The organism is Nonomuraea longispora, from assembly GCF_004348345.1.
In the GTDB taxonomy this organism is placed as follows: Bacteria; Actinomycetota; Actinomycetes; order Streptosporangiales; family Streptosporangiaceae; genus Nonomuraea; species Nonomuraea longispora.
In genome coordinates, this window is sequence record NZ_SMJZ01000043.1 from 1 (window position 1) to 47,967 (window position 47,967).

The following is a 47,967-nucleotide window of genomic DNA, read 5'->3' on the forward strand; positions in this document are numbered from 1 at the left end:
CCGGCAGCCGAGGATTGGTCACCCGTCCGGCCAGCGACGACACCGTGTACGTCCCCCCGCCGGCCAACTCGCCGGCCAACTCGGCGGCCAGGGCACGCGCCTCGGCGGTGCCGCCCAGGATCAGGACCCGGCGCACGGCCGTGCCCGTTCCGCGCTGTAGAGGTGGCTGTCGGGGAACTGCGTCGCCGAGAGCACCCGCCCGACGACGATCACCGCCGTGCGCCGGATGCCGGCCTCGTGGACCTGACCGGCGATGTCTGCCAATGTCCCGCGCAGGATCACCTCATCAGCCCTGCTGGCCCGCGCGACCACCGCGACCGGGCAGTCGGGGCCGTAGGAGGGCAGCAGTCCGGCCACCACCGCGTCGATCCGCTGAACGGCCAGGTGCAGCACCATCGTCGCGCCACTGGCGGCGAGCGTCGTCAGGTCCTCGCCCTCGGGCATCGGCGTGGCCCGTGCCGAGGTGCGGGTCAGGATGATCGTCTGGCCGACCCCGGGCACAGTCAGCTCGCGGCCGAGCGAGGCCGCCGCCGCCGCGAACGCCGGCACTCCGGGCACCACCTCGTACGGCACCCCGAGCGTGTCCAGCCGACGCATCTGCTCGGCCACCGCGCTGAACACCGACGGGTCGCCCGAGTGCAGCCGGGCCACGTCCAGGCCCTGATCGTGGGCGTCGGCCAGCTCCGCGACGATCTCGTCCAGCGTCAGGCTCGCCGTGTCCACCAGCCTCGCGTCCGCCGGGCAGGAGGCGAGGAGCTCACGCGGCACCAGCGAGCCCGCGTACAGGCACACCGGCGAGGACTCCAGCCGCCGCAGCCCGCGCAGCGTGATCAGATCGGCGGCGCCTGGGCCCGCTCCGATGAAGTAGACGGTCACGGCTGATCCTTCCTGGTGACCGACCAGACGGTCACCGGCATCGCGGCCCGCCATCCCGTGAACGAGCCGACGGGCGAGGCCCGCTGCACGGCCAGACGCACCAGATCGCCGCCGAGCCGGGCGTACCATCCGGCCACGACGGCCTCGGACTCCAGGGTGACGGCGTTGACCACGAGCTTGCCGCCGGGCCGCAGCGCCGCCCAGGACCTGTCCAGCAGTCCGGGCACGGTCGTGCCACCGCCGACGAACACGGCGTCCGGTGCGGGCAATCCGTCCAGGGCGGTGGGCGCCCTGCCCTCGACGACCCGCAGCGACGGCACGCCGAGTGCGTCGGCGTTGCGCCGGATCGCGGCTGCCCGATCGGCCCGGCTCTCGACCGCGACGGCGGCGCACGCCGGGTGGCTGCGCATCCACTCGATGGCGATACTGCCCGCCCCCGCGCCGACGTCCCACAGCAGTTCGCCGGGCAGCGGTGCCAGCCGCGACAGGCTGACGGCGCGGACCTCGCGCTTGGTGAGCTGTCCGTCGTGCTCGAACGCCGAGTCAGGAAGGCCGGGGACGCGGGCCAGCGGCTCGGTGCCCGGCTCGGCGACGCACTCGATCGCGATCACGTTCAAGGAGGAGGGCGCGGACGCCACCCATCCGTCTGCCGTGCTCCGCAGCTCCGACTCCGCCGCCGCGCCCAGATCCGACAGCACCGTCATCGGACTGGGGCCGTACCCCCGCCCGACCAGCAGCCCCGCCACCAGGGACGGCGAGTCGACCCCCGCGCCGAGCACGACGATCCGCCGTCCCGGCAGCAGGGCGGCGTTCAGAGCCGCCGGCGGGCGGCCCACGAGGCTCACCACTTCCACCTGTTCGACCGGCCAGCCGAGCCGGGCACACGCCAGCGACAGCGACGACAGGTGCGACAGCACCCGGACCCGCGAGGCGCCCAGCAGCCGCACCAGGGTGGAGCCGATGCCGTAGAACATCGGGTCGCCGCTGGCCAGCACGCACGTATTGTGGTCGGCGTACTCCTCCATCAGCGCGGGCAGCGCCGGGAGCAGCGGTGAGGGCCAGGCGACCCGTTCGGCGGTGGAAGCCGGCACGAGGCCGAGCTGCCGGGTGCTGCCCATGATGATCTCGGCCGCCTCCAGCGCACGGCGCGACTCGGCGGGCAGCCCGTCCCAGCCGTCCGCGCCGATGCCGACGACGGTGATCACACGTTGCCCAGCACGTTCGTCACCCTGATCTCCACGACCACCCTGGACGGGTTCGGACGCGGCGGCTTGTAGCGGGCGGCGTAGCGGCGCTCGGCGTCGGCCACCTGCTCCGGCTCGGTCCGCAGCACGGCGAGGCCCTCCAGCGTCGACCACCGGCGGCCGTCCACCTGGGTCAGCGCCACCAGCGCGCCGGACGGGCCGGACCGGGCGATGAGCCTGGCCTTGTACGAAGATCCGGAGGTGATCACACGGGCGGTCGCCGTCGCCAGGTCCAGCGTGACCCCCACCGGGACCACGTGCGGCGGCCCGCCGGGGCGAGAGGTGGCGATCGTGCACAGATGCCGCTCCTGCCAGAACGCGGCGAAGCCCTCGCCCTGCTCGGCCAGATCCACGGTCCTCCTCGGGTGTTTTAGCGAGCGATATCGTATATCTCCCGCTCTGGCACACTCTTATGGGTGAAGCGGCTACTAGTCATCGGCATCGGCGCGGGCGATCCCGACCATCTCACCCTTCAGGCGGCCAAGGCCATCGCCCGCACGGACGTGTTCTTCCTCGTCGACAAGGGCGAGGTGAAAGACGAACTGGTGCGACTGCGGCAGGACCTGATCGCCGAACACGGCCGCCCGCCGTACCGGATCGCCGAGGCCCGCGACCCCGAACGCGACCGGGACGCCTCCGCCTACACCGCAGCCGTCCAGGACTGGCGCTCGCGCAGAGCCCTGGCCTGCGAAGCGCTCATCGGCGAGGAACTGACCGACGGCGAAACAGGGGCGTTCCTGGTCTGGGGAGATCCGGGCGTGTACGACAGCACGCTGGCCATCGTCGAAGAGATCCTCCAGCGCGGCAACGTCACGTTCGAGTACGAGGTGATCCCCGGCATCAGCAGCGTGGCCACCCTGACCGCCCGCCACCGCACCAGCCTCAACCAGGTCGGACGGCCCGTCCACCTCACCACGGGGCGCCGCCTGGCCGAGGAGGGCGCCACCGCCGAGGACATGGTCGTCATGCTGGACGCCCACTGCTCCTTCACCGGCCTCGACGACTTCCACATCTACTGGGGCGCCTACCTGGGCACCCCTGACGAGATCCTGGTTTCCGGGAACGTCGCCGAGGTCGGCGACCGCATCCGCGAGCTCCGCGCCGAAGCGCGCGCCCGCAAGGGATGGATCATGGACACCTACCTGCTGCGCCGAACTCCTCACGCCGATCGTTGAGTTGCCCGCAGGGCAGTGCCTCCAGAAAAGATCATCCGTGTTCCGTCGCCGGCGATTCCGGCGCCCGGAGCTCCCGGCCGGTCCCGGTCCTTCGGCCTGGGGACCGGAGCGGTCAGTAGGTGTCCGGTCTGGGGATACGGATGCCCGCGGCGCGGAGTTTGGCCTCGATGAGCGCGACCCCCCGGGAGGTGGCCGATCCCTGCTCTTCGCCGTGGTGGGCGATCAGGTGGTACCGGGCCGCGGCGTCGGTGCGGGCTTGCAGGCTGGTCACGATCTTCAGGTGTGCGGGGTTGGCGAGGAAGTGGTCGGCGATGGCGGTGGCGAGGTCGGCAATGCGCGGGTCGTCCGGCTCCCAGCTCGAAGCTTCGGTGGCGCGCTTGATCAACGCGACGAAGCGGGGGTCGTCGAGGGCGTGCTCGACATGGGTGAGGTAGTCGTCGAAGCCTTCGGGGACCAGGGCCCTGGCCAGCACCCAGCCCTCCCTGGTGGCCGCCACGTCGTCCGCGGGGAAGCCGAGGCCGGACAGCCGCTCCAGCAGCGCCAGGGCGCGGTCGGGCAGCAGAGCCCGGTCGCTGTCGGCGAGCCGGTGCAGCATGTCACGGCGCGCGATCAGCTCCTCGATCCGTTCGGTGAGCTGCTGCTCGACGCCGGCGAGCGCGGCGGCGAACAACGCGGGGTCGGCGTCGAGCAGGGGCCCGACTTCGGCCAGCGGCACCCCGGCGGCGGCCAGCGTCCGGACCTGCACCAGCCGCAACAGCTCGGCCGATGCGTACCTGCGGTAGCCGGAGCTGTCGCGTTCCGGCTCCTTCACCAGGCCGAGCTTGTGGTAGTGGCGCACCGTCTTCACGGTGACGCCGACGAATGCCGCCGCCTGCCCGATCGTGACTTTGTTCATCGGCACAATCCTGCCTTGTGCTCGCGCTCGGCGACCGGGCGGACCACAGCCGAGCAGGTGACCCCGGTTCGCGTTCTCCCTGGTGCACGACCGGAAGGGGTCGCCCTTCGAGACGTACGGGGCACAGATGTTCAGTCCGCCGGCTGAGCCGGGTCGGCCTGCTCGCCGCAGAACACCTCGTTGACGAGCCTTCGCTGGGCGCTCTGGAACGCTGACGCCACGGACAGATCGACGTCGTCCACCCAGTTCAGTACGGCGGTCAGGGTCTTGCCGCCACCGGGCGTGCTGCACATCATCCCCGCGGAGCCGGCCAGGCCGCCGTTGTGGGTGATGACGGTGCCGCCGCAGTCCGTCTTCTGGACGAACACCCCCAGCCCGTAGTCCATGTTCGGGATGCCCGTCGGGCGCGGGGCGCACATCTCGGCCAGCAGCGGGGCCGGCAGGAGCCTGCCGCCCATCAGCGCGGAGATGAACGTGGCCAGGTCCTGGCTGGTCGAGATCATGTCACCGCCGGTGGAGACCCAGGAGGGGTTGTGGCGGGTGATGTCGATCGTCTTCCGCTCTCCGTCTTCCTCGTAGCAGTGATAGAAGTGGGCGTGCGGCTCGGGGATCTCCGGCGAGGCGTCCGGCACCACCGTGCCCGACAGCCCGAGCGGCCCCAGGATGCGCTCCTGCAGCTCCTCGGCCAGCGAGCGGCCGGTGACCTTCTCGATCAGCAGCCGGGCCAGCACGTAGTTGGTGTTGGAATAGCTCCAGCCCGTCCCCGGCGCGAACCGGGCCGGCTTGGACAGCGCCAGACGTACCAGTTCCTCGGGCCGGTAAGTGCGGAACCGGTTGTCCACCCACTCCTTGGCCGTGGTGCCGTAGGGCACGGGGATCCCCGGCACCATCGTCCCGTCGCCGCCGTCGTCGCCGGTGAAGTTGAACAGCCCGCTGGTGTGCTGCAACAGCATCCGCACCGTGATCCGCTCGTTCAGCCCGAACTCGGGCAGGTAGACGGCAGCCGGGGTGTCCAGCTCGATCTTGCCCTCGGCCACCAGCTGCAACGCCAGGGTCGCGGTGATGGTCTTGGTGTTGCTGCCGATCCGGGCATGCCCGTTGACCGGCGGCTTGGCGGTCCCGCCCAACTCGGCCACCCCGGCGCTGCCGGCCCACTCGCCCCGCTCGTCGCGCACACGCAGCGACATCCCGAGGAAACCGGACTCGACGATCTCCTCGATCGCCTTCTGCAGCTCCGGACGATCCTGCCCGGCCGCGGCTTCCAGCACGGCCCCGCTGTCCGCGACGGCCACCCCGGCGGCGTCGAGCGCTTCGGTGATCTTGCAGGCCATCTCGGCCGTGGCGGGGCTCGGCCGGCCCCGGTGCGTCTGGGCGGTCTCGACGGCGACGAGGACGGTGCTGCGGAAGCTGTCGGCCTCGGCCGGGTCCTGCTGTTTCAGGAGGTTCACGGCCGCGGTCAGGGCCGGCAGCACGCGGTCGGCGATCTCGGCCACGGACCTGCCGTTCAGGTCCTTGCCCTCAGGGTAGTCGGCGAGCACATGCCCGATCAGACCTGTGGCCGGCCCCAGCGCGATGCTGCCGGAGGTGGCGATCTTGTGAGGCTTGCCAGGGGCGCCGGCGGCGGCCATCAGCGTCACGGCGCCGTACGCGGCAATCCGCAGGGTGCTCTTGTCCTGATCGGAAAGGATGATCGTCATGGTGGTTCGCCCTTCGACGTGTCAGGTCCGCGGCGTCGCGCCGCTGCGCCGAGCTTCCACCCTGACCCCAGGTCAACCTCAACCGCGATCCAGAGCACAGCCGCTTCGGGTCTGAGACAACCCCGGGAGCAGGACGCCGTCCCCCGCCGGGTGGCAGTCGCCTCTCGCGCGGGAGGTCCGGTGGTGTTCCGATCCTCAGCCGGAACACCCGCCGGCCGAGATAGCGCCCCAGGTCGAGGTGTTCCGTATAGGTGTTGCGCGAACTGTTCCGGCGAAGGCCCCCTATCCGGAAACGCTTCAAGAGCTGACCAGCGGGGTCGTACGGGCCTGCGCCGAGGGTGGCGGGGCCAGCCGAGGGATCGGGAAGCTGACCGCGATAGTCAGGCCGCCCTCAGACCTCGCGCTGGCGGTGATGGTGGCGGCGTGGGCGGTCGCGATGGCCTGCACGATGGACAGGCCGAGGCCCAGCCCTTCGCCGCGGTCGGCGCGGGCGGTGCCGAGACGCTGGAACGGCTGGAAGAGCTGTTCGACGGCGTTCGACGGCACCACGGGACCGGTGTTGGCTACGGTGACGACGGGGTGGCCGTCCACGATCCCGGTGGTGATCTTTACGCGGCCGTGTGGTGTGTTGTGCCGAATGGCGTTGTCCAGCAGGTTGGTGACGAGGCGTTCGGCAAGGGGGCGGTGACCGGTCGCCAGAGCGGGGGAGATCGACGCCTGGATCGTCACGGTCCGGTGGCCGGCCTCGGGCCTGTGGGCCTCGATGACCTCGTTGGTGAGCTGGCCCAGGTCGAAGGGGTGATGGACGTCGATGCCCGCGTAACCGCGGGTCAGGGTGAGGAGCGCTTCGATGAGGCGTTCCTGCTGTGCGCCCGCGATGAGGATCCGCTCGTGAGCCGCCCGCAGGGAGCCCACGGTGGCGTCGGGGTCGCAGAGGGCGACCTGGCCGAGTGCCCGCTGGCGGGCCAGGGGTGTACGGAGCTCGTGGGAGGCGTTGGCGACGAACTGGCGCTGGGCCCGGAAGGCGGCGTCGAGCCTGCCCAGGAGGTCGTCGAAGGTGTCCCCCAACTCCTTGAGTTCGTCACCCGGGCCGTCAAGGGCCAGGCGCCGATGCAGGTTGGTCGCGGAGATGTCCCGCGCCGCCGCGGTGATCGTGCGCAGTCGGCTCAAGATGCGCCCGGCGACGATCCAGCCCAGCGCGATCGAGATCACCGACATCAGGGCGAGGGCGATCCAGGACTGGATGAGGAACTGCTCCACGAGGGCGGACATCGAACGTGTCACGGCCTCCTCCGCCAGGTGGACCTCGGCTTGGTGGTCTCTGGGCGGCGGGACCGCGAACGGGTCCACGGGCTTCGGGGTGGTGCCGGGGGCGGGGATGAAGCCCTTGACAGGCAGGCCGGCGACGGCGTGGCGCACCAGGAAGTTGGTGACCGTCAGCAGGCCGGCGCCGGAGAGGAGGAACAGGCTGCCGTACAGGAGGGTCATCCGCAACCGCACGGTACGGCGCGGCAGGTGCGGTAGGGCTATCCGGCTCGCGAGCCGGTTCACGACGCGCACGTTCGCCTCAGATCCGGTATCCGCTCTTGGCCACGGTCTCGATGATCGGGGGATCCCCGAGCTTGGCTCGCAACCGGCTGATCGTGATCTTCACGGCCTTGGTGAACGGGTCCGTGGCCTCGTCCCAGACCCGTTCGAGCAGTTCCTCGGCAGACACGGACCGGCCTCTGGAGGCCAGCAGCAGCTCCAGCACGCCGAACTCCTTGGGCGCGAGCTCCAGCGGCCGATCTCCCCGGCTCGCCCTGCGCCGCGCGGTGTCGACCACGAGGTCTTCATGGCGGAGCACCGGCGGCACGACCGGATGGGCGCGGCGCGCCAGCGCACCGACCCGCGCGACCAGCACGGGAAAGTCGAACGGTTTGGGGAGGTAGTCGTCGGCGCCCAGGCCGAGCCCGTCGACCAGGTCCTCCGTCGTCGCGGCGGCGGTCAGCATCAGCACCCTGCTCCGGCACCCGGCCGCGAACAGCCGGGCGCACACGGTGTCGCCGTGCATCCCGGGCAGATCCCGGTCCAGCACGATCACGTCGTAGTCGTTGCACACCGCGCGCTCCAGACCGCCCGGACCGTCGAACGCCACGTCCACAGCCATCCGCGCCCGGCGCAGACCAACGGCGACCGTCTGCGCCATCTCCTTGTCGTCCTCCACCACGAGCACGCGCATCGCCGCCTCCTCACAAGCCGCGCGTCCGGACAGGAACGCATATCAGCAAGGATGTTCTATATCGGGTTGCCTTAGGGTTTCATTCCTCGTGCGGCCGGGCCGTGCCGGAGGGCGTCCCCGGCTGGAACCAAAGACTGCTCGGCTTCGGGCCGCTCCGTGACGAGGCGGTCGGCCGCCTCCGTCTCGGCCGTTGCGGCGGACGCCGCCCGTTCGAGCACGTCGAGGACGGTATACCGGATCCGGTCGACGTGCGCGTGCCTCGCCGTCCGGCGCTGCCGGGACCGCCATGAGGCGTGTGTCCCGGCAGCGCGGCGAAGTACGAGGATCGGCTACGACCGCGGCGGCTGCGGCCCGCCGGTGCCCGGAACCTCGATGCCCGCGCAGCTACTGCCACGCGCCGGGACCCTGAGGTTGATCAGGTAGTCGTCGATTAGATCGTTGACGCAGTCACTCGGCCCGTAGGCGACGGTGCGGGGGTAGACGGTGTGCCCGTAACCCTCGTAGGTGACGAGGGTCGCTCCGGCCTGCTTCGCGGCGTTCTTGGACCAGGCGTAGACGCTGGCGTACTCGTTCACGTTGCCCACCATGACCATCGGCGGCGCGCCGACGATCTTCAGGGGCGCCTGGGGGTTGGTGGCCTTGCCCGGGTATCCCGCGCAGTCCAGGACGGCCGCGCGATGGACGTCGTTCCACATCATGTTGGGGTACTTCGCGGCGAGCCGGGAGAGCAGGGTCCTCAACTCGGAGTACTGCTTGATCCGGAAGTTCCAGTCCTGGCAGAACGACGCCTGCCGGGTGAAGTTCTGCGTCTTCCCGGCCTTCGCCTTCGGTGCGGCCTTCGGCTTGGGCATCGCGGCGCCGCCGTCGTAGAGGGACTTGAACGTGCTGGCGACGTCCTTCCACAACTCCGGCATGTTCACGCCGAGGGCTATCCGGGACAGTCCGTACACATCGAGAGGCTGGCCGTTGAGCGGGTCTTTGAGCGTTCCCTTCTTGGCCCGCTCGCGCAACTCGCCGAAGATCTTCTTGGTGCCCCTGCCGTACAGGGCACAGTCAGCGGTCTTGTCGCACCAGGCGGCGAACTGGAGGAAGTTTTTCTCCGCCGGGGCGGTCGCGGAGTCCATCATCTCGGTGATGGTCTCGATGCTGTGGTCGACGTTGCCGTCGGCGACACTCGCCCGGACGCGATCGGGGAACATCGCGGCGTACTGCTGGACCCTTACGGTTCCGTACGAGTATCCGATCTGGGTGATCTTGTTCTCGCCCAGCGCGGCCCGGATGGCGTCCATGTCCTGGACAACATGCAGGTTGTCCATGTGGTCGTACAGGGGACCCGAGAGCTTGCGGCAGTTCTCGCTGAGCTGCTTGTTGGCCAGCTTCAATGATTCGAAGGCGGCGTTGCTCTGCGGCATCGGGGTGTTCATCACCTTATCGACCAGCGCGGTCGCGCACTTGATCTGGGTGCTGGTGTTGATGCCGCGCGGGTCGAAGGTGACGACGTCGAAGCGCTCCTGCACCGCCGCGGTGAACTGCGGGTCTCGCGCGAGCACGGCGACGCCGGAGGTCCCTGGGCCGCCCGGGACCATGAGGGCGGTACCGATACGGGTGGAGGCGGGACCGGTGGCCTTGCGGCGGGCCAGACCGATCTGGATGGTCCGGCCCTTGGGCCGCGACCAGTCGAGCGGCACCTTGATGGTGGCGCACTGCATGCCTTCCTTGGGCTCTGTACAGGATTGCCAGTCGATGGCGCCCGCCTGTGCCTGAGCGACCACCGGGGTGGCCACGACAAGCGAGGCCACGAGCGTCAGCGTGCCCGTGAGGACGGCCGGCAGGGGGCGACTAGGAAGTCTCATGAAAAGACGGACCCTTTCGGTGAGTGCGGGGGAAGAAACACCACTGCTGACGGCACGGATCGGCTGCGCGATCCGTGCCGTCATTCACAGTCAGAAGACTTAGCAAGGCGGTGGTTTCGGGGCGGTATCGGCGCTCACCGGACGCCGGGGCACCGCACCTGGGGCCCTCCCCCCGAAGTGTGGACACCTTGAGTGCCGGATGATGGACATCCGGAGGCAAGGAGTTCCACGTGGCGATGAAGTCGTATCCGCCGGAGTTCAAGGCGGACGCCGTCGCGTTGTACCTGTCTGACCCGAGCCGGACGTACGCGTCGGTCGGCCGGGACCTGGGCGGGAATGCCCGATGACGGTGATCGTCACTGGCGGTCGCGCGCCCCCGCCGAGAGCCTCCACCACCTCGGGCGGCTCGACGAGGGTGCGGACCTTCACGATCTGCTCCTTGCCCTTCCTCTGCGGCTACTCCGCGGCGGGCTGATCCTTGCCCTGGGCGCTGTAGCCGACGCGCCAGATGTAGCCGTCCGGATCGGCGAAGGTGCCGCCGTACCCACCCCACGGCAGGGCGTCGGCGGGCTTGAGGATCGTGGCGCCGGCTTCCTCGGCCTCCCCCATCACCTCGTCAACCCGCGCCTCACTACTGGCCTCGTAGGTAAGGACCAGCCCGCTGAAGCCGCTGCCCTCCGAGCTCGTGCCCACCAGCTTGGCCAGACCTGCCCGGCCGTAAAGGCCGATGGGAGAGGCGCCGTCGGACTCGAAGAACACCGAAATGCCGTAGTCGTTCTTGACCTTCCAGCCGAGCCCGTCGGTGTAGAACCGCTTGGCGGCCTCCATGTCCTGGACGCCGAGCAGGGTCGGGATCACGTGCGCTGTCATGTCTTGAGCTCCTGTTCGAGGTGTATGTGCTGCATGACCAGCAGGTGAAACGCCGGATGTCACATCGGCGTGTATTCACCGGTCAATCAGTAATGACCGGCTAGACGGAGGAATGTGACAGATGATCGAGCAGGACTGGCTGAGCGAGCGGTTCGCCGAGCACCAGGATCGCCTGCACGCGGTCGCCTACCGGATGCTCGGCTCATCCGGCGAGGCCGAGGACGCGGTGCAGGAGGCGTGGCTGCGGGTCAGCCGTGCCGACACCAGCCAGGTAGAGAACCCGGGAGGGTGGCTGACCACGATCGTCGCCCGGGTCTGCCTGAACATGCTCGATGCACGCCGAGCCCGGCGCGAGGACGTGGCCGGGGCGCTGCCGCCCGGGCCGGCCACACCACAGCCCAGCGTCCACCCGAACGGTCAGGCCGGACCCGAGGACGAGGCGCTGCTCGCCGATTCGGTCGGTGTCGCGCTGATGGTGGTGCTGGACACGCTGACCCCCGCCGAACGGCTCGCGTTCGTCCTGCACGACGTCTTCGCCGTGTCATTCGCCGAAATCGGCCCCATCATCGACCGCTCCCCGGCGGCGGCCCGGCAACTGGCCAGCCGAGCCCGGCGCCGGGTGCAAGGAACGGCCCAAGCCTCCGATGCCGCGCAATCGGCCAAGCGGGACATCGTCGAGGCCTTCCTGGCCGCCTCCCGCAACGGGGACTTCAACGCCCTGCTCGAACTACTCGATCCGGACGTCGTGGCGGTCGAGCTCCGCGGCGCACGCGCGGTGGCCTCCTTCTTCTCCGGACGAGCCGAGGCCGCCCGGCTCGCTCTGGTCGACGGCGTCCCTGCGGCTGTCTGGGCACAGCGCGGCCAGCCGAAGGCCGTCTTCGCATTCACCATCAGCGACGGGAAGATCACCCACATCGCCATCGACGCCGACCCCGACCGGGTCCGCGACCACGACATTGTCCTTCTCGGCACCGGCAACACGGAGCGGCGATGAGCCGGCCTTCCCAACCGGGTCGTCGCAGGGCAGGCACGGATCTCAGACTGGCCTCTTGCACCCTCACCGTCCACGACATCGACGAGGCGCTCGGCTTCTACTGGGACGTGCTCGGCTTCGCCGTACGCGACGACGTCGAACTCGAGGGAATGCGGTGGACGAGCGTCAGCCCGCCCTCGCAGCCGGGCATGCAGATCTTACTCCAGCCGCCCGGCGCGGACCCAGGGGCCTCGCCGGTCGATCGGCGGGCCATCAAGGATCTGATCGCCAAGGGTCTGCTGAGCCGTCTGATCTTTCAGACCGACGACTGCGACGCCACCTTCGAGTACCTCGAGGCCGCAGGCGCCGAAGTGATGCAGGAACCGATCACCCAGCCTGACGGCGTCCGCGACTGCGCCTTCCTCGATCCCTCCGGCAACATGCTGCGATTCACCGAGCCACTTGGGTCGCGGCGGGCACACGCCGCGACAGACCACCCGGCGACCTGAACGCGGCCACGGACACGCCGCTGCCGCGCACCAACTGGCCCAGGTGGGCCATACGGTCGTCGTGGTCGGACGGTCGCCGCACAAGACAAAGGCCGTTGCGGCCGCGATCGGCGCGGATCACTTCGTGGCCGACTTCACGCGCCTGAACGACGTACAGCGGCTGGCCGCGGACCTGGATGCCAGGTATCCGCGGATCGACGTGCTCGCCAACAACGCCGGCGGGGTCTTCGGCGACCCCGCGAAGACCGTCGACGGGTTCGAGAAGACCTTCCAGATCAATCACCTGGCGCCGTTCCTCCTCACCCGCCTGCTGATGGACAAGCTCATCGGCTCACAGGCAGCGATCATCCAGACATCCACCCTGCACGGCGGCATGGTGCGCGCGCTCGACCTCCTCGGATCAGCTCGTCTGGCTCGCCGGGGGCACCCCCGGCCTCGACTGGGCCTCCGGCGAGTTCTACGCGAAACGGGTACCGGGCAAGGGGCTCAACCCGCTCGCGCTGGACACCGACCTCGCCCGCGGCCTCTGGGAACGGTCCGAGGAACTGCTCGGGTGGGCTGGGCAGACCGAGGCAAAGGACGGCGTCGGCTGACTGTCGCGGCGCCGAGCTGGGCGTTCACGCGTGATCGAGCGCACGATCGCCCTGCTGCACCGGTTCGGCCGCCTGCGCATCCGCCGGCAGATCCGTGACAACATTCACGAAGCATTCATGGCCCTCGCCGCCCCGATCATGTGGTGAACGAGGCCTTATCCGTTACGCCCTTGGTTAGGACCTCTTAGTGGTCAGTGATCAGGGGCAGTCCGCGCCGGATCGTTGCGAAGGTCTCCTGCGCGAGCGACCCAAGCCGGATCACCGACGCCGCAGGTGCCGACATCGATGTGCTTTGCAACGGGGTGAATCGGGAGACCCGCCCATTGAGGGAATCGCAGTTGGACGAGACGGCGCACCTGCTCCACGGTGATCCCTCGATCGAGATCGCCCGTCCCGGGCACACCATGGTTGCCTCCCGGACGGATTTGTGCTGCTCCGCGTCGGCGTACGGATGCAACCGACCTCGTCCAGAATGATCTTCATTCAGGTTTCCCCTTTCGGTTACCAGGTCACCGGCAGCCGGTGAATGCCGTAGACGAGCGCGTCGCTCTTGAACGGCAGGTGCTCCACGGGGTCCGCCAGCGCCAGGTCCGGTATCCGTGCGAACAACGTGTTGAGCACGATCTCCAGCTCCAGTCGGGCCAGGTTCTGCCCGAGGCACTGGTGGATCCCGAAACCGAAGGCCAGATGGTGCCGTGCGCCGCGGTCGACGTCGATCCGATCCGGCCGCGCGAACACGTCCGGGTCGTGGCTGGCGGCCGCGGCCGCCACGATGACGCCGTCACCGGCGCGGAAGGTGGTGCCGTTCAGTTCGAAATCCTCGACGACCACCCGGGACGTGGCGTTGTCGACGATGGAGTGGAACCGCAGCAGCTCGTCGACCAGTTGCGGGGTCTGCTCGGGCCGCTCCCGCAATCCGGTCAGCAGTTTCGGATCGTCCAGCAGCGAGGCCACGCTCAGCGAGATCATGTTGGCGGTGGTCTCGTGACCGCCGACCAGCAGCAGGAGACCGATTCCGGTCAGGGTCTCGCGGTCATAGGCGTCGATGCCGCGGTATTTCTCGATCAGGCGGCTCAGCAGGTCCTCGCCCGGCTGGGCCTCCTTGCCCGCGACCAGGTCGTTGATGTACTGGCGCAACCACAGTGCGGTGTCACGTCGCTGTTCGCTTGTCGAGTTACGACTGAGAATGATCTTGGTTCTGCCCTGGAACCGGCCGCGGTCAACGTACGGCACCCCCAGCAGCTCGCAGATCACCAGCGACGGCACCGGCAGCGACAGGGCCTCCACCAGGTCGGCCGGCCGCGGTCCGGCGAGCATCTCGTCGATGGATCGGTCGGTGATCCGCTGGATCTCCGGCCGCATCTGCTTGACCCGCCTGACGGTGAACTCATTGGTGATCATGCGCCGGTGCCGGGAGTGCTCCGGCGGGTCCATGGCCACGATCGTGCCCTTCAGAGGCACCGAGGCGACCCCGGGGACCAGCTGCGGAAAACCGGGGTTCGCACGGTTCGAGCTGATCTTGTCACTGGACAGGAACGCCCGCGCCAAGGCGTGCCCGGTGATCAGCCACGCCTGTCTGCCGTCCTGCAGGGTCACTCGCGAGATCGGCGCCTCTTGCCTGACTTGGGCGTACTGCGGCGGCGGGCCGAATGGGCAGGAGCGGGGCATCGGGTACGCCGGAGGGGTCTGAGCGGCGGAGATTGTCATGATGTCTCCTCTCGGAATAAGAAACCATTAGTTTCTTGTCCACAAGATAGGCTCGGCGATTAGGAAACGCAAGGTTTCTTGGGAGCTGTGATGCCGAACACACCGAGGACGGACCCGTCCGCAGTCGAAACCGTGTCGCGCCGCCGGGGAGCCGAGCTCGAAGACGCCATCCTGGACGCGGCTCGCGAGGAACTGGCCGAACTGGGCTACGCGAAGTCCACCATGAGTGGCATCGCCAACCGGGCAGGCACCAGCAAACCCGTGTTGTACCGCCGCTGGAGCAGCCTGCCCGAGCTGGTGCTGGACACGCTGGGGAGCCGGTTCGCGAACGTGCCGGTCCCCGACACCGGCGATCTGCGCGACGATGTGCTGACCCTGTTGCGTCAGGCGCAGGCGAACCTCGCCGACACCCGCCGCGACACGGTCTCCGGGCTGATCGCGGACACGGTTCACGACGCGCGGCTGACACAGCGATTGCGGGACCTCATCGCCGGCTCGACCCTGTCGGACGCTATGGCCACCGTGCTGGAGCGCGCGGCCGAGCGCGGCCAGATCCCGCCCGGCCGCCGGCCGCGACGGGTGATAACGCTGCCGATCAGCCTGCTGCGGGACGACTTCGTGGTCTTCGGAATCCGGCCATCCGATGCCGACCTGGCCGCTGTCACCGACGAGGTCTTCCTTCCGCTCCTGGGTTACGCGCCACCTTCCAGCGTGGTTCGGAATCGCGACCGTCCGTCGAGCGAGCATCGAGAGTGATTGGCGCTGTCCGAGTGCGGTTCGCGAGCCTCGCGTGCCGTCCGGCGTTGATCCGGCCTTCCGCCAGGCCAATCGAGGGCTTCACGCCGCCTGGTCCTGGACGCTCGGCATGGACCTTCCCCTATGACAACCCCAAGGCCGGTCAGGGGCCAGGCCGGCGCAGCACCATGCCCGGCCGCGCACCGGTGGGCGAGCCGTCGGCGAGTACGGCGACGCCGGCCACCAGGACGGCGGCGAAGCCGGTGGACAGCCGCCAGGGATCCGTGTAGGTCGAGCGGTCGGCGACGGTATCGGGATCGAAGACGGCTATGTCGGCCACCGCTCCCTCGGTGAGGCGGCCGCGGTCGGCCATTCCCAGCCGCCGCGCCGGTAGCCCGGTCATCTTGCGTACGGCCTCGGCCAGGCTGAGCACGCCGAGTTCGCGAACGTAGCGTCCCAGCACCCGCGGGTAGGTGCCGAAGCTGCGCGGGTGCGGCAGCCCCGCGCCCTGCGGCCGCAGCACCCAGCCGTCGCTGGCGACCGACACCATCGGGTGACGCAGCACCGTGACGACGTCCTCCTCGCTCATCGCGTGGTTGACGATCTTCACCGAGGCGCGGTGTGCCGCGAGAACGCGAAGCGCGGCCTCCGCCGGATCGGTGCCTTCACGCCGCCCGATCTCGGCGATGCTGTCGCCGACGGCGCCGCTGTAGGGTCCGTCCCCCAGCTCGGCGATGACGACCCCGTCGGGGTCGACGTCGCGGCCGAAGCGGGATCTCAGGCCCTCGGCCACCCGTTCGCGATCGGCGGGGTCGGCCAGCCTGTGCAGCAGCGCGGAAGGCCCGCCGTCCATGCTCCACAGAGGGAGCCGCGAGGTCAGGGTGGTGCTGGAGGCGGTGTACGGGTACACGTCGGCGGCGGCGTCCACGCCGCGATCCCGTGCCCCGTCCAGTTCGGCGAGCGCGGTGACGACCGAGCCGTGGTTCTCCGGTCCCATCGCCTTGAGGTGGGAGATTTCCAGCCGTCCGCCGGCGGCCTCCGCCGCGCCCAGCGCCTCCCGTACGGCCGGCAGCAGCGCCCCCGACTCGTTGCGCATGTGCGTCGAGTACAGCAGGCCCGTGGCCGCGGCTTCGGCCACCAGCGCGCGTACCTCCTCCTCGGTGGCGAAGGAACCCGGAGCGTAGATCAGGCCGGTGGAGAAGCCGTAGGCGCCCTGGGCCGCCGCCGCGCGGAGCAGCGTGCGCATCGCGTCGAGCTCGGCGGGCTCGGGGGGCCGTTCCGCTCCCCCCATGACGGCGACCCGCAGTGCCGCGTGCCCGACCTGCAACGCCAGGTTGACGGCGGGCCGCGCGCCGGACACCGTGGCCGCGAACCCCCCGGTGTCGGTGAAGTCCCACCCGGTCTCGGGAGCGAGGAAGCCGCTCCACTCGCGCAGCAGGCCCGCCGCATCCTGCGGGAACGGCGACCACCCGCAGTTCCCCGTCACCAGGGTCGTCACTCCCTGGTGGAGCTGGGTGGTGGCCTGAGGCCAGCCTTCGACGCTGAAGTCGGCGTGCGAGTGCAGGTCGATGAAGCCCGGCGTGACCGCCAGACCTGACGCGTCGACGGTGGTGCGGCCCCTCGGCGGGTCACCGTCGGCGGGACGGGCGATCCGGGTGATCCGCCCGCCGTCGACGCCGAGATCAGCCCGGTAGCCGGGGGCGCCGGTGCCGTCGATCAGGGTGCCGCCACGGACAACGGTGTCGTGCTCTGTCACTGTGCTCATCCTCCACGTGGTGCGACGTTCGGCTCTCATGGGGACAGGAAGAGCAGGATGACCGTGTACATCAGGCAGGACGGCACCAGCAGCGCCCACCCTGTGATCATCATGTTCCGCAGGTTCGAGGAGCGTGCCAGCCCCATCGCGCCGACCATGTTGCCGTTGGGGAAGGGCCCGTAGGTGTCGGCCTTGGAGGCGAACAGCAGCACGATCGTCCACGCGCCGACGCCGACGCCGATATGCGTGGCCAGATCGCCGAAGACCTTGTCGAGCAGCACCACCTGGGCCGCCGTCGCCCCCGGCACGCCGACCCAGCCCAGCAGCGCGATGAGGATCGTGAACACGAAGGGGGAACTGCCCGCCAGGCTCTCGCCGTACATGTCGAGGATCACCTTGAAGGGCGCGAGCTTGTCGATCGTGATGAACAGTCCCGCCAGCAGCCAGAAGAGCAGGAAGATGCTGATCAGCCGGGAGGCGCCCCGGTAGAGCAGTTCGATGATCTCCTTGGGGCCGAAACCGCTCGCCAGGCCCGTGACCAGGCCGAGCACCGGCAGGGCGAGCAGCGGGAACGCCGTCCCCGCCCTGGTGACCGTCGCGTAGACGACGCTGACGAGCAGCACGATCAGGAAGGCGGCCGTGGCCCGGCCCGCGCCCGCGTCCGGCGCGTCCGCGTCGCTCGCCGCGCCGACCTCGGCCTCGCTGTAGTAGTCGTCGGCGCGCTCGGTCCTGCGCTGCATCCACGGGACCACGATGAGCCCCATGATCAGCGAGAGCGCCGCGAGCGGTCCGGCTCCATAGCTCAGGTAACCGAGGTAGCCGATCTCGGCCGCGTCCATGATGGCCACGTTGGACCCCGCGAAAGGCGCGATGGTCAACCCGGCGCAGCCGCCGATGAACATCATCGACGCGGTCGCCGACCGGGTGAAGCCCATTCTCGCGGTGATCGGCAGCAGGATGGGAGCCGCGATGGCCAGCGCCCCGGCCAGGGTGCCCAGGCTGGTCACCAGCAGCAACGAGGCCACCATGACGCCCAGGATCACGGCGGAGCGGCTCTTCTCGCCCACGACGCGCATGACCCCGCGCACGATGGTCCCGGCCACGCCGGTGACCTTCAGGATCTCGCCGACGCCGGACCCCAGCATGATGATCAGCCCGATCATCGTCACCTGGTCGGCCAGGGAGTCACCGAGCAGCGCGCCGATCTCGAGCGGCGGCATCCGGGCGACCAGCACCCCTGACAGCAGGGCGACGACCGTGGCGATCACGATGTCCATGCCGAGCAGGGACAGCAGCGCGTACAGCGCGATCGGCAGCAGGCCCCAGAGGGTCGGGCCGTTCCCGAGGAAACCGGCGCAGACCGAGGCCACCAGGCCGATCAGGGCGATGACGTTGGTCAGCCTGTTACGCCCGGGTGAGGTTTCGACGGCATAGGCGTTGGTGTCGTTCTCGCGGGAGGTGCCGGAGGAGGCGCTCATGTGCTTCTCTCTGCGCGGAGGTCAGGCTGCGGATGGGGAGCCGCGGCGGGGGGACTCCGCGGGGGCGGTGATCGTGGTTTCCTTCAGCCGGTTCTCGCCGATGAAGGCGACATCGACGGTGTGACCCAGCCCCGGCCCGTCCGGTACCCGGACGACGCCCTGATCGGCGACGACCTCCGGCTGGACGACGTCGCGGGCGTAGTACTTGGCCGAGGCGGACACGTCGGAGGGCAGGGTGAAGCCCGGGAGGCTGGAGAGGGCCACGTTGGCTGCGCGGCCGATGCCGAACTCGTGCATGCCGCCGCACCACACGTCCACGCCGTGCTCCCGGGCGAGATCGTGGGCCGCCACGGCGGCCGTGAGCCCGCCCATCCGCGACACCTTGATGTTGAGCACCCGGCCGGCTCCCAGCGCGAGCGCCGTGCGCAGGTCATCGATGGTGTCGACGGACTCGTCGAGGCACACCGGCGTCCGTACGCTGCGCTGCAGGGCGGCGTGGGCGACCAGGTTGCGCGGCGCGAACGGCTGCTCGATCATCAGCAGCCCGAAGTCGTCCAGGCCGCGCAGCACGGCGAGTTCCTCCGCCGTCTCGCCGTAGGCACCGTTGGCGTCGACATGGACGGCCAGGTCCGGGAACGCCTCGCGGACCAGCCGTACCGGTTCGGTGTCCCAACCTGGGGCGATCTTCAGCTTGACCCTCGGGTAACCGGCGTCGACCTGGCGGCGTACCTGTTCGAGGAGCGCGTCGTAGGTGGGTTCGATGCCCAGCGACACCCCCGCCACGACCTCGCCGCGGGTCCCGCCCAGTGCCTTGGCCAGCGAGACTCCGCGGACCCCCGACCACAGGGCCCAGCCGGCGGCGTCGACGCCCGCGATCGCGAAGCGGTTGCCGCGCACCTTGCGCCAGAGCCGGGGCAACTCCGCCGGATGCTCCCAGACGGCGTCGACGACGGAGGGCAGCACATACCGTTCGGCGATGTGCCAGCAGGTCTCGGTGGTCTCAGGGCAGTAGAAGGGGTCGGACGGAGAGGCGATCTCGCCCCACCCCTCGGCTCCCGACTCGTCCACCAGCCGCACCAGGATGTGGTCGAGATGAGTCTTGCGATGGGAACTGGTCTGGAACGCGTGCACCAGCGGCAGCCGCACGAGGTGCAGCGACGCTTCGACGATGCGCATGGTTCAGTCCTCCAGATAGTTGCCGAGGGCGTGGCTGAGCCGGTCGCGTTCCGCGAGCCTGCGCCGGGCGCCCTTCGAACTGGCGGTGGCCAGGGTGGTCAGCAGGTGCACGACCGCGGCGACCGCCGTGGGAGAGTCGGCGTAGGAGGCGCTGTCGGTCCGTACGACGATGGTTTCGGCCGCGATGGAGGCCAGTGGCGCCCGCGCGTCGTCGGTGATGGCCACCACCGCGCCGCCGGCCTCGGCGAAATGCCGGGCGACGACGACCGTCTCGCGGCGGTATCGGCGCAGCGACACCGCGACCAGCACGTCGTTCTGGCTCACCTCGCTGAGCACGTCGAGGACCCGCACCACGGCGCCGTCGACGAGGGTGACATGGGAGAGTCCGGCGGACAGGTCGGTGGCCAGCAGCGAGGCGTAGGCGAACGACTTGCCGTACCCGGTGACGAAGCGCCGCCGCGCGGCCACCACGGCGGCGGCGGCCCGGGTCGCGGAGCCGTCGGCGGTGATCCGTTCCAGGGCCTCGCCGAGATTGCGGGTCTCCTGCTCGATGACCTTCTGCTGTAACGCCTCGGCCGAGGAGCGGCGTTGCAGCCGGGCGCCGAAGCGCTCGCCGGGGCTGCTCAGCCTCCGGTTCTCGGCGTGGGCGAGTTCGAGGTCGCCGGTCGTCACAGGGCACGCTCCAAGCGGTAAAGGGCGGTCTGGGGGGTGTACGGCAAGCAGGACACGGCCGCCCACCCGTCATTCATCAACGGTGCGAGTGCGGCTGCCAGATCGGTGCGCACCCGTGCCGCGCGAAGCGGGTCCCGCGCGGCGAGAGCGGTGTAGTCGGACGGGATCGGCAACCAGATCCGGTCGCCGTCGGAGACCGGTCGGGCCCAGTCGCCCAGGTCAGCGGGGGGGTCATCCTGGGCGGGTGCGCGGGATCCCGGAGCGGTGCCGAGATCCCAGTCGACGAGGAGGCGGTCGGAGTCGTCGTCGTAGAAGCCGCCGTGGAACCAGCGTGCGACCGCGCCCAGCACGTCCAGGTTGAAGTGCGCGTTACGCGCGATCAGCGGGTCGTAGGTCCAGCGCATCCGGGTGACGCCCCAGCCCAACGCGACCTCGCGCTGGGCCGACTTGAGCGCCCGGCCCAGACCGCACCCCTGGTGGCTGGGGTGGACCACGGCCGCCTGGGAGTAGTGGTAGGAGCTGGTCCCGTCCGTGGCCTGGAAGCCGAAGGCGAAGGCGATGACGCGGTCGCCGTCACGCGCGCCGACGACGGAGCCGCCGTTGTCGCGCAGGGCGGTGAGCAGTCGCGGGCTGGCGCCCTGGCGCAGATCGGTGTAGCCGAACACGTCCCGGTAGAGCGTGGTCGCCTGACCGAGCTCGTCCGGGGTGGTGAGGGTCCTGACCACCGGCGTTGTGGTTGACGTCATGGGGGCGGGGTGCTCCTGCAACGAAGATCTTATGTCGTGGATTCGTACCTCAAAGTCGCATCTAGAGTAGGTATCAACATGCCCTCAATGCTGTCAATGCGTCCTGAGCTGCGAATAGTAGCGACATAGGCGCCGAAACCCCGTGACAGCCGGTCCATCGCGACGGATATACGTCACGTATCATGCTCTTCGACGCAGGGGCGGTCCGCGCTGGGCCGCCTGCCCTCCAACCCCGAGGACAGCAGATGATCAGCGTCGGATCCCCCGACGACGGTACGGCGGGCACCCCGGCCACCGGGCTTCGTGAGGCGGCCCAGGCGCGCGCGGCGGAGATGACGGCACGGGTGCGCCGCTACGTGGAGCACGAGACCCCCACCGGCGACGCCGAGGCGCTCAACGCACTCGCCGACCTGCTGGTGGCCCGCTACACCGAGCTCGGCGGCGTCGCCCGCCGGGTCGGCGAGCCTACCGGCGACCACGTCACGGCCGACTTCCCCGGCTCCCCCGGACGAGCGGACGAGGCTCCGCTGCTGTTCATCGGCCACCACGACACGGTGTGGCCGAAAGGCCAGCTGGCAGGGCCGATGCCCTGGCAGGTGACGGAGTCGGCCGAGCACGGCACCCTCGCGCACGGGCCCGGCGTCTTCGACATGAAAAGCGGCCTGGTGGTGATGGAGACGGCCCTGGAAGTGGCCGCGCGCGCCGGCGTCCGGCACCGGCCGGTACGCGTGGTCGTGGTGGCCGACGAGGAGATCGGCTCCCCTACGTCCAGCACCCTGGTCAGGGAACGCGCGGAGGGCGCGTTCGCCGCACTCGGCTTCGAGTCCCCGCACCCCGGCGGCGCGCTCAAGCGCGGGCGACGCGGCAGTACCCGGCTGCGGCTGAACGTGCACGGGCGCGCGGCGCACGCCGCGCTCGACCCCGAGAAAGGGATCTCGGCGATCGACGAGCTGGTCGACCAGCTCGTCAGGTTGCGCGAGGTCGTCGGCAGGCATTCCCGAGGAGTCCTGTGCAACGTCGGCACGCTGTCGGGCGGGGGCAAGACCAACGTGGTGCCCGAACACGCCTCGGCCGACATCGGACTGCGCTTCGCCGACGCGGCCGTGGAGGGCGCGGTGCTCGCCGAGCTGACCGCCCTCACACCGGTGCGCGAGGGGGCGCGGGTCCGGACGGAGATCCTGTCCAGCAGGCCCACATGGGCGTTCGATGGCCCCGACGATCCCTTCAGCGCCGCCGTACGTACGGCAGGGCAGCGGCTGGGCCAGGACATCACCGCCGAACCCGCAGCAGGGGCCGCCGACACGAACACGGCCGGCTCGCTGGGCCTGCCCACACTCGACGGATTCGGCCCCCTCGGGGCCGGCGCGCACGCGCTGCACGAGCGGATCGTGCTGTCCACTCTGCCCGGGCGCGCGGCCCTGGTCGCCGCCATCCTCGCCGAGCTCTGACCGCACGCCACGCGCCTGGACCCGCCCCTCCCTCTGGGAACCGCCACCACCGACAGCGCCGCCGTGCAGGTGCATCAGGGCATCGAGGAGCCGCACTCGTCCTGGCCGCCCAGGGCGGCGACACGATGGCGATGAACGACCTGCTGGCGGAGCCGTGGGTCATGTGCTGAGACCGACAAGTGCGCGGGCGCGGTCAGCGGCTGCTGCGCTTCTCCACGAACGCGCGGATCGCGTCGGCCGCCTCGGTGGTGGCGAAGAGCCGGTCCAGCGCCGCGCGCTCCTCCCGGCGCCCGTGCGGCGCCAGATCGATCACCCGGCACGCCTCGGCGACCGCACGCATCGGTCGCGTGGCGAGTCGCTCGGCGATGGCGGTGGCGACCGCGAGGGCGCGACCGGACGCGCATACGGTGGTGACGAGGCCGAGGTCCGCCGCGGTGGCGGCATCCAGCTGCTCCCCGAGCAGGACGATCCCCTTCGCCCGGCGGGGACCCACCTGGGCGGTGAGCCGTTGGGTACCACCCCACCCCGGCAGCAGACCGAGGCCGACCTCCGGCAGCCCGAAGCGGGCGTCCTCGGCAGCGACGACCAGGTCGCAGGCGAGCACGCACTCGAAGCCGCCGCCCAGCGCGACACCTTCGACCGCCGCGATCACGGGCACGGGGGAATCGGCGATCTCGTCGCACATCGCGTTCGCCTCGTCCATCAACGTGGCGATCGCGGCGAGGTCTCCCTCGGCGTAGGTGCCGATGTCAGCCCCTGCGCTGAACACCGGCGAACCGGTCAGAACGACCGTCCGCACCTCCGCTTCCCGCGACGCCGACCGCAGAGCCGCCCGGACGCCGCGAACGACGGGCAGGTTGATGGCGTTGCGCTTGCGGGGCCGGTCGATGCTCACGACGAGTACGGCGCCGTCACGGCGGATCCGCACCGCGGCCGTGTCCGGGGCGGTCATGATGCGTCGTCCGTGCGGCCGGCGATCCCACGGGCGACGAGGCCCTCGACCTCGTCCTCGGTGAAGCCGGCCTCGCGCAGCACCTCGTCGGTGTGCTGGCCGAGCAGCGGTGCCGGGTCGTAGCGGCGGCCGGTCGCGGCGGACATCCGGATCGGGTTGTCGACCACGTTCACCTGGCCGAGCCGCGGCTGGTCGAGCGTGCGTACGACATCGTTGTGCACGACCTGCGGATGCGCGAGCACCTCGTCGTAGTCGAGGACGGGGCCGCAGAGGATGCCCGCCGCGCCCAGACGCTCGAGCACCTCGTCGGTGCCGAACCGCTCCAGTTCGGCATCCATGATCTTCCACAGCGCCGCCCGGTTCTGCTGCTGCGACTCGGCCGTCGCGAACTCGCTGCGCCGGGTCAGGTCGTCGATCCCGAGCGCCGTGCACACGTCGCGCAGGGGTTCGGGCCGGAACAGACCCACGATCGTCACCCAGCCGTCGGCCGTCTTGAAGGCTCCGACGAAGTTGTCGCGTTCCCAGTGGATCTCGTGGCGGCGCATCATCCATGCGGTCATCTCCTGCATCTGCTGGAACACCACGGTGTCGATCAGCGAGACGTCCACCCGCTGGCCCCGGCCCGAGGCCGACCGCTCGATCAGCGCCATCAAGATGCCCTGCACGAGCGCCATGCCGGCGCCGAAGTCGATGAACGGGACAGGGTAGATGCTCGGACGGCCGTCGTCACCGCGGTTGTGCCAGGCGGCCCCGCCGAACGACTGCAGCGCCATGTCCTGGCCGCCGAGGTCGCGCAGCGGGCCGGTGTCGCCGAATCCGGTGCCGTAGGCGTAGACCAGGCGCGGGAATCGCTCGCGCAGGGCCTCCCACCCGAGTCCCATCCGCTCGGCCACGCCGGCGCGGTAGTTGGACACCAGCACGTCGGTCTCGGCCAGCAGCCGCATCACCACGTCAAGTGCCTCGGGCTGCTTCAGGTCGAGCACGATCGAGCGCTTGTTGCGATTGAGCGAGATGAACGACGCGCTGTCCTCTATGCCGTCGGACTCGGTGTCGATCGACCGGCTGATGTCGCCGACGCGCGGCCGCTCGATCTTGATCACGTCGGCGCCGAAGTCGGCGAGGATCTGGGTCGCCTGCGGACCGAACTGCACCTGGCTGAGGTCCACGACGCGTACGCCGGCCAGGGGCAGGGGTCGTGAGTCACTCACGGGTACTCCTCCTGTGGTGGTGGGTTGGAGCCGGCTCAGATCCGGCCGGCCGGGACCACGCCGGTCAGGACCATCAGCGACTCGAGCAGAAAGTAGCTGCCGAAGACCAGCTCGACGTTCGTCGCCGCGTCCTGCTGACGCACGGTGCCGCGACGCGTGAAGCATCCGCCGGTGAGCATGCCGGCCGGTCGTCCATCTGTGTCGTCGGTCGGCGTCAGATAGCGGTCGACCACGGCGTGAGCCGTGCGCTCGGCGAAGTCGCGGTATGGCGCGCCGTCCTCGCCGAGCGCGTGTGCGAGCCGCAGCGCGGCTGCGATGGCCATCGTGGTCGCTGCGGTGTCGCGGTCGGTGTCCGGAATCGCGGGGTCGTCGAAGTCCCAGAAGGCGATCAAATCCTCGGGGACGTGCGCGATCCACCAGTCGATGGTGCGGCGGGCGACGTCTCGCCACCGCGGGTCCTCGGGGCGTACGACGGCCGCGTGCGCGGCGTACAGCATCGCCCAGCCCTGCGCGCGACCCCACGTGCTCCGGTCGTCGTAGCCCTTGTGGGTATGGGTGCGCAGCACCCGGCCGTCCTCCGGGTCAAGGGTGGAGGACTGGACAACCGAGCCATCCTGCCGCACGTGGATCTCCAAGACCCGTTCCAGATGCCGCGTGGCGATCCGGTCGAACGTCTCGTCGCCGGTGTGGTCCGCCGCCCAGAAGAGCAGGGCGATGGCCTGGAGGGAGTCGATGCTGCTCTCGGCGGCGCCGACGGAGCTCGCCTCTTCCGCGTCCTCCCCGAGCGGGATCAGTCCGAGCCGCTCGTCGTACATGTCCGTGAGCACCCGCGCAGCCCTCAGCGCGATCATGTCGGTGCCGGCGTGGTCGACCAGCCGGGTGGCGGCCGCGGCGCCGAAGTAGAATCCGAAGCCCTTGAAGGCGGTGCGGTGATCCAGCCGGGGCAGCATCAGATCCAGCGCCGCCCGGGCGTGCGCGGCGCTGACCCGGGCGGGATCGAACGCGTGGGCGAGCCAGAGCTCACCTACGTACGCGCCACCGGTCCAGTCGCCGTCGGGGGTGACCGTCCAGTCGCCAGTCTCGCCCGAAGCCCAATGGGGTAGCCCACGCGACAGCACCGAACGACTCCGGACGGCGCGCTCCACCATCCGTTCGCGCGCGAGTGCTAGTGATGTGCTCATGGAAGTCCTCCCGGGCGGAGTGGCATGGAGCCGACGCCTGCGATAGTTGCGCATTTCTCCGAAATATCAGACGATGTCTGTCATGGTAAACGACCAGCCGACACAGGTGCGACCGACCTCCGCGAACGGCGGACGGACGACGGCGCCGGCGCTGCGTCGAGGGCTCGACATCCTCGAGCTTTTCCTCGACTCCTCCGAAGGCCTGCGGGTGCCCGAGATCACCGCCCGCCTCGGGCTGCCCCGGGCGAGCGTCCACGAGCTTGTGGGCGCACTGGTCGACCGCGGCTACCTGAAGGCGAACAGCGACGACCATCCGAGCAGCTACAGCCTCGGGGTGAAGGTGCTCCAGCTCGGCGGTGCCTACGAGCAGGCCCTCGACATGGCCGCGCTCGGCCGCAAGATCGCCAAGTCGGTCGCCGCGGAAAGCGGGGAGACCGTCCAGGTGGCCGTGCGCGACGGCCGGCTCGCGGTGTACGTCGTCCGCGTCGACAGCCGGCATGCCGTCCGCCTGGTCTCGTCCGTGGGCAGCCGGCTGGCCGCGCACTGCACCGCGGGCGGCAAGATGCTGCTCTCCGCGCTCGACGACGACGAGCTCGACGCCCTCTACCCGGACGACGACTCGGTGGAGCCGATGACGCAGCGGAGCATCGACTCCAAGGCCCGGCTCCTCTCCGGGCTGGCCGAGATCCGTCGGCGCGGCTGGTCCGAGGAGTTCTGCGAGTCCAACGACGACGCGGCGTGCGTCGCGGCTCCGGTCTTCGACGCGCACGGCACCTGTGTCGCGGCCATGAGCATCACTGTGCCGACCATCCGCTGGAACGAAGCCACGCGCGAGCGGAACCTCGACCTGGTGCGCGAGGGCGCCAGGGCGCTCTCCCGCGAGCTGGGTGCGAGCGGCAAGCACGTCTGAACTCACGCGCCGGGCACGATGACCGAGCGTCCGGTCGCGCCTGCCGTCAGCGCCGAATAGGCCTCGTTGACCTCATCGAGAGCGAACCGGCGTCCGACGAGCCTGTCCAGCGGCAGCAAGCCGCGCTGGTGGAGGTCCAGGATCTGGGGGATCTGGACGACGGGGTTCGACGAGCCGTAGAGACTGCCCACCACGCGGCGCTCCTGCTGCACCAGAGCGTTCACCGGGACCGTGAACCCCGCCCCGACGCGGCCCAGGCCGACGGCCACCAGGGTGCCCGCCGTGCTCAGGCTGGCGAACGCCTGTTCCATCGTGGCCGGCGCACCGACGGCGTCGACGGCCCAGCGCGCACCGCCGGGAGCGACCTCGTCGAGGACGGCGGTGAGGTCGTCGGCGGTCGCGTCGACCGTGTGTGTCGCGCCGAGCTCGCGAGCGAGCCGAAGCCGGGCGTCCACGGTGTCGACCACGACGATCGGAGCGGCGCCGACCAGGGTCAGGCCCATGACCGTGCTCAGCCCGACGCCGCCGGCGCCGATCACCACGACCGGCTCGGCCGTGGCCGTGGACATTACATTGAGGACGGCGCCGACGCCGGTCACGACCGCGCACCCCACGATCGCCGCGACCTCGGCGGAGACGTCCTTGGGGATGACGACGACGGACCGGTCGGAGACCACGCAGCGCTCGGCGAAGCAGGAGACGCCCATGAGGTGGTGGACGGTTTCGCCACCGGCGCTCAGCCGGGTGGTGCCGTCGGGCAGGCCTCCGGTGGTGCCCTGAACGCGGCCGAGCACACACAGGGCGGGGCGGCCGCTGGTGCAGAACTCGCATTCGCCGCAGCGCGGTCGCCAGGTCATCACCACCCGGTCACCCGGGGCGACGCGGGTGACTCCCGGACCGACGCCCTCGACGATGCCGACACCTTCGTGGCCGAGGACAGCGGGCAACCGCCCCTGGAGATCGCCGGTCATGTAGTGCAGGTCGCTGTGGCACACGCCCGCAGCCTCCACACGGACCTGCACCTCTCGGCGCTGCGGCACAGCCAGGTCAATGTCCTCGACCGTCAGTGGCGAGCCCGGCTCGCGGAGGACGGCTGCTCTCATCGGTTGCTCCCTGGACGATGGGTCGTCCGGACCGTGGAGATGTCCGGTGCTGCGAAACGCGGCAGTGCGGGTTGGTCGCGTGCACCGAGCGGCGCCATCGGGGGTATGCCGGGCGTGCGCGCGAGCTGGTCGAGTCCGAGCCGCGCCCGGCGTACTCGCTCCCGGGCGGACGCGAGAGTGACCTTGTCCAGCTGGGCTCCGGCCGGGTAGATGTCCGGCGCGTTGCGCAGCCCGAACTTCAGGTAGACCGGGGCCGCGACCCGCACGATGTCGCCGATCTCGCCGTACCGGACGAAGCCGCCGATGTTGTCCGGTGTCTCGACGTAGAAGTCGATCGTGGCGTCGCTCGCACCGCGCATCTCGGCCAGCTGAGCCAGCGAGAGATCCGAAGAAACGTTGATCGTGTCGGCACCGAGGCCGGCCTGCACGGCGAAGGAGACCGGGTTGGCAGGCGCGGACATCACCGACACCTTGAGCTGCGTCCGGGCCGGCAGCTTCCCGGTCGCACGCAGCCGGTGAGCCGCCCACAGCACTCCCTCGTCCGCGACAAGGAACGAGGCCACGCCGAGGTCGCTGGCCCGCATGATCTCCTCGACGGCGGCTCGAAGCTGGTTGGTCCCGCGGGCGCGTGTCCCGGGGGAACCGGCAGGGCTGAGGCGCGATGCCCCGACGTCCCAGTCCGCCCCGGGCCTGGCGAACAGGCACAGCTCCACCGATCGCTCCTGGCACAGCTGCACCATGTCGACGATCTCGCGATCGCTGAGCATCGTCACGCCCGAGCCCTGCGAGATCCGGTGAACGGGTACGCCGAGCGACTCCGCCTCCTTCAAGGCGACCTCCGTCGCGGCCGGCCCCTCCACGCTGGGCAGCTCGACCCGCCACGAACCGCCGCCGGGGAACACGAGAGACGACGCGGGCGCCTCCGGCGGCAGGGCGCCGAGAAGGCCGTTCTCCACGAGTGTCCGGACCGCGGGCGAGCCGGCGACCGTCCCGTCGGCCATGAACCCTCCTGTTCAAAATCTCAGACAATGTCTGGCTGGCTAAACAGTTATCCCACCCGGGCGGACGGTGTCAAGGCAAGGTAAGGCGCCAGGTCGAGGGGTTGACCGATCCCGAGGTCGTGTGTCAACGTGCTCCAAATATCGGAGGCCGTCTAAAATGTCAGATGGATCGGGACGGCTCGCACGAACGGAGAACCGATGCACCCGGAGCAGCAGGTGCCGGTCGAGCCTTCCGCGAACATGGCGCGGCCCAGCCGGCGGATGACGGCGGGCCTCGGCGGCGGCGTCGCGCTGGAATGGTACGACTGGAACATATACGGCCTGATGGCCGCCTTCCTCGCGCCCCATTTCTTCCCGTCGGAGGATCCGACCACCGCCGTACTGGCCTCGCTGGCCGTCTTCGGGGCCGGCTTCTTCGCACGGCCGATCGGGGCGGCGCTGCTCGGGCCGGTCGCCGATCTGATCAGCCACAAGCGGGTGATGCTGATCTCGGTCGCGGCGATGTCGGCCGCCTCACTGATTGTGGCCGTGCTGCCCACCTACGAAACGCTGGGCGCCGGTGCCGGCGTGGCGCTCCTGGTGCTGCGCCTGGTCCAGGGGCTGGTCACCGGAGCCGAGGCCGGCGTGGCCAACGCCATTGGCGCGGAGCTCTCTCCTGCCGGTGAGGAGGGCCGCTATCTCGGACTGATCAGCGGGACGTTCATCCAGCTCGGAATCGTCAGCTCCAGCGCGATGGCGTTCGTCGTGAGCGCGATCGTCTCGCCCGACGCGATGGCGGACTGGGCCTGGCGGTTGCCGTTCGCGATCGGCGGGCTGGCCGGCATCGCGGTTCTCTACCTGCGCAGAGTGCTGCCCGAGACGCTGGTCACCCGTGCGGTCAACCGCAGCCACGACAACGCCGAGCCGCGCGGCGCGACCTCGCTGTGGAAGACGCTGTGGCGGGCCCGGCTCGCGCTGGTGGCGGTCGTGGTCGTCATCGGGTCCGTCCAGATCGCCAACTATGCCTGGATCACCGGGCTCCCCAACCTGGCGAACTCCACCTACGCCGAGAACAGCACGTGGGTCTTCGCGCTGACCACGGTCATGGGAATCGTCTGGATCGTGTCCGGGCCGATCATCGGTGGCCTGGCGGACCGAGCCGGCACCGCCCGTGTGTTCACCACGATGCGACTGGCGCTGGTGCCGACGTTCTTCTTCATGCTGCTCTACCGCGAGCAGAACCTCGCGATGTTCGCACTGGTCATGGTGATCGGCGGTGTGGTGGTCGGCTTCAACATGTGCCTCTACAACTACGTCGCCGTCACGCTGATGCCGCGCGAGATCCGCACCACCGGCGTGGCGCTCGGCTATGCGCTCGGAGTCTCGATCTTCGGCGGCACCTCGTCGTACTTGCTGGTCTGGCTGCGCTCCAACGGCAACTTCTGGCAGTTCGCGGCGTACGGAGCGATCGTGGCGCTCGCCAGTGTCGTCCTCTACCACCTCGCCCGTTCCCGCGGGCACGTCCACGTCGGGCGCTGACCGACCCGAGGAGGTCTCATGAGCACCACCGCCGTCGCCGCACCCACCACAGACCTGGAGTCCCGTCTGGAGCGCGCCGCCGAGGTGCCGCGACGTGTCGGCGGACGGGTCGTGACGCCGGAGGGGCGTTGACCACCGTGGAAGCCCGGCCGGCAAGGGAAAGCGATGTGGAGACGGCTCGTGCGCCGGTCGACGACTACGTCGCGCCCTGGACGTCGTATCGCGGGCTCCTTCTCGATCGCCGCGCCGACCGCACCACCTACCTGGTCGAGGACCCCTCGCGTGCCGGGTCGCGTACGTGGACCGGCGCCGCTTGGGCCGCGGACGTGCGGTCCGTCGCCGCCCGTCTCCGTGCCCGCGGGGTGCGCCCCGGCGACGACCTCGCGATGGCCGCGATCAACCGCCCCGAGACGCTGCTGGTCGCGTTCGCCGCCTGGTGGATCGGCGCCTGCTTCGTCCCGCTCGACCCGCGCGACGGCCGCGAGCGTCACGCGGCCTTGCTCGCCGCCTGCGAGAATCCATGGCTGGTCGCCGACGACCCGGACGGTCCGGGCCGGCCGCTCCCGACCGCCGAGGTGCTGCGGCCGGCCGAGGTTCCCGACGACGAGGGTCCGGAGCCCGGACTGGACACACCGGTGCTTCGCCTCCACACCAGCGGCACCAGCGGTACGCCGAAGCCGATCCTGCTCTCGATGCGCGGGCTGTTCGTCAACTGCGACGCCATGCGCACCGCGCTCGGCTGGACACCGGACACCAGGCTGATCAACGTCCTGCCGATCAGCCACGCCAACGGGCTGGTCATCTGCTCCTTCCTGCCCTGGTTCGCGGGAGGCTCGACGGTGCTGATGGACCGCTTCCGCAGCGACCGCTTCTGGCCGACCGTCGCGAGATCGAGAGCCAACGCCTGCAGCCTCGTGCCGACGGTGCTGGAGTACCTGCTCGCTGATCCGTCGATGCCCGAGCCCGGTCACGGGCTGGGCCACGTGATCTCGGGCAGCGGCCCCCTGCGCCCGGAGTCCGCGAAGCAGTTCGAGCAGCGCTTCGGCATTCCCGTACGGCAGCTCTACGGCCTGTCCGAGACCACATCGGTGCTGACGATGACGCCCCCACAGCCCGTCGGTGCGCTGACCGGCCGGATGCGCGGCTCGATCGGCACGCCCGTGCGGCATGCCGAGGTCCGCATCGTCGGCCCCGAGGGTCGAGAGTGCGCGGACGAGGAGCGCGGCGAGATCGTGGCGCGCGGCAGCATGCTCATGCTCGGCTACGCCCGCGATCCGAAGGCCACCGCCGCAGCGTACGCCCAAGGCTGGTTCCACACCGGTGACCGCGGTTACCGCACCACCGGACCCGACGGACGGCCCTGGTTCTTCCTCGAGGGGCGGCTCGGCGACTCGATCTCCCGCGGCGGCTCCACCGTGCTCCCCCAGGTCGTCGACGACGTGCTCGCCGCTCATCCCTCCGTTACCAGGGCGGCCACGTTCGGCTTCGCCAACCGTTGGTACGGCGAGGAGGTGGCGGCGTTCGTGATCGCCCACGCGCCGGTGACCGAGGACGAGCTCCGGGCCTGGTGCGTCGAGCGGCTCGGTTTCGACGCCAGCCCGAAGGTCGTGATCTTCGGCGAGGAGCTGCCGACGACGTCGGTCGGCAAGATCCAGCGGTCCTCGCTCGCGAACCGGATGGCGCCGGAGCTCGCCCCGCTCTGGGACCACCAGTTCCGCTCCCGCGACCGGACGAAGCCCGGCCGCCACGTGACTTATGAGAACCCAGGGGAAAAGACATGACCGACCAGACCATCGTGCCGGCCCCGGCGACGATCGAGGCGGTCGAGGAGTTCGTCGAGACCACGGTCCGGGAGCGTGGCGCCCGGATGGACGCGACGGGAGAGTTCGACAAGGACCTGCTCGACCAGGCGGCCGCCCTTGGCCTGGTCCGGCTGATCTTCGACGACGACCTCCGTCTCGACCTTTCCCGGATGCCGCTGGCCCACGAGGTGAGCGAGCGGCTCACGGCAGTGTGCGCGCCGCTGGCGATGGAGGTCGGCGTGATGCGTCTGGTCTCCTACCTGCTGGCGCGCTTCGCACCGGCTCCGGTCCGGGACCGCTGGCTGCCGTTGACCGTGGCCGGCAAGGCCTACGGGTCCTTCGCCCTCTCCGAGCCCGAGGCCGGCACCGACCTGCGCGGCATGACGACCGTGGCCCGCCGCGACGGTGACCACTACGTCCTCGATGGGGGCAAGTGCTGGGTCGGCTTCGCTCCGGTGGCGGACTACGCGATCGTGCTGTGCAAGGCCGAGACCGACGCCCGGTTCGCCAAGACCCTTGCCCTGGTCGTCGATATGGCCTCCGAGGGCGCCTCCGGAGAGTGGGGCCCTCGGCTGTCGGGCTACCGCGGCCTGCCGAACGGGATCCTCACCTTCGACGGCGTGCGTGTGCCCGCCGGCCACGCCCTCGAAGTGGAGGGCTTCGCCGGGATGATGGACGGACTCAACATGGCGCGGATCGACGCGGCCGCCTACGCCTGCGGCCTGCTCCGCGCCGCCCTCGAGGAGAGCGTCGCGCGGGCCGCACACCGCGAGGCGTTCGGTGGCAAGATCGGCGACCTCCCCAGCATCCAGATCAAGCTGGGCCGGATGCGGGCCGCCTACCAGGCCGCACGGGAGCTCACGCTCCGAGCGGCCGAGAGCTACATGGCGAAGCCGGGCGGCGACCAGGATTTGATCTCGGTGGCCAAGATGACGGCCAGCGACTTCGCCCGCGACCACACCGACCAGGCCATGCAGATCTTCGGTGCCTCCGGAATGGTGATCGGCAGCCGTGTTGAGCGCCTCCACCGTGACGCCAAGGCGACCCAGATCTTCGACGGCACCAGCGAGATCCACGAGACCATGGTCGGCCGCCGCCTCGTACGTGCCTACGCACGCACCAACGGCGGCGACTTCATGGCCGGCTGGTAAGGGCTCAAGAGATCCGTCCCTTGGTTCGGCCTGAGGCGCCCCGGATCTGCCGAGCAGGTCGAGACAGAGGCGGCTGGCGACCGTGGTGAGCCAGGCGCCAGGCGAGTCGATGGCCTCCCGCTGCTGCCGGGTCATGGCGTACCAGCGGGCGTAGGTCTCCTGGACGACATCCTCGGCATCGGCCAGAGAGCCGAGCATCCGGTAGGCCAGATTGATCAGCTGACGCCGCTCGCTCATGATCGTGCCCAGCGCTGGATCGGACGGGATGCTCATGGCGTCGCCGGGTGCCTTGGTCGCAACCGCCGCTATCCGTGCCGGCCGGGCCGGTAGGCGCCGGCCGGCTGCTGGGTGATGATGTTCAGCCGGTTGACGGTGTTCATGATGGCGATGAGGGACACCAGGGCGGCGAGCTGGTCCTCGCCGTAGTGCTTGGCGGCGTCCGCCCAGGCCTCGTCGGTAACGCCGCCGGCCGCGTCGGCGACGCGGGTGCCCTGCTCGGCGAGCTTCAGGGCGGCCCGTTCGGCGTCGGTGAAGACCGTCGCCTCCCGCCACGCCGCGACCAAGTTGAGGCGCACCGAGGTCTCCCCGCGGTGCGCGGCCTCCTTGGTGTGCATGTCGACGCACACGCTGCAGCCGTTGATCTGACTGACGCGCAGCGCCACCAGCTCCTGTGTCGCGGCGGGCAGGGCCGAATCGTTCACGACCTTGCCCGCGGACAGAATGTGCTTGAGGAGCTTCGCCGCGATCGGGCTGCCGAGGAAGTCGAGACGGGAGTCCATGCTGTTCTCCTTGCCGGGTTGGCTGTTACACCCCCACCGACGAAACAGCCCGGCGAGATGTCACAACCGGCCGCATGTGACCTGCGTCTCCCACCCATGCCACTACGGGCCCGGCCGCCGGCGCTGCTGCATGGTCCTGCTCACGTTCGGTCCTGATCAATCGGGGGTCCCGCCGCACCCGGCCGAGGTGGCCAACGGTCAGGAGAACCAGTTGGCGCCGAGTTCCCGGATCGTGTTGCTGTCCTTGGGCACCAGCAGCGCTTCGCTCAGCACGTTGTTGATGGCCTTCTTGTCGTCATTGAGCAGGGCGAACAGGAAGAACGAACCCCCATCGGCCGTACGGAAGCCGAAGATCGATCCGGTGCCGGCGAACCCGACATACGCCCCCTTGTTGACCGCGGGGAACGCCTTGCGGCTGTAGCTGTTCGCGGCCAGGCGGTAGCCGGAGTCGCCCTCCTTCTTTCTCTCACCGTTCCAGAAGTTCTCGTACTCCTCGGCCACGGCGCCCGCCATGGAGTCGTCCATGTCGGTGACGTAACCGTCGGCGTCGAGCAGTGGCTTGGGCATCCGCTCACCCCAGTGGATCGGAGTAGCGACGGCCAGCCTGAAAGGCTGCCCGGGAGAGCGGAAGAACGCGAGCACGTGCGGGCGGGCACGGCCCTTGGCGTCCTGGTAGGTCGCCTGCGCGATGAACCAGTCCCCGCTCGACGGCTGCCGCTCCGGCCTGGGCACGAAGACCGTCGGGGTGCCGACCGGGTTGATCGGCTTGTGCCTCGTCTTCCGCTCGGAGCCCCACTGGCTGCGTTCGAGCACGCCCTCGTGCAGCGCTCCCTCGATGAACAGCGCGTCGAGCCGGGCGTTCGACCGCCACCACTCGTGCTTCTTGAGTGTCGCGTTGTACCTGCCCACCCACTTCTGCATGGCCTGTCCGGCCTCAGGGATGGTCAACGCCGCCTTGGCCGGGGTGGGGGTGGCGCTCGTGGGAACCACGGTGCCCGACGAGGGAGCCGGGGACGTCGCCTGCGTGGACACATCGGAGGGCCTGGCGGCCACACCGCAGCCGGACAGGCTGACAACGAGAGCACCGCTCAGCAGCATTCTGCGCACCGGCATCACCCCCTGGACCGAGCGCAGACTTCCGACGAACGGAGCTCCGAACCGCGAACCAGCCCCCGGGCAACCGTCTGCGCGCCCAGTCGCTGCTGCGGCGGATGTCGGCAGGAGGTCCACACCATTCAGGTCGAACAGCGACAGCGGGCTGTCGGCGTGGGACTGGGTGAACGTCCGCGTCACCCGGCTGGACGGCGACTTATTTGCTCGCATAAGCAAACCGTAGCTTACTTAAGCAAATCAACGTCGGGGCTATCCTGCTTCGGGTCTCACAGGACGGTACGTGTCCCGCCGGAGCGTCGGTGGCCGCCGCTGCCCTGACCCATGTCCGTTGACGTATCAGGAAGCGCCGCGTCCTGAGGTCCAACGGTCGTGTGACGGCGCGGAGTCTTGCGGAAGTAGGCGTTGGCCTGCGGCAGGAACATCAGCGCCATCGCGGTGAGCACGGCGAGGACGTGCACCACCCGGCTGCCGGCGAACAGGAGATCCAAGCCGTCAAGCGGCCCCAGCGGTGTGCCTGCCAGCAGGTCCTTGATGGGCTCGATCACCATGGACAGCAGCCCGAACACGCCCAGCATGACAGCGATGGCCATCCGGGCCCAGTTCCGACCGGCACGTAACCGCAGCGTCAGGAAGATCGCGACAGCGAAGACCGCCAGTCTGAGTCCGACGCCGGAAATCAGCGCTCCCGCGGTCGCCGTACCGTCGGCCAGCATGCCGCCGACAGCCAGCACGGTCTCGAAGGCGCCCGCGGCGACGGCCGTCAACCAGGCGATTGCCGCGAAACGCACAACGGGCGGAGGTGAAGAGGTAAGCGTGGTCATAGGAACCAGTTTCCGGCACGCCGCACTCAAGATCATTCTTGTCCGCCCCCGAATCCGCGGTAGGGGCAGCACCACCAGGCCGCACTCACGAGCGGGCGTCGAAGCGCCGGCGAATCGGCGTGTCCTTCCCGAGGGACAGCGGGCGCGCGTGGGGTACGGAGATCGCGGCGACCGACCCCGTCCCGGCATGCGGCTCGTCGTCGATGGTGTAGAGATCGGCCGGTTGGGCGTACTCCTCGGGCGACAGCGTCCGGTCGTCGGGAAACCACCCGTTCACCGCCCATTCGGTGACGTTCTGGAGGCAGAGCTCGCCGCCACGCGTGCTGTCGGCGGTCAGCCGCCACACCACGTGCAACTGCTTGGACGTGAAGTACAGGCGGCGGAAGGCGTCGTCCAGGTGAAGGCCGGAGGTCTCGGCCAACCTTGATCTCCTTGCGGCAGCAACCGTATCCCGCGCCACGGTCACCTGTTCACCTTCCGCGAGAACGACCTCGACGACGAAGGCCGGGACTTCGACGACCATCCGTATCGAAGTCCCGGCCGGAAGGGCCTGGTGAGGCCGTCCGTCGCCTGAGGCGCGGTGATCAGCTCGGGCGGCGGGTGAGGATCATCTCTTCATCCAGGACCCAGGTCGCCCCCTTGTCGTGGGACGTCTCGCCGAGCCATCGGGCCGACGAGGGGGTGATCTCGGTGAAGCGCCAGCGCAGCCACGGCTCGTCCTCGTCGCTGAGCAGGACGATGTCTCCGTCGACCGGTCGCCCGATGAAGCGGCGAACGCGGGCGTTGATCGGCTCGATCCAGGTGGAGCGCCACGCGTCCAGATCCGGATCGTAGAAACGCACCGTAGTGCCCTGGAAGGCCCTGATGTTCGGTGCTGCCACCTCGTTGCGGCCAGGCATGATCCAGGTGTCCTGTACGGCCCGGCCGCCGAGGACCCAGCCGAAGTGGAGCTCGCCCTTGGCTTGGGCGGTGCCTCCGTCGAGCGCGGTGCCCGACCATTCGATGTCCCACGATCCCACAAACTGGCCGAAAAGCATGAGCTTGTCGGCATGAGCACCAGATGGTGCTGACACATGTAGAGCTTCGATGAGTCCCCGCTCGGCGGAGGGGTCCGCGTCGTATGTCATGGGTGTGCCTCCTCATAGGCTTGGGCAAGACTGCGGTCGAGATCGCGCCAGAGATCGTCCACGTCCTCCAGCCCGACCGACAAGCGCAGCAGTCGGTCGCTGATTCCGCTGCGCCGCCTGTCATCCTCGGCGACGATGCGGTGTGTGAGCGAATAGGGATGCTGGATGAGGGTGTCGACCCCGCCGAGGCTGACCGCAGGTGTGATCAGTTCGGCGCCACCGACGACGACATGCGGGTCCACGGCGGCTTCGAAAGACACGAGGCAACCACCGCTCTCCATCTGCCCGGAGGGGCGATCGGGGTCGAGGGAGGGGTAGAACACCTGCGTCACGGCCGGATGGGCCGCGAGCCGCTGTGCCAGGTCCGCGGCGGTCGCCGCGGCCCTGCGCACTCTCACGGGCAGCGTCGCCAGCCCGCGTAGGAGCATGTATCCGGCGAAAGGATGCAGGATCGCGCCGGTGACGATCCGGATCTGCCGGATCGCCCGGGCGAGTTCTTCACCGCAGGTGACGACCCCGCCCATCACGTCGCCGTGACCGCCGAGGAACTTCGTGGCGCTGTGGAGGACGACGGCGGCGCCGTGCTCGACCGGGCGCTGGAGGACGGGAGTGGCGAACGTGTTGTCCACCAGCAGCGGCACGCCCGCAGCGGCTTCGGCGAGCCGGGCGATGTCGTGTTCGGCCAGTGTGGGATTGGCCGGGGTCTCGGCGATCACCAGTCCGGTGTCGGGCCGGATGGCGTTCGGCAAGTCCTCGGCGGTGGTCCAGGTAACGGTCGTCCCCAGCAGTCCGGAGCTGAGCAGGTGATCGCTCGTGCCGTAGAGGGGCCGGATCGCCACGATGTGCCGGCGCCCCTGAGCCACGCTCGCGAGCAGGCACGCCGTCAGGGCGGCCATTCCGCTGCCGAAGGCCACCGCGGCGGCGCATGCTTCCAGATCGGCGACAGCGCGCTCGAAGCGAGCCACTGTCGTGTTGCCGACCCGGCCGTAGATAGGACGCCCCTCTGGTAGCTCACCGGCGGCGAAAGCGTCCAACCGCGCCGCCTCCGAGCCGGTGTCGTACGCGGGATAGGCAGTCGAGAAGTCCAGCGGCGCCGCATGCAGGCCGAGGGCTGCGAGATCTTCTCTCCCGCTGTGCACCGCGCGGGTGTCGAGGGTCTGGCGAGTCATGTGTGCATGATTGAACCTTCGTCGGTCATCGGCAACAGAGCCTGAACTATATTTTCCATATGGGCCAGAACACTATTTTGGATTCGATTGATCTTGAGATTCTGCGAATCCTGCAGAACGACGCACGGATCACGAACAGGCAACTGGCGCAAGCGGTCGGCATCGCCGCATCCACGTGTCTCGGCCGCGTCAGCCGGTTACGCTCCGCCGGAGTGATCGAGCGTTACACCTTGCGCGTGAACTCAGCGGCTCTCGGCAGGCCTCTGGAAGCGTTGCTGGCGGTGCGGCTGCAGCCGCACCGCCAGCCGCACGTGGACGCCTTCGTCGAACACGTGCTCGCCCAGCCGGAGACCCGCACGCTCTACCACCTCACGGGACCCGACGACTACATCATCCACGTGGCCGCTGTCGACGCTGCCGACCTGCAGCGTTTCGTCCTCAACGAGCTGACGTCACGGCTCGAGGTGGCGTTGGTGCACACCCATCTGATCTTCCGCCAGTGGCATGGCAAGCCCGCGCTGCCGCCTGGTGCCGAGACCGGCACATCCGGGGCCGGCCAGAGCGCGATACGCGGAACGCGTCGATGACGCATGCATGAGGGGGACCCCGGCCGGTCAGTGGCAGGCGCCGAGGCCCTCCTGGGAACGCGCTCTTGTGCGGAGGACCCGGAAGAGGAGGGCCAGGCTGGCCAGGTGGAGGAGGAGAATGGTGAGGCCGGTGATCGATACCGCGGGCACGTGCCACCAGGGTGTGCTGATCTTTGCGGGGATGGCCTCCATGCGATCTCCGAGGCATCGGAACTCCGCGACGTTCCCATGATGCCCTGCTTCGGCCGCATGGTCTCTTGCGGGCGATCATTCGGGCCAGGTGGTTGTCCTTGCCTGGACTGCGTGCCGTCAGCCGAGAGAGTTCCGGCTCACCGCCCGGGAGGGTTCCGGTGCACGGCGGTCTTGTGATCGGCGAAGCGGCTGACGAGCTCGTGCCGCTCCCGGAGGGCACGGACCTCGTCGGACTCGGTGACGTCCACGTAGTCCAGCGCATCGCCTCGCCTCAACCGGCTCCCGGTTCGGTCAGGGAAGCTGTTCCCACGGAATGTCCTCGATGCGTTCGAGGTGTTCCTCGCCCCATTCGCCGAGCGGCCCGAGCGCGGTGTTCAGCGACCGGCCGAACTCGGTGAGGGAGTACTCCACCTTCGGCGGCACCTGGCGGTAGACCTCGCGGTGCAAAAGCCCGGTGGCCTCCATCTCGCGTAGTTGCTGGATGAGCACCCGCTCGCTGATGCCCGGCACGGCCCGCCTCAGCTCTCCGAACCGCAGCGCCTCGGTCTGCAACTCGAACAGGATCAGCCCTTTCCACTTGCCACCCATGACGGCGATGGCCGCGTCGAGCCCGCAGGTGAAGGTCCGCTTCTTCATCGACCACGCTCCCTCATACTTACAGAAAGGTCAGTATGTGTGAAAATTGTTAGTACTTGAAAAAATAGCAGTAAAGGCTCCAGCATGGAACGGCCGCCCGCTTGGGCGGCGTTTCCCCTTTCACCCCCTGACTGGAGTTCAACATGACCGGAAACGACCCCAGGATGCCGGTGAGCGTCCTTGGGCTCGGCTCGATGGGTGCGGCGCTGGCCGGCGCGTTCCTCGCTGCAGGGCACCCGACGACCGTGTGGAACAGAACCGCCACGAGGGCCGTGCCTTTGGTGGAGAAGGGCGCGATCGGCGCGGAGACGATCGAAGGTGCCGTGGCGGCGAGTCCGCTGGTCGTCACATGCCTGACCTCCTTCGACGACACGCGCGAGGCACTACGGCCGGCCATTCCCGCGCTGGCCGGCCGCGCCCTGGTCACGCTGAACAGCGGTTCCCCGGCCGACGCCCGCACGACGGCCGCCTGGGCGATCCGCCAGGGCGCCCGTTTCCTCGGCGGGGCGGTCAAAAACGTCCCCTCGGCCGTGGGCGCACCCGACACCCTGCTGTACTACAGCGGCGACAGGACCGTCTTCGACGACCACCGGCCGGTGCTGGCGGCATTGGGCGGTGACACCGTCTATCTCGGAGAGGAAGCGGATCTCGCCGCCTTCTACGAGATGGCAGTCGGCGGCACGCTGCTACCGGCGCTCGTCGGCTTCTTCCAGGGTGCGGCCGCCGTCCAGGGGCGGGGGCTGGAGGCGGGCACGCTGGTGCGCTTCAGCGTCAAGTGGCTGGAGATGATCGCCTCCCTCCTGCCGATGTACGCCCGGGAGATCGACTCCCGCGACTACAGCCGGCCGATGTCCTCGGTCAACCTCTTCCTCGCCGGCGCCGAGTGGGACGCGGATTTCGCCAAAGAGGCGAACGTCGACATGTCCTGGATGAATCCCCTGCAGGATCTCGTACGCCGTGCCGCCGAGGCGGGCCACGGTGACCACAGCATCTCGTCCCTGGTCGAAATGCTCAGGCGACCGGTCGTCCAGAGCGCGGGAGGCTCACATCCATGACCGACACATCCATGACCGTGACCGTGATCGGCCTCGGTCCCATGGGGCGGGCGATGGCCGGCGCCTACCTGGACCGCGGGTACGAGGTGACCGTGTGGAACCGTACGCCGGCCAGGGCTGACAGCCTGATCGCCCGTGGCGCTCACCGCGCGACCTCAGTGGCTGAGGCCCTGACGGCCAACACCCTGGTGGTGGTCAGCCTGACGGGCTACGACGCCGTGCACGCCGTCCTGGGGCAGGCGCCATCGGCTGCCCTGACCGGCCGTACGGTGGTCAACCTCACGTCCGATACCCAGGACCAGGTCCGACGGGCGGCGACCTGGCTGGCCGAACTCGGCGCCGTACAGGTGACCGGCGGCGTGCTGACGCCGCCGCCCGGCATCGGGACGCCGGGGGCCATGAGTTACTACAGCGGTCCGCTGGAGGCGATCGAGACTCATCGTCGCGCCCTGGAGGTGCTGACCGGGATCGACTATCTGGGCGAGGACCCGGGCCTGGCCGCCCTGTTCTACCAGATAGGCATCGACATGTTCTGGACCGGCCTGCTGGCCTACCTGCACGGCCAGGCGCTCGCCGAGGCCAACGGCATCTCGGCGCAAGAGTTCCTCCCCCGCGCCCTGAACGCCATGGATCTGCGGTACTTCTTGGAGTTCTACGCCCCGCGCATCGACGCCGGCAACCATGCGGGCGATGTGGACACGCTCACCATGGGCGCGGCGAGCCTGGAACACGTCGTTCGCACCGCGCAGGCGTCAGGGGTGGACGTCTCGCTGCCGACCGCTGCCCTGGATCTCTTCCGCCGCGGCATCGCCGCCGGCCACGGCGGAAACAGCCTCACCAGCCTGCTCGGCATCCTGCGGAAGGGAGTCGGCCAGGGCGTCGACAAGTGAGTAGCCGCCGCGAGTAGCCGGGAAATCCGCCACGCGGTTGCGTTGGGACACCGGCCCTGCGTCGCTCATGTTGAACGACGCAGGGAGCAGGACTCTGCTCGAGTTGCGAGGCACCGCCGTGCGACGCCTGTGTAACGTTCGCCGCGTCACGTATCAGCGGAGTGCCAGGTGACCGGCAGCTCGTACAGTCCGAAAGCGCCGTCGTTCTTGAGCGGTAGGTCCTCGACCGGGACGGCCAGGCGCAGGGTGGGGATGCGTTCGAAAAGCGTGCTGAACACCACCTCCAGCTCCATGCGAGCCAGGTTCTGACCGAGGCACTGGTGCACGCCGTGGCCGAAGGCGATGTGGTGGCGTCCGTCGCGCCGGGGGTCGAGCACGTCCGGGTCAGAGAACGCCACCGGGTCGGCGTTGGCTGCGGCCAGCAGGGGCATGACGCCGTCGCCCGCGTGGATGAGGGTACCGCCGATCTCGATGTCCCTGGTTGCGACCCGGGCCGGCCCGAGGTCAGCGATGCTGAACACCCGCAGCATCTCCTCGATCGTCGGCGGCAGCATCTCCGGATCGGCCTGGACGGCGGTGAGGAGCGCGCGGTCCTGCAGCAGGGCCAAGGTGCCCAGCGCGATCATGTTGGCGGTGGTCTCGTGCCCGGCTTGGAGGAGCAGGGTGCACATCTTGAGCACGGTCTGCCGGCTCAGTTGCCCGGCTGGTTCCATGTGGGTGCTGATCAGTCGGCCCATGAGGTCGTCGGTGGGCTCGCGCTGCTTTGTACCGATCAGTTCGTTCATGTAGCTGAACAGCTCCCGCGTCGCGGTGCTGAACTGCTCGGGAGTGGTCGAACGGCCCAGCATGGTACGGGTGCGCGATTCGAAGAAGGCGTGGTCGGCGTACGGGACGCCGAGGAGGCGGGAGATCACCAGCGACGGCACAGGCAGCGCGAAGGCCTCGACCAGATCGACCGGCGGCGTCGCGCGCAACAGGCCGTCGATGAGGTCGTTGACGGTGGCCTGAACGCCGGGGCGTAGGGCCTTCATCCTCTTGACGGTGAATTCCTGGATCAGGGTGCGCCGCTCGAGGGTGTGCTGGGGCGGGTCCTTGCGGACGAATGGCGGGTCGTCGAAAAGTTGCCGCAGCTCGGGCTGCATTGCGGGGAAGCCCGGACGGCGGGCGTCGGAGCTGAAGTCGGTGTCTGACAAGATCGCGCGCACGTCGTCGTAGCGGGTGACCAGCCAGGCCGTGCCGCCGCCCGGGGTGACGACGGTGGAAACGGGCTCCTCGGCGCGCAAGCGGGCGTACTCGTCCGGCGGGCCGAACGGGCAGCGGCGAGCGAACGGAAAGGAGGGCTGAGCGTCGTTCATGGAGTGCTCCCCTTCGTGTGAAATAAGTGAAGGCGACTCCTCCACTTAGCACACGGCCAAGGTAACACATTCGGAGGGAAGTCCTCCAGTTTCGAGGTGGGAGTGAGGACGGCGGGAGACGGTGAGCTCTTCGGAGTTCACCGTGAGACTAGGCTGGGCGCATATGGAGGCATCCCCTCCGTGTCGTAGGGAGGATGAGCCCATGAGCGACAGCGCTCCTCGGCTGCGCGCCGACGCCCGTCGCAATCGCGAACAGGTCATCACCGCTGCTCGCCAGGTCTTCGTCGAACAAGGTGCGGACGCATCGCTGGAGGAAGTGGCGCGGCGCGCCGGTGTCGGCATTGCGACCCTGTACCGGCGCTTTCCTGACCGCGGCGCCCTGATCCGCGCCGTCGTGCTGGACAACATGGAGCTCGTCACCGAGGAGTTCGAGCGCGCCAATGCGCTCGAACCGGACGCATGGAGCGCGATCGTCCGGCTCCTGCGCTTCATCGTGCGTCACCACATCGGCGCCCTGGTCCTGCTCCTGCTCCCGGGGGTGCACGCGGATCAGGCCACGAGACAGCAGGTGGCGGCAGCGAGGCAGCGGATACTCGGGCGGCTTCGCCCACTGGTACGCGCCGCCCAGCGCGAGGGCGGGCTCCGCACCGACATCACCGTCACCGACCTGGCCCTCGGACTGGTCAAGCTGGCTCGCCCGGTGCCCATGCTTTCCGCCGAGCGCAACAGCTCGGCGACCGAACGCCAGCTTGAGCTGTTCATCGACGCCCTACGGGCTTCGTCCGTCGAAGGCAGCGGCCTGCCCGGGCGACCGCCGGCCCGGGCCGAACTCGACGGCGGCCTCGGACTGCCGCTGTGACGCCGCTCGTCGACCTGGCCATCCGACGCTGAGGGAACTGTCCCCGAGTACCGCATCTGCCTGCTCGTGCCGGGCCGTGATCAGCTGCGGCCCGCCGCGGGGCATGGGGCAACGGGTGCGAATTCTCCTTCCGCCTCGGGCTCGCTCATGAAGTTCGCCGTCGCTCGGACGGACACCGTACCGTTGCAGCGTATGATAGTGTACTATCAAAAGATAGTACACTATCAGCATCTACCTCGTGGGACGTCGGTGGTGGGCGTTGACCGCCTGCGTCACGAGGCCTGGGCGATCTGCGGTGGACCGTCCAGGCGGCGCGGTGCTGGGAACGGCCTGCTCCGCCTCGCAGGGCGTACGGAAGAGCTTCTCAGTCGAGCAGCACGTCACTACACACAACGGAGGTAGTCCGCCATGGGCGATGACATCAACGGCCTGCACCACGTCGGCCACCTCGTTCACGACATGGGCCTGGCGATGGAGCGGTATCGGCAGCTCGGCTTCACCGTGCCCGCGCCTGCCTATCCCGTCCTTCCGTCCGTCGCGGGAGGCCCGGCCGAACCGTTCGGAGTGGCCAACACCCACGTGTACTTCCCCGGCAATTTCGTCGAACTGGTGGCAGTCATGGACGACCCCGGCCGCATGCCGGCAGAGGCCCGGCCGATCCCGCTACAGGTACCCGACGACAAACTGCCGGGGTTGCGGGCTGCCATCCGTGCGACCGCTGCCAACATCACGTCCTTCCTTCAGCGCTTCCAAGGCGTGCACATCATGATCGCCGACACCCCCGACATCGATGGCGTTGCCGCGCGACTGAAGGCCGACGGCGTCGGTCACGGTGGCGTGCATGACATCCAACGACCTGTCGAGACCAGCGCGGGTGTCAGGATGGAGCCCGCCCGCTATCTGGAGATCTCGGATCCCGATCTTTCATCGGGACGCGTCCCGGAAGGCAGGATCGGGTTCGCCGAGAACGCACCGATCGCGGCGTCCCAGGACGAGCGACACCCGGATCACCCCAACGGAGCGACCGGGCTGGTCGAATGTGTGCTGTGCGTCGACGACGCGGCGTTGCCCGAGTGGGAGCGCCGCTACGACACCTACTTCGGCCCGGCGCAGGGCGGCGACCTGACGCGTTTCGACCGGGCGAACGTCAGCGTGGTGGCCGCGTCGGCGCTCGACGACCTGCTGCCCGGCGAGCGGCCGGCCGCCCTTCCGGCGTTCGTCGCCTACGCGGTGTCGGTGCGCGACCTCGCCGCCGCCGAAAGGCTCCTGCTCGACAACGACGTTCCGATCACCCGCACCGGTCCTCAGGAGATGTTCGTGCCTGGTGACGCCGCACTGGGCGTCGCGATCATTTTCCGCCAGGACGGCTGAGGGCCTCTGGCGCGGCAGGCCCGCCGATGACGGCTATGGTGCACAGGTGGAGCGACGTCGTTACGACTCGGTACGCCGTACGGCACAAGCGCTGGAGACGAGGGCCGAAATCGCCGAGGCCGCGCGCCGGCTCTTCGTCAGCCGCGGCTGGGCCGCCACCACCGTGCGCGATGTGGCGCGGGAGGCCGGAGTCTCCGCGCCGACGGTCTATGCCGTGTACGGCAACAAGGCCGGGCTGGCCCGGGCACTCGCCGATGCCGCTGACCTGTCGGCCGACCCGTCCCAGCAAGCGGCGGAGCTTGAGGCCGCCGGGGCGGATCCCCCACGGCAGCTCGCAGCGATGGCCGGTTTCGACCGGCGCCTGTACGAGCGCGCCGGAGACATCATCATGCTGCTGCGCGAGGCCGGACGGGCCGACCCCGAGCTGGCCACGGTCTACCGCGACGGCCGCGGCAGGGCCGACCAGACCCGCCTCGCCGTGTTCTCCTCATGGCCCGCCGGCACCTTGCGCGAAGGACTGGACGTGCCGACGGCCGTCGACACCTATGCCGCGCTGTGCAGCGTCGACGTCTACCGCACCCTCACCGACGAACGGGGCTGGTCGCCCGATCAGGTCGAACGGTGGTGGGCCGGCACTCTGGCCCGGCAACTGCTTGCTTGACCTCGGGTACCGACGGCGTTGAACTCAATTTGTTCGCATCAATCCGAACTATCCGATAAGCTTGTTCGCATGAGTGTGGATCAGTTCGTGGAGAACGCCGGGCTCTTCTACGCGCGGTTGGGACTGAGCCGGACGTCCGGGCGGGTGATGGGCTGGCTCCTGACGGCGGAGTCGGGCAGTGCGGACGCGCCCGAGCTGGCCGAGGGGCTGGCCGTGGCCAAGAGCAGCATGAGCATCGCGCTGCGCCAACTGGAGCAGGCGGGGCTGGTCGAGCGGTTTCGGGTGCGGGGCGCGCGGCGTGACCGCTACCGGCTGGCCGAGGACGTCTTCGCCCGCGCCTTCCGCGCCAAGATGGCCGAGTTCGAGGGCTTCCGGGCGCTGGCCGAGCAGGGGCTGAAGGCGGTGGGCGACGATCCCGCACGCCGGCGGCGGCTGGAGCTGATGCGGGACATGTACGCGTTCCTGATGGAGCGTTTCCCCGCGCTGCTGGACGAGTGGGACGAACGACGGGACGCGCGATGAGACCATTACTGATCACCGTGGGGAGTCGCGGGGACGTCCAGCAGTTCCTGGCGCTGGCACGCGGACTGCTGGCCGCCGGGCACCGGCCGGTCCTGGCCGCGCCCCGCCGGTTCGAGCCGCTCGCCACCAGACACGGCGTGGAGTTCGTACCGCTGTACGACGAGATGCTGGAGCTGCAGAACACCGTCAAGGGACAGGGCGTACGCGCGGCCATCACCGCCGCGCGGTCGGTCAGGCCGATGGTGCGCCGCCTCCTGGACGACCAGGCGGCGCTCACGGCGCGACCGGCCGACGTCGTCGTCTACCATCCCAAGTCTCTCGGCGGGCCCTACGTCGCGGAGAAGCTCGGCGTTCCGGCGTTCGCCGGTCTGCTGATCCCTCTGTACGTGCCGACGTCCGCCTTTCCTTCTCCCATCGTCCCGGTGCGGCCACCGGGCCCGCTCAACCGGGCGAGCTGGCGGATCGCCGCCGCGATCGAGGCCCCGTACCGGAGCGTGATCCGCACCTGGCGGGCGGAGGCGCTCGGCCTGCGGGACGGCTTCGTGCCGATGGCCGAGCTGGTCAGGACGGGCAACGTGCTGCACGCCTGGAGCCCGCACCTGCTGCCCGCCCCCGCCGACTGGCCCGACTCCGCACGCCCCATCGGGTTCTGGACGATGCCGGCGGACGACACCTGGGCCCCGCCCGAGCGGCTGGCCCGTTTCCTCGACGAGGGCGAGCCGCCCGTCTACGTGGGTTTCGGCAGCTCGACCACCGGTGATCCCGATGTGCTGACCGCCACCGTGCTGGAAGGGGTCCGGCTGGCCGGTCGCCGGGCCGTGCTGGCCACCGGTTGGGGAGCGCTGCGGCCAGGCGCGGACGCGGACGACGTTCTGGTGATGGAGGAGGCCCCGCACGACTGGCTGCTGCCACGGGTCGCCGTCGCCGTGCACCACGGCGGCGTCGGCACGGCCGCGGCGGCCCTGCGCGCGGGGGTGCCTCAGGTGGTACGCCCGTTCGTCGGCGATCAGCCGTTCTGGGCCTCCCGCCTGCACCGCCTCGGCGTCGCTCCGGAGCCGTTGCGGGGCCGTCTCACCGCCGCCCGGCTGGCCGCCGCCATCGAGAAGGCGGCGGAGCTGGCGCCGGCCGCCCGTGTGTCGGCCGGACACCTCGGCGCAGAGGACGGCGTCGCCACCGCCGTGGCCCGGATCGCGGCTGCGTCATGAACCCGCCGGTGCGGAGGAGAACGGCCGTACGCGCCACGCTCGCCGGGCGCCGGCGTCAGGTCAGGTAGCGGAACCACAGGTACGGCGCGGTCAAAGTGATGGTCACCACGGTGACGACCAGGCCGTACTTGGTGAACTGCCAGAAACTGATCGGGGTGCCGTTGCGGGCGGCGAT

General features: G+C 69.7%; 46 protein-coding genes and 3 pseudogenes. 19 read left to right on the forward strand and 30 right to left on the reverse strand.

Going from position 1 to position 47,967, the window contains the following annotated elements; genetic code table 11:
• Nucleotides 1-120: 120 nt before the first annotated feature.
• From cobM to E1267_RS13940, 3 genes are read right to left on the reverse strand one after another with little or no spacing between them, the layout of a single operon-like run.
• A complete protein-coding gene (cobM, locus tag E1267_RS13930) occupies nucleotides 121-876 on the reverse strand; it encodes a precorrin-4 C(11)-methyltransferase (protein ID WP_132332865.1) in 756 nt (251 codons plus the stop codon).
• A complete protein-coding gene (cbiE, locus tag E1267_RS13935; RefSeq protein WP_132332866.1) occupies nucleotides 873-2,081 on the reverse strand; it encodes a precorrin-6y C5,15-methyltransferase (decarboxylating) subunit CbiE in 1,209 nt (402 codons plus the stop codon). Before cbiE ends, cobM begins: the two co-directional genes overlap by 4 nt.
• Entirely contained in the window at nucleotides 2,078-2,473 is a 396-nt protein-coding gene (locus E1267_RS13940; protein WP_132332867.1) for a pyridoxamine 5'-phosphate oxidase family protein, read from the reverse strand. The genes cbiE and E1267_RS13940 overlap by 4 nt, the downstream gene beginning before the upstream one ends.
• 63 nt (nucleotides 2,474-2,536) lie before the next feature.
• On the opposite strand from E1267_RS13940, the gene cobF reads away from it, so the two are divergent.
• Nucleotides 2,537-3,295: a precorrin-6A synthase (deacetylating) gene (gene cobF / locus E1267_RS13945; RefSeq protein WP_132332868.1), complete on the forward strand. Its 759-nt coding sequence runs from the start codon at nucleotides 2,537-2,539 to the stop codon at nucleotides 3,293-3,295.
• Between the two features lie 112 nt (nucleotides 3,296-3,407).
• On the opposite strand, the gene E1267_RS13950 is transcribed toward cobF, so the two are convergent.
• The 5 genes from E1267_RS13950 to E1267_RS13970 all read right to left on the reverse strand — a co-directional run bounded on the left by E1267_RS13950 (nucleotide 3,408) and on the right by E1267_RS13970 (nucleotide 9,961).
• Nucleotides 3,408-4,190 carry a MerR family transcriptional regulator gene (locus tag E1267_RS13950; protein ID WP_132332869.1) on the reverse strand — a complete coding sequence of 261 codons (783 nt, stop codon included), beginning with the start codon at nucleotides 4,188-4,190 and terminating at the stop codon, nucleotides 3,408-3,410.
• A 131-nt stretch (nucleotides 4,191-4,321) separates the two neighbouring features.
• Entirely contained in the window at nucleotides 4,322-5,887 is a 1,566-nt protein-coding gene (locus E1267_RS13955) for a serine hydrolase domain-containing protein (protein ID WP_246063855.1), read from the reverse strand.
• 297 nt (nucleotides 5,888-6,184) lie between these two features.
• The gene (locus tag E1267_RS13960; RefSeq protein ID WP_220449477.1) at nucleotides 6,185-7,438 is read right to left on the reverse strand and encodes a sensor histidine kinase; all 1,254 of its coding nucleotides are present in this window, start codon (nucleotides 7,436-7,438) and stop codon (nucleotides 6,185-6,187) included.
• Nucleotides 7,439-7,454: 16 nt separating this feature from the next.
• Nucleotides 7,455-8,108 (reverse strand): response regulator transcription factor, encoded by a 654-nt coding sequence (locus E1267_RS13965; RefSeq protein WP_132332870.1) that lies wholly within the window; start codon nucleotides 8,106-8,108, stop codon nucleotides 7,455-7,457.
• A 329-nt stretch (nucleotides 8,109-8,437) separates the two neighbouring features.
• Nucleotides 8,438-9,961, reverse strand: a complete 1,524-nt coding sequence (locus tag E1267_RS13970) for an alpha/beta hydrolase (RefSeq protein WP_165959601.1) — start codon at nucleotides 9,959-9,961, stop codon at nucleotides 8,438-8,440.
• Between the two features lie 230 nt (nucleotides 9,962-10,191).
• Between E1267_RS13970 and E1267_RS13975 the strand changes: the two are divergent.
• Nucleotides 10,192-10,293, forward strand: a pseudogene (locus E1267_RS13975) (NUDIX hydrolase); the annotation flags it as partial.
• A 124-nt stretch (nucleotides 10,294-10,417) separates the two neighbouring features.
• Here E1267_RS13975 and E1267_RS13980 read toward each other — a convergent pair.
• Nucleotides 10,418-10,831, reverse strand: a complete 414-nt coding sequence (locus E1267_RS13980; protein WP_132332872.1) for a VOC family protein — start codon at nucleotides 10,829-10,831, stop codon at nucleotides 10,418-10,420.
• Nucleotides 10,832-10,952: 121 nt separating this feature from the next.
• On the opposite strand from E1267_RS13980, the gene E1267_RS13985 reads away from it, so the two are divergent.
• From E1267_RS13985 to E1267_RS47880, 3 genes and pseudogenes are all read left to right on the forward strand, one after another.
• A complete protein-coding gene (locus E1267_RS13985; RefSeq protein ID WP_132332873.1) occupies nucleotides 10,953-11,825 on the forward strand; it encodes a sigma-70 family RNA polymerase sigma factor in 873 nt (290 codons plus the stop codon).
• The gene (locus E1267_RS13990; RefSeq protein ID WP_132332874.1) at nucleotides 11,822-12,313 is read left to right on the forward strand and encodes a VOC family protein; all 492 of its coding nucleotides are present in this window, start codon (nucleotides 11,822-11,824) and stop codon (nucleotides 12,311-12,313) included. Before E1267_RS13985 ends, E1267_RS13990 begins: the two co-directional genes overlap by 4 nt.
• 61 nt (nucleotides 12,314-12,374) lie before the next feature.
• A pseudogene (locus tag E1267_RS47880) lies at nucleotides 12,375-12,629 on the forward strand (SDR family NAD(P)-dependent oxidoreductase); the annotation flags it as partial.
• Nucleotides 12,630-13,407: 778 nt separating this feature from the next.
• On the opposite strand, the gene E1267_RS14000 reads toward E1267_RS47880, so the two are convergent.
• Nucleotides 13,408-14,613: a cytochrome P450 gene (locus E1267_RS14000; protein WP_132332875.1), complete on the reverse strand. Its 1,206-nt coding sequence runs from the start codon at nucleotides 14,611-14,613 to the stop codon at nucleotides 13,408-13,410.
• A 90-nt stretch (nucleotides 14,614-14,703) separates the two neighbouring features.
• On the opposite strand from E1267_RS14000, the gene E1267_RS14005 reads away from it, so the two are divergent.
• The gene (locus E1267_RS14005; RefSeq protein ID WP_132332876.1) at nucleotides 14,704-15,369 is read left to right on the forward strand and encodes a TetR/AcrR family transcriptional regulator; all 666 of its coding nucleotides are present in this window, start codon (nucleotides 14,704-14,706) and stop codon (nucleotides 15,367-15,369) included.
• Nucleotides 15,370-15,511: 142 nt separating this feature from the next.
• On the opposite strand, the gene E1267_RS14010 is transcribed toward E1267_RS14005, so the two are convergent.
• The 5 genes from E1267_RS14010 to E1267_RS14030 are packed head-to-tail and all read right to left on the reverse strand — an operon-like array spanning nucleotide 15,512 to nucleotide 21,176.
• Entirely contained in the window at nucleotides 15,512-17,113 is a 1,602-nt protein-coding gene (locus tag E1267_RS14010) for an N-acyl-D-amino-acid deacylase family protein (protein WP_132332877.1), read from the reverse strand.
• A gap of 26 nt (nucleotides 17,114-17,139) precedes the next feature.
• Nucleotides 17,140-18,582, reverse strand: coding sequence for a Na+/H+ antiporter NhaC family protein (locus E1267_RS14015; RefSeq protein ID WP_132332878.1), 1,443 nt, complete (start codon nucleotides 18,580-18,582; stop codon nucleotides 17,140-17,142).
• Between the two features lie 21 nt (nucleotides 18,583-18,603).
• The gene (gene menC, locus E1267_RS14020; RefSeq protein ID WP_132332879.1) at nucleotides 18,604-19,758 is read right to left on the reverse strand and encodes an o-succinylbenzoate synthase; all 1,155 of its coding nucleotides are present in this window, start codon (nucleotides 19,756-19,758) and stop codon (nucleotides 18,604-18,606) included.
• A 3-nt stretch (nucleotides 19,759-19,761) separates the two neighbouring features.
• Nucleotides 19,762-20,430 carry a MurR/RpiR family transcriptional regulator gene (locus E1267_RS14025; RefSeq protein WP_132332880.1) on the reverse strand — a complete coding sequence of 223 codons (669 nt, stop codon included), beginning with the start codon at nucleotides 20,428-20,430 and terminating at the stop codon, nucleotides 19,762-19,764.
• Nucleotides 20,427-21,176 (reverse strand): GNAT family N-acetyltransferase, encoded by a 750-nt coding sequence (locus E1267_RS14030; protein ID WP_132332881.1) that lies wholly within the window; start codon nucleotides 21,174-21,176, stop codon nucleotides 20,427-20,429. The genes E1267_RS14025 and E1267_RS14030 overlap by 4 nt, the downstream gene beginning before the upstream one ends.
• A 245-nt stretch (nucleotides 21,177-21,421) precedes the next feature.
• Here E1267_RS14030 and E1267_RS14035 point away from each other — a divergent pair, with 245 nt between their 5' ends.
• Entirely contained in the window at nucleotides 21,422-22,624 is a 1,203-nt protein-coding gene (locus E1267_RS14035; protein ID WP_220449479.1) for a M20/M25/M40 family metallo-hydrolase, read from the forward strand.
• A 193-nt stretch (nucleotides 22,625-22,817) separates the two neighbouring features.
• On the opposite strand, the gene E1267_RS14040 is transcribed toward E1267_RS14035, so the two are convergent.
• The 3 genes from E1267_RS14040 to E1267_RS14050 are packed head-to-tail and all read right to left on the reverse strand — an operon-like array spanning nucleotide 22,818 to nucleotide 25,965.
• On the reverse strand, nucleotides 22,818-23,576 hold the full coding sequence (locus E1267_RS14040; RefSeq protein WP_132332882.1) for an enoyl-CoA hydratase/isomerase family protein: 759 nt from the start codon (nucleotides 23,574-23,576) through the stop codon (nucleotides 22,818-22,820).
• Nucleotides 23,573-24,784: a CaiB/BaiF CoA transferase family protein gene (locus E1267_RS14045; protein ID WP_165959602.1), complete on the reverse strand. Its 1,212-nt coding sequence runs from the start codon at nucleotides 24,782-24,784 to the stop codon at nucleotides 23,573-23,575. The genes E1267_RS14040 and E1267_RS14045 overlap by 4 nt, the downstream gene beginning before the upstream one ends.
• 35 nt (nucleotides 24,785-24,819) lie before the next feature.
• A complete protein-coding gene (locus tag E1267_RS14050; RefSeq protein ID WP_165959603.1) occupies nucleotides 24,820-25,965 on the reverse strand; it encodes a glycoside hydrolase family 88 protein in 1,146 nt (381 codons plus the stop codon).
• A gap of 73 nt (nucleotides 25,966-26,038) precedes the next feature.
• Between E1267_RS14050 and E1267_RS14055 the strand changes: the two genes are divergently transcribed.
• Nucleotides 26,039-26,875, forward strand: a complete 837-nt coding sequence (locus E1267_RS14055) for an IclR family transcriptional regulator (RefSeq protein WP_220449480.1) — start codon at nucleotides 26,039-26,041, stop codon at nucleotides 26,873-26,875.
• Between the two features lie 2 nt (nucleotides 26,876-26,877).
• Here the strand turns inward: E1267_RS14055 and E1267_RS14060 are convergent, their stop codons facing one another.
• Nucleotides 26,878-27,978, reverse strand: a complete 1,101-nt coding sequence (locus tag E1267_RS14060; RefSeq protein ID WP_132332885.1) for an alcohol dehydrogenase catalytic domain-containing protein — start codon at nucleotides 27,976-27,978, stop codon at nucleotides 26,878-26,880.
• Complete coding sequence (locus tag E1267_RS14065; protein ID WP_132332886.1) at nucleotides 27,975-28,979, reverse strand: hypothetical protein; 1,005 nt, start codon at nucleotides 28,977-28,979, stop codon at nucleotides 27,975-27,977. Before E1267_RS14065 ends, E1267_RS14060 begins: the two co-directional genes overlap by 4 nt.
• A gap of 198 nt (nucleotides 28,980-29,177) precedes the next feature.
• Between E1267_RS14065 and E1267_RS14070 the strand changes: the two genes are divergently transcribed.
• The 3 genes from E1267_RS14070 to E1267_RS14080 all read left to right on the forward strand — a co-directional run bounded on the left by E1267_RS14070 (nucleotide 29,178) and on the right by E1267_RS14080 (nucleotide 33,450).
• On the forward strand, nucleotides 29,178-30,497 hold the full coding sequence (locus E1267_RS14070) for an MFS transporter (protein ID WP_220449481.1): 1,320 nt from the start codon (nucleotides 29,178-29,180) through the stop codon (nucleotides 30,495-30,497).
• A gap of 167 nt (nucleotides 30,498-30,664) precedes the next feature.
• Entirely contained in the window at nucleotides 30,665-32,278 is a 1,614-nt protein-coding gene (locus tag E1267_RS14075; RefSeq protein ID WP_165959604.1) for a class I adenylate-forming enzyme family protein, read from the forward strand.
• Complete coding sequence (locus E1267_RS14080; protein ID WP_132332888.1) at nucleotides 32,275-33,450, forward strand: acyl-CoA dehydrogenase family protein; 1,176 nt, start codon at nucleotides 32,275-32,277, stop codon at nucleotides 33,448-33,450. The genes E1267_RS14075 and E1267_RS14080 overlap by 4 nt, the downstream gene beginning before the upstream one ends.
• A 57-nt stretch (nucleotides 33,451-33,507) precedes the next feature.
• Here E1267_RS14080 and E1267_RS47200 read toward each other — a convergent pair.
• From E1267_RS47200 to E1267_RS14115, 7 genes and pseudogenes are all read right to left on the reverse strand, one after another.
• A pseudogene (locus tag E1267_RS47200) lies at nucleotides 33,508-33,723 on the reverse strand (sigma factor); the annotation flags it as partial.
• Nucleotides 33,724-33,755: 32 nt separating this feature from the next.
• A complete protein-coding gene (locus E1267_RS14090; protein ID WP_132332889.1) occupies nucleotides 33,756-34,229 on the reverse strand; it encodes a carboxymuconolactone decarboxylase family protein in 474 nt (157 codons plus the stop codon).
• A 198-nt stretch (nucleotides 34,230-34,427) separates the two neighbouring features.
• A complete protein-coding gene (locus E1267_RS14095; protein ID WP_484213939.1) occupies nucleotides 34,428-35,327 on the reverse strand; it encodes a DUF8094 domain-containing protein in 900 nt (299 codons plus the stop codon).
• Between the two features lie 281 nt (nucleotides 35,328-35,608).
• Nucleotides 35,609-36,106, reverse strand: coding sequence for a hypothetical protein (locus tag E1267_RS14100; protein WP_165959605.1), 498 nt, complete (start codon nucleotides 36,104-36,106; stop codon nucleotides 35,609-35,611).
• A gap of 142 nt (nucleotides 36,107-36,248) precedes the next feature.
• Nucleotides 36,249-36,584: a hypothetical protein gene (locus E1267_RS14105; RefSeq protein ID WP_165959606.1), complete on the reverse strand. Its 336-nt coding sequence runs from the start codon at nucleotides 36,582-36,584 to the stop codon at nucleotides 36,249-36,251.
• Between the two features lie 163 nt (nucleotides 36,585-36,747).
• Nucleotides 36,748-37,290 (reverse strand): hypothetical protein, encoded by a 543-nt coding sequence (locus E1267_RS14110; RefSeq protein ID WP_220449482.1) that lies wholly within the window; start codon nucleotides 37,288-37,290, stop codon nucleotides 36,748-36,750.
• The gene (locus E1267_RS14115; protein WP_132332893.1) at nucleotides 37,287-38,459 is read right to left on the reverse strand and encodes a trans-sulfuration enzyme family protein; all 1,173 of its coding nucleotides are present in this window, start codon (nucleotides 38,457-38,459) and stop codon (nucleotides 37,287-37,289) included. The genes E1267_RS14110 and E1267_RS14115 overlap by 4 nt, the downstream gene beginning before the upstream one ends.
• 59 nt (nucleotides 38,460-38,518) lie before the next feature.
• Between E1267_RS14115 and E1267_RS14120 the strand changes: the two genes are divergently transcribed.
• A complete protein-coding gene (locus E1267_RS14120) occupies nucleotides 38,519-39,046 on the forward strand; it encodes an Lrp/AsnC family transcriptional regulator (RefSeq protein ID WP_132332894.1) in 528 nt (175 codons plus the stop codon).
• Between the two features lie 329 nt (nucleotides 39,047-39,375).
• Here E1267_RS14120 and E1267_RS44315 read toward each other — a convergent pair whose 3' ends face one another.
• Together E1267_RS44315 and E1267_RS14125 are read right to left on the reverse strand one after the other, a co-directional pair.
• Nucleotides 39,376-39,513, reverse strand: coding sequence for a hypothetical protein (locus E1267_RS44315; protein WP_165959607.1), 138 nt, complete (start codon nucleotides 39,511-39,513; stop codon nucleotides 39,376-39,378).
• A gap of 16 nt (nucleotides 39,514-39,529) precedes the next feature.
• A complete protein-coding gene (locus E1267_RS14125) occupies nucleotides 39,530-39,874 on the reverse strand; it encodes a winged helix-turn-helix transcriptional regulator (protein ID WP_132332895.1) in 345 nt (114 codons plus the stop codon).
• 143 nt (nucleotides 39,875-40,017) lie between these two features.
• Here E1267_RS14125 and E1267_RS14130 point away from each other — a divergent pair, with 143 nt between their 5' ends.
• Nucleotides 40,018-40,929, forward strand: coding sequence for an NAD(P)-dependent oxidoreductase (locus tag E1267_RS14130; protein ID WP_132332896.1), 912 nt, complete (start codon nucleotides 40,018-40,020; stop codon nucleotides 40,927-40,929).
• Complete coding sequence (locus tag E1267_RS14135; RefSeq protein ID WP_132332897.1) at nucleotides 40,926-41,819, forward strand: NAD(P)-dependent oxidoreductase; 894 nt, start codon at nucleotides 40,926-40,928, stop codon at nucleotides 41,817-41,819. Before E1267_RS14130 ends, E1267_RS14135 begins: the two co-directional genes overlap by 4 nt.
• Nucleotides 41,820-41,965: 146 nt before the next feature.
• Here E1267_RS14135 and E1267_RS14140 read toward each other — a convergent pair whose 3' ends face one another.
• Nucleotides 41,966-43,174, reverse strand: a complete 1,209-nt coding sequence (locus E1267_RS14140; protein ID WP_132332898.1) for a cytochrome P450 — start codon at nucleotides 43,172-43,174, stop codon at nucleotides 41,966-41,968.
• Nucleotides 43,175-43,376: 202 nt separating this feature from the next.
• On the opposite strand from E1267_RS14140, the gene E1267_RS14145 reads away from it, so the two are divergent.
• The 5 genes from E1267_RS14145 (at nucleotide 43,377) to E1267_RS14165 (ending at nucleotide 47,792) form a co-directional block, all read left to right on the forward strand.
• Nucleotides 43,377-44,033 carry a TetR/AcrR family transcriptional regulator gene (locus tag E1267_RS14145; protein WP_165959608.1) on the forward strand — a complete coding sequence of 219 codons (657 nt, stop codon included), beginning with the start codon at nucleotides 43,377-43,379 and terminating at the stop codon, nucleotides 44,031-44,033.
• Nucleotides 44,034-44,441: 408 nt separating this feature from the next.
• A complete protein-coding gene (locus E1267_RS14150; protein WP_132332900.1) occupies nucleotides 44,442-45,404 on the forward strand; it encodes a VOC family protein in 963 nt (320 codons plus the stop codon).
• Between the two features lie 46 nt (nucleotides 45,405-45,450).
• Complete coding sequence (locus tag E1267_RS14155) at nucleotides 45,451-46,065, forward strand: TetR/AcrR family transcriptional regulator (RefSeq protein ID WP_132332901.1); 615 nt, start codon at nucleotides 45,451-45,453, stop codon at nucleotides 46,063-46,065.
• Nucleotides 46,066-46,134: 69 nt separating this feature from the next.
• Nucleotides 46,135-46,587, forward strand: coding sequence for a GbsR/MarR family transcriptional regulator (locus tag E1267_RS14160; protein WP_132332902.1), 453 nt, complete (start codon nucleotides 46,135-46,137; stop codon nucleotides 46,585-46,587).
• Nucleotides 46,584-47,792, forward strand: coding sequence for a glycosyltransferase (locus tag E1267_RS14165; protein WP_132332903.1), 1,209 nt, complete (start codon nucleotides 46,584-46,586; stop codon nucleotides 47,790-47,792). The genes E1267_RS14160 and E1267_RS14165 overlap by 4 nt, the downstream gene beginning before the upstream one ends.
• Nucleotides 47,793-47,967: the final 175 nt, after the last annotated feature.

What these genes read in the sequence shown, in the direction of transcription:
- E1267_RS14050 (WP_165959603.1), bottom strand. Translation starts at nt 25,965, where the DNA reads ATGAGCACATCACTAGCACTCGCGCGCGAACGGATGGTGGAGCGCGCC.
- E1267_RS14055 (WP_220449480.1), top strand. Translation starts at nt 26,039, where the DNA reads ATGTCTGTCATGGTAAACGACCAGCCGACACAGGTGCGACCGACCTCC.
- E1267_RS14005 (WP_132332876.1), top strand. Translation starts at nt 14,704, where the DNA reads ATGCCGAACACACCGAGGACGGACCCGTCCGCAGTCGAAACCGTGTCG.
- E1267_RS14060 (WP_132332885.1), bottom strand. Translation starts at nt 27,978, where the DNA reads ATGAGAGCAGCCGTCCTCCGCGAGCCGGGCTCGCCACTGACGGTCGAG.
- E1267_RS14035 (WP_220449479.1), top strand. Translation starts at nt 21,422, where the DNA reads ATGATCAGCGTCGGATCCCCCGACGACGGTACGGCGGGCACCCCGGCC.
- menC (WP_132332879.1), bottom strand. Translation starts at nt 19,758, where the DNA reads ATGCGCATCGTCGAAGCGTCGCTGCACCTCGTGCGGCTGCCGCTGGTG.
- E1267_RS14140 (WP_132332898.1), bottom strand. Translation starts at nt 43,174, where the DNA reads ATGAACGACGCTCAGCCCTCCTTTCCGTTCGCTCGCCGCTGCCCGTTC.
- E1267_RS14120 (WP_132332894.1), top strand. Translation starts at nt 38,519, where the DNA reads ATGGGCCAGAACACTATTTTGGATTCGATTGATCTTGAGATTCTGCGA.
- E1267_RS14080 (WP_132332888.1), top strand. Translation starts at nt 32,275, where the DNA reads ATGACCGACCAGACCATCGTGCCGGCCCCGGCGACGATCGAGGCGGTC.
- E1267_RS13970 (WP_165959601.1), bottom strand. Translation starts at nt 9,961, where the DNA reads ATGAGACTTCCTAGTCGCCCCCTGCCGGCCGTCCTCACGGGCACGCTG.
- E1267_RS13955 (WP_246063855.1), bottom strand. Translation starts at nt 5,887, where the DNA reads ATGACGATCATCCTTTCCGATCAGGACAAGAGCACCCTGCGGATTGCC.
- E1267_RS14135 (WP_132332897.1), top strand. Translation starts at nt 40,926, where the DNA reads ATGACCGACACATCCATGACCGTGACCGTGATCGGCCTCGGTCCCATG.
- E1267_RS14015 (WP_132332878.1), bottom strand. Translation starts at nt 18,582, where the DNA reads ATGAGCGCCTCCTCCGGCACCTCCCGCGAGAACGACACCAACGCCTAT.
- E1267_RS14145 (WP_165959608.1), top strand. Translation starts at nt 43,377, where the DNA reads ATGAGCGACAGCGCTCCTCGGCTGCGCGCCGACGCCCGTCGCAATCGC.
- E1267_RS14150 (WP_132332900.1), top strand. Translation starts at nt 44,442, where the DNA reads ATGGGCGATGACATCAACGGCCTGCACCACGTCGGCCACCTCGTTCAC.
- E1267_RS14000 (WP_132332875.1), bottom strand. Translation starts at nt 14,613, where the DNA reads ATGACAATCTCCGCCGCTCAGACCCCTCCGGCGTACCCGATGCCCCGC.
- E1267_RS13990 (WP_132332874.1), top strand. Translation starts at nt 11,822, where the DNA reads ATGAGCCGGCCTTCCCAACCGGGTCGTCGCAGGGCAGGCACGGATCTC.
- E1267_RS14125 (WP_132332895.1), bottom strand. Translation starts at nt 39,874, where the DNA reads ATGAAGAAGCGGACCTTCACCTGCGGGCTCGACGCGGCCATCGCCGTC.
- E1267_RS14070 (WP_220449481.1), top strand. Translation starts at nt 29,178, where the DNA reads ATGCACCCGGAGCAGCAGGTGCCGGTCGAGCCTTCCGCGAACATGGCG.
- E1267_RS14095 (WP_484213939.1), bottom strand. Translation starts at nt 35,327, where the DNA reads ATGCTGCTGAGCGGTGCTCTCGTTGTCAGCCTGTCCGGCTGCGGTGTG.
- E1267_RS14030 (WP_132332881.1), bottom strand. Translation starts at nt 21,176, where the DNA reads ATGACGTCAACCACAACGCCGGTGGTCAGGACCCTCACCACCCCGGAC.
- E1267_RS14110 (WP_220449482.1), bottom strand. Translation starts at nt 37,290, where the DNA reads ATGACATACGACGCGGACCCCTCCGCCGAGCGGGGACTCATCGAAGCT.
- E1267_RS13980 (WP_132332872.1), bottom strand. Translation starts at nt 10,831, where the DNA reads ATGACAGCGCACGTGATCCCGACCCTGCTCGGCGTCCAGGACATGGAG.
- E1267_RS13950 (WP_132332869.1), bottom strand. Translation starts at nt 4,190, where the DNA reads ATGAACAAAGTCACGATCGGGCAGGCGGCGGCATTCGTCGGCGTCACC.
- E1267_RS14090 (WP_132332889.1), bottom strand. Translation starts at nt 34,229, where the DNA reads ATGGACTCCCGTCTCGACTTCCTCGGCAGCCCGATCGCGGCGAAGCTC.
- E1267_RS13965 (WP_132332870.1), bottom strand. Translation starts at nt 8,108, where the DNA reads ATGCGCGTGCTCGTGGTGGAGGACGACAAGGAGATGGCGCAGACGGTC.
- E1267_RS14010 (WP_132332877.1), bottom strand. Translation starts at nt 17,113, where the DNA reads ATGAGCACAGTGACAGAGCACGACACCGTTGTCCGTGGCGGCACCCTG.
- E1267_RS14115 (WP_132332893.1), bottom strand. Translation starts at nt 38,459, where the DNA reads ATGACTCGCCAGACCCTCGACACCCGCGCGGTGCACAGCGGGAGAGAA.
- E1267_RS14165 (WP_132332903.1), top strand. Translation starts at nt 46,584, where the DNA reads ATGAGACCATTACTGATCACCGTGGGGAGTCGCGGGGACGTCCAGCAG.
- E1267_RS14160 (WP_132332902.1), top strand. Translation starts at nt 46,135, where the DNA reads ATGAGTGTGGATCAGTTCGTGGAGAACGCCGGGCTCTTCTACGCGCGG.
- E1267_RS14040 (WP_132332882.1), bottom strand. Translation starts at nt 23,576, where the DNA reads ATGACCGCCCCGGACACGGCCGCGGTGCGGATCCGCCGTGACGGCGCC.
- E1267_RS14130 (WP_132332896.1), top strand. Translation starts at nt 40,018, where the DNA reads ATGACCGGAAACGACCCCAGGATGCCGGTGAGCGTCCTTGGGCTCGGC.
- E1267_RS13985 (WP_132332873.1), top strand. Translation starts at nt 10,953, where the DNA reads ATGATCGAGCAGGACTGGCTGAGCGAGCGGTTCGCCGAGCACCAGGAT.
- E1267_RS14065 (WP_132332886.1), bottom strand. Translation starts at nt 28,979, where the DNA reads ATGGCCGACGGGACGGTCGCCGGCTCGCCCGCGGTCCGGACACTCGTG.